33 protein-coding genes, 1 tRNA gene, 1 rRNA gene and 1 pseudogene are annotated in these 45,425 nt (G+C 71.7%); 11 read left to right on the plus strand and 25 right to left on the minus strand.

Features of this window, described 5'->3' with window-relative positions; translation table 11 throughout:
• Positions 1-422: 422 nt before the first annotated feature.
• The 3 genes from dapF to miaA form a co-directional block, all read right to left on the minus strand.
• Positions 423-1,316 (minus strand): diaminopimelate epimerase, encoded by an 894-nt coding sequence (dapF, locus tag DEP02_RS08430; protein ID WP_112466726.1) that lies wholly within the window; start codon positions 1,314-1,316, stop codon positions 423-425.
• Between the two features lie 71 nt (positions 1,317-1,387).
• Positions 1,388-1,885 carry a hypothetical protein gene (locus DEP02_RS08435; protein ID WP_112466727.1) on the minus strand — a complete coding sequence of 166 codons (498 nt, stop codon included), beginning with the start codon at positions 1,883-1,885 and terminating at the stop codon, positions 1,388-1,390.
• A gap of 108 nt (positions 1,886-1,993) precedes the next feature.
• Positions 1,994-2,932 (minus strand): tRNA (adenosine(37)-N6)-dimethylallyltransferase MiaA, encoded by a 939-nt coding sequence (miaA, locus tag DEP02_RS08440; RefSeq protein WP_112466728.1) that lies wholly within the window; start codon positions 2,930-2,932, stop codon positions 1,994-1,996.
• A gap of 182 nt (positions 2,933-3,114) precedes the next feature.
• On the opposite strand from miaA, the gene DEP02_RS08445 reads away from it, so the two are divergent.
• Complete coding sequence (locus DEP02_RS08445) at positions 3,115-3,423, plus strand: antitoxin (RefSeq protein ID WP_112466729.1); 309 nt, start codon at positions 3,115-3,117, stop codon at positions 3,421-3,423.
• A 33-nt stretch (positions 3,424-3,456) separates the two neighbouring features.
• On the opposite strand, the gene DEP02_RS08450 is transcribed toward DEP02_RS08445, so the two are convergent.
• Both DEP02_RS08450 and miaB read right to left on the minus strand, forming a co-directional pair.
• A complete protein-coding gene (locus DEP02_RS08450; protein WP_112466730.1) occupies positions 3,457-4,170 on the minus strand; it encodes a class III extradiol dioxygenase subunit B-like domain-containing protein in 714 nt (237 codons plus the stop codon).
• 322 nt (positions 4,171-4,492) lie between these two features.
• On the minus strand, positions 4,493-6,022 hold the full coding sequence (gene miaB / locus DEP02_RS08455; protein WP_112466731.1) for a tRNA (N6-isopentenyl adenosine(37)-C2)-methylthiotransferase MiaB: 1,530 nt from the start codon (positions 6,020-6,022) through the stop codon (positions 4,493-4,495).
• Between the two features lie 323 nt (positions 6,023-6,345).
• Between miaB and DEP02_RS08460 the strand changes: the two genes are divergently transcribed.
• Complete coding sequence (locus DEP02_RS08460; RefSeq protein WP_112466732.1) at positions 6,346-7,344, plus strand: TAXI family TRAP transporter solute-binding subunit; 999 nt, start codon at positions 6,346-6,348, stop codon at positions 7,342-7,344.
• Between the two features lie 4 nt (positions 7,345-7,348).
• Here DEP02_RS08460 and DEP02_RS08465 read toward each other — a convergent pair whose 3' ends face one another.
• A complete protein-coding gene (locus tag DEP02_RS08465) occupies positions 7,349-8,758 on the minus strand; it encodes a sensor histidine kinase (protein WP_112466733.1) in 1,410 nt (469 codons plus the stop codon).
• Between the two features lie 9 nt (positions 8,759-8,767).
• Positions 8,768-9,454 (minus strand): response regulator transcription factor, encoded by a 687-nt coding sequence (locus DEP02_RS08470; protein ID WP_112466734.1) that lies wholly within the window; start codon positions 9,452-9,454, stop codon positions 8,768-8,770.
• Positions 9,455-9,744: 290 nt separating this feature from the next.
• Here DEP02_RS08470 and DEP02_RS08475 point away from each other — a divergent pair, with 290 nt between their 5' ends.
• The 6 genes and pseudogenes from DEP02_RS08475 to DEP02_RS34460 form a co-directional block, all read left to right on the plus strand.
• Positions 9,745-10,521, plus strand: a complete 777-nt coding sequence (locus DEP02_RS08475; RefSeq protein WP_112466735.1) for an amino acid ABC transporter ATP-binding protein — start codon at positions 9,745-9,747, stop codon at positions 10,519-10,521.
• Between the two features lie 101 nt (positions 10,522-10,622).
• The gene (locus DEP02_RS08480; RefSeq protein WP_112466736.1) at positions 10,623-11,459 is read left to right on the plus strand and encodes a glutamate ABC transporter substrate-binding protein; all 837 of its coding nucleotides are present in this window, start codon (positions 10,623-10,625) and stop codon (positions 11,457-11,459) included.
• Positions 11,460-11,535: 76 nt separating this feature from the next.
• Positions 11,536-12,201, plus strand: a complete 666-nt coding sequence (locus DEP02_RS08485; protein WP_112466737.1) for an amino acid ABC transporter permease — start codon at positions 11,536-11,538, stop codon at positions 12,199-12,201.
• A complete protein-coding gene (locus tag DEP02_RS08490; RefSeq protein WP_112466738.1) occupies positions 12,198-13,103 on the plus strand; it encodes an amino acid ABC transporter permease in 906 nt (301 codons plus the stop codon). Before DEP02_RS08485 ends, DEP02_RS08490 begins: the two co-directional genes overlap by 4 nt.
• A gap of 280 nt (positions 13,104-13,383) precedes the next feature.
• Positions 13,384-14,985, plus strand: a complete 1,602-nt coding sequence (locus DEP02_RS08495) for an FAD-dependent monooxygenase (protein ID WP_112466739.1) — start codon at positions 13,384-13,386, stop codon at positions 14,983-14,985.
• Positions 14,986-14,994: 9 nt separating this feature from the next.
• Positions 14,995-15,108 (plus strand): annotated as a pseudogene (locus DEP02_RS34460) (rhodanese-like domain-containing protein); the annotation flags it as partial.
• A 25-nt stretch (positions 15,109-15,133) separates the two neighbouring features.
• On the opposite strand, the gene recX reads toward DEP02_RS34460, so the two are convergent.
• The 7 genes from recX to DEP02_RS08535 form a co-directional block, all read right to left on the minus strand.
• On the minus strand, positions 15,134-15,949 hold the full coding sequence (gene recX, locus DEP02_RS08505; RefSeq protein WP_112466740.1) for a recombination regulator RecX: 816 nt from the start codon (positions 15,947-15,949) through the stop codon (positions 15,134-15,136).
• Positions 15,950-15,951: 2 nt separating this feature from the next.
• Complete coding sequence (gene recA / locus DEP02_RS08510) at positions 15,952-17,079, minus strand: recombinase RecA (protein ID WP_112466741.1); 1,128 nt, start codon at positions 17,077-17,079, stop codon at positions 15,952-15,954.
• Between the two features lie 224 nt (positions 17,080-17,303).
• A complete protein-coding gene (locus DEP02_RS08515) occupies positions 17,304-18,575 on the minus strand; it encodes an AI-2E family transporter (protein ID WP_112466756.1) in 1,272 nt (423 codons plus the stop codon).
• A gap of 60 nt (positions 18,576-18,635) precedes the next feature.
• Positions 18,636-18,830 (minus strand): DUF3046 domain-containing protein, encoded by a 195-nt coding sequence (locus DEP02_RS08520; protein WP_112466742.1) that lies wholly within the window; start codon positions 18,828-18,830, stop codon positions 18,636-18,638.
• 92 nt (positions 18,831-18,922) lie between these two features.
• Positions 18,923-19,231: an AzlD domain-containing protein gene (locus DEP02_RS08525; RefSeq protein WP_112466743.1), complete on the minus strand. Its 309-nt coding sequence runs from the start codon at positions 19,229-19,231 to the stop codon at positions 18,923-18,925.
• On the minus strand, positions 19,228-19,947 hold the full coding sequence (locus tag DEP02_RS08530) for an AzlC family ABC transporter permease (protein ID WP_232839017.1): 720 nt from the start codon (positions 19,945-19,947) through the stop codon (positions 19,228-19,230). Before DEP02_RS08530 ends, DEP02_RS08525 begins: the two co-directional genes overlap by 4 nt.
• Positions 19,848-20,840, minus strand: a complete 993-nt coding sequence (locus DEP02_RS08535; RefSeq protein ID WP_232839015.1) for an AraC family transcriptional regulator — start codon at positions 20,838-20,840, stop codon at positions 19,848-19,850. Before DEP02_RS08535 ends, DEP02_RS08530 begins: the two co-directional genes overlap by 100 nt.
• Positions 20,841-20,949: 109 nt before the next feature.
• Here DEP02_RS08535 and DEP02_RS08540 point away from each other — a divergent pair, with 109 nt between their 5' ends.
• Together DEP02_RS08540 and DEP02_RS08545 are read left to right on the plus strand one after the other, a co-directional pair.
• A complete protein-coding gene (locus DEP02_RS08540) occupies positions 20,950-25,863 on the plus strand; it encodes an ATP-dependent helicase (RefSeq protein ID WP_112466745.1) in 4,914 nt (1,637 codons plus the stop codon).
• 53 nt (positions 25,864-25,916) lie between these two features.
• Positions 25,917-26,762: an Fpg/Nei family DNA glycosylase gene (locus tag DEP02_RS08545; protein ID WP_112466746.1), complete on the plus strand. Its 846-nt coding sequence runs from the start codon at positions 25,917-25,919 to the stop codon at positions 26,760-26,762.
• 488 nt (positions 26,763-27,250) lie between these two features.
• Here DEP02_RS08545 and DEP02_RS08555 read toward each other — a convergent pair whose 3' ends face one another.
• The 8 genes from DEP02_RS08555 to DEP02_RS08590 all read right to left on the minus strand — a co-directional run bounded on the left by DEP02_RS08555 (position 27,251) and on the right by DEP02_RS08590 (position 41,235).
• On the minus strand, positions 27,251-27,628 hold the full coding sequence (locus DEP02_RS08555; protein WP_018564735.1) for a helix-turn-helix domain-containing protein: 378 nt from the start codon (positions 27,626-27,628) through the stop codon (positions 27,251-27,253).
• 109 nt (positions 27,629-27,737) lie between these two features.
• Positions 27,738-28,283 (minus strand): CinA family protein, encoded by a 546-nt coding sequence (locus DEP02_RS08560; RefSeq protein WP_112466748.1) that lies wholly within the window; start codon positions 28,281-28,283, stop codon positions 27,738-27,740.
• Entirely contained in the window at positions 28,280-29,110 is an 831-nt protein-coding gene (gene pgsA / locus DEP02_RS08565; protein WP_112466749.1) for a CDP-diacylglycerol--glycerol-3-phosphate 3-phosphatidyltransferase, read from the minus strand. The genes DEP02_RS08560 and pgsA overlap by 4 nt, the downstream gene beginning before the upstream one ends.
• Positions 29,107-30,579: a 30S ribosomal protein S12 methylthiotransferase RimO gene (gene rimO / locus DEP02_RS08570; RefSeq protein ID WP_112466750.1), complete on the minus strand. Its 1,473-nt coding sequence runs from the start codon at positions 30,577-30,579 to the stop codon at positions 29,107-29,109. The genes pgsA and rimO overlap by 4 nt, the downstream gene beginning before the upstream one ends.
• A gap of 113 nt (positions 30,580-30,692) precedes the next feature.
• Positions 30,693-31,535 carry a helix-turn-helix domain-containing protein gene (locus tag DEP02_RS08575; protein ID WP_112466751.1) on the minus strand — a complete coding sequence of 281 codons (843 nt, stop codon included), beginning with the start codon at positions 31,533-31,535 and terminating at the stop codon, positions 30,693-30,695.
• 278 nt (positions 31,536-31,813) lie between these two features.
• Positions 31,814-34,558 (minus strand): DNA translocase FtsK, encoded by a 2,745-nt coding sequence (locus DEP02_RS08580; RefSeq protein WP_198668349.1) that lies wholly within the window; start codon positions 34,556-34,558, stop codon positions 31,814-31,816.
• Positions 34,559-34,734: 176 nt separating this feature from the next.
• Positions 34,735-35,415 (minus strand): response regulator, encoded by a 681-nt coding sequence (locus tag DEP02_RS08585; protein ID WP_112466752.1) that lies wholly within the window; start codon positions 35,413-35,415, stop codon positions 34,735-34,737.
• 291 nt (positions 35,416-35,706) lie between these two features.
• Positions 35,707-41,235, minus strand: a complete 5,529-nt coding sequence (locus DEP02_RS08590) for a HAMP domain-containing protein (protein WP_112466753.1) — start codon at positions 41,233-41,235, stop codon at positions 35,707-35,709.
• Between the two features lie 373 nt (positions 41,236-41,608).
• Between DEP02_RS08590 and DEP02_RS08600 the strand changes: the two genes are divergently transcribed.
• The gene (locus DEP02_RS08600; RefSeq protein WP_112466754.1) at positions 41,609-44,362 is read left to right on the plus strand and encodes a SpoIIE family protein phosphatase; all 2,754 of its coding nucleotides are present in this window, start codon (positions 41,609-41,611) and stop codon (positions 44,360-44,362) included.
• Between the two features lie 58 nt (positions 44,363-44,420).
• On the opposite strand, the gene DEP02_RS08605 is transcribed toward DEP02_RS08600, so the two are convergent.
• The 3 genes from DEP02_RS08605 to rrf form a co-directional block, all read right to left on the minus strand.
• Positions 44,421-44,496, minus strand: a tRNA-Thr gene (locus DEP02_RS08605).
• Positions 44,497-44,537: 41 nt separating this feature from the next.
• Positions 44,538-45,218 carry a DegT/DnrJ/EryC1/StrS family aminotransferase gene (locus DEP02_RS08610; RefSeq protein ID WP_198668350.1) on the minus strand — a complete coding sequence of 227 codons (681 nt, stop codon included), beginning with the start codon at positions 45,216-45,218 and terminating at the stop codon, positions 44,538-44,540.
• Between the two features lie 114 nt (positions 45,219-45,332).
• A 5S ribosomal RNA gene (rrf, locus tag DEP02_RS08615) occupies positions 45,333-45,425 on the minus strand; the annotation flags it as partial.

Raw genomic sequence — 45,425 nt, forward strand, 5'->3', positions numbered from 1 at the left:
GGCCGGGCCGAGCAGGGCGGCACGGCCGAGCCGGCGCAGGTCGATCCGCGGGCGGGCCCTGCGGCGGGGCCCTGCGGGAGCCACCGGGCCCGGGGCCGCAGGATTCGTGGCATCCGCACTCATGGGTACCTCCGGCTGCGTGGACCGGCGGACGGGGCGCCCCAGGGCGTACACGGCTCAGGGGATGGCGACGGATCCCCCGTCCGGACCGGTGCTTGATGCTACCGAGCCCGGCAGGTCCGACCGGCCGTCTCTCGATGAGCGTGAAACGGATCACCCATTCGAGCGATGGCCGAAAGGTTTACGGTTGTCGGCCACCTGACAGGCGGTCAGCCGGTGATTCCCCGCCCGCCGGCCTCTCCGGGCGTACGTACGGCCGGAAACGCGGGCCGCCGGAGCCGCGGTACGCGGCCGTCCCGCCGTCAGCCGACGGCGGTTTCCAGCCACTCGCTGTCGATCTCGCCCTCGGCGACGATCACCGCGGGACCGGTCATCTCGATCTCACCGTCCGGCCGTTCGGTGATCACCAGTGTCCCGCCGGGCACGTCCACCGTGTACGTCGCCGGGGTCCCGGTGACCGCGGGATCGGCGCCGTCGCGCCGGGCGGCCGCCACGGCGACGGCACACGCGCCCGTGCCGCACGAGCGGGTCTCGCCGGAGCCGCGCTCGTGCACGCGCATGGCGACGTGGCGGGGGCCGCGGTCGACCACGAACTCGACGTTCACCCCGTCCGGGTAGGCGGAGGCCGGGCTGAAGGACGGCGGGGAGAGCAGGTCGCCGGCGTCGGCGAGGTCGTCGACGAAGGTGACCGCGTGCGGGTTGCCCATGTTCACGTTGCGCGCGGGCCGGCTGTGCCCGCCGACGCTCACCGTGACGTCCCCCTCGGGGAGCCGCGCCCTGCCCATGCCGACGGTGATGTCACCCGCGGCGGAGCCGCTGCCGGACCCGGTCTTGGCGATGTGCACGGTCTTCACGCCCCCGCGCGTGGCGATCGCGAGGTCGCCCTCGGTCGCGTGCCCGGCGTACTGGAGGTAGCGCGCGAAGACCCGCACGCCGTTGCCGCACATCTCCGCGATCGAGCCGTCGCCGTTGCGGTAGTCCATGAACCACTCCGCCTCGGCCGCCATCTCCCGGGCTTCCGGGTGCGCGGCCGACCGCACGACGTGCAGCACGCCGTCCCCGCCGATGCCCGCACGGCGGTCGCACAGGGCGGCGACGGCGGCCGGGGACAGGTCGACGGCGTTCTCCGGGTCCGGGACGATCACGAAGTCGTTCTCCGTGCCGTGACCCTTGAGGAAGGCGATGCGCGTGCTCATGCCTCGATCGTACGGGGTGCCCACGGCAGCCCGGCGATCACGCCCGGCGGCCCGCCGTCCCCGCGGGTGCCTCAGCGGAGCCGGGCGACGCGCCAGACGGCGAGGACGACGACCACGGCGACGAGGAGGGCGTACGCGCCGATCACCCGCCAGTCGAGGCGGCGGCCCGAGTCCCGCGGCGGCAGGCCCGGCCAGGTGTAGCCGACGCGGCGGGCGGCCATCATGCCCCAGCCGGCCGCGCAGGAGCAGATCAGCAGCCCCAGCATGGCGATCACGGCGCCGCTGTCGCCGTCGAAGGCCAGCGGGAAGGCGAACATCAGGGAGCCGACGGCGGCCAGGCCCACGATGGGGGCCAGCTGCCAGATGCGCAGCCGCCGCTGCGGGCGCAGCTCGACCTCCACCTCGGGCCCGGCGAACATCTCCTCGGGCTCCGGCCCGTCCGCGGTCACTCCGCCCTGCGTCTCGTCGGGCCCGTCGGGGCTCAGCGAGCCCTCGTCCGGTTCCGCGCCGCCGTGGTCCACGGTGATGCGGTCCGTGCCTTGTGCGGTGTCACGAGGGCCGGCCTCCATCGCCACGCGCCCTCCCAACTAGGACTCCATTTGGTCGATCGGAGCTTGATGATGGCACGGCGCGGGAGTCCTGGATGACGGCCGGAGCGTCCCGATGCCATGACGTGATCAGGCTGTAACCGGTCGTTCGACCAACGTCAGCGCCAGGTGCGGAAGTTCCCCGAGATCCGCCGCGGCCCCACTCAGCCAGTGCACGCGCGGGTCGCGCCGGAACCAGGAGTCCTGGCGGCGCGCGAAGCGTTTCGTGGCGCGTACGGTCTCCGCGCGCGCCTCTTCCAGCGTGCACTCCCCCGCGAGCGCCGCGAGCACCTGCTGGTAACCGAGCGCACGCGATGCCGTACGCCCCTCGCGCAGGCCCCGCGCCTCCAGCGCGCGCACCTCGTCCACGAGCCCCGCCTCCCACATGCGGTCGACCCGGCGCGCGATGCGCTCGTCGAGCTCGGGGCGGGCCACGTCGACGCCGATCTGGACGGTGTCGTAGACAGCGTCGTGACCGGGGAGGTTGGCTGTGAAGGGCCGGCCGGTGATCTCGATCACCTCCAGGGCCCGGACGATACGGCGACCGTTGCTGGGCAGGATGGCCCGCGCGGCCTCGGGGTCGGCGGCGGCCAGGCGGGCGTGCAGCGCGCCGGAGCCACGCAGCGTGAGTTCGTCCTCCAGCCGGGCCCGCACCTCGGGATCGGTGCCGGGGAACTCCAGGTTGTCCACGGCCCCGCGGACGTACAGGCCGGAGCCGCCGACCAGGATCGGCCAGCGCCCCTCGGCAAGCAGCGCGTCGATCCGCTGCCGGGCGAGCCGCTGGTACTCGGCGACGGAGGCCGTGACCGTCACGTCCCAGATGTCGAGGAGGTGGTGCGGTACGCCACCGCGCTCCTCGGGCGTCAGCTTCGCGGTGCCGATGTCCATCCCTCGGTAGAGCTGCATGGAGTCGGCGTTGACGACCTCGCCGCCGAGGCGCTGGGCCAGGAAGACGCCCAGATCGGACTTTCCGGCCGCGGTGGGACCGACGACGGCGATGACGCGGGGGGTGGGGAGTGCGCTGCTCACCGCAACAGTCTCGCAAACCTCACGGGGGGTCTCGAACGAGTTGCGTGACCGCGCGGGGCGGGGCCGCCGCCCGTTGGTGCCGTTTGGGGCGGTTATGAACGTTTTCGCGCGGCTCCTTCGCGGGTAGAAGGGCGGCGGAGGCTCCGGCCGCCGGGGAGAAGACCGCCAGAGAAGGGTGAACCATGGGTCTGCTGGACAACATGAAGGCTCGAATCGGCCCCGCCAAGGAGAAGGTGTCGCATCTCGCCCAGCGGCACGGGGGCTCGATCGGGCAGGGCCTGGACAAGGCCGCGAAGCTGGTCGACGAGAAGACCAGGGGCAAGTACAGCGACAGGATCCAGGCGGGCACGGGCAAGGCCAAGCATGCCGTGGACCGGCTCGCGCACAAGAGCGGGAGCGGCCCGGAGAGGGGTGCGGCTCCGGAGGCCGGCAGGACGCCGGGCGGCGCGTCCACGCCGGCGCCGCCGGAGGGTCCGCCGCCCGTGTCCTGAGGTCCTGAGGCTCACACCCGCCTCACGCCTGCCTCACGACCAGGCCGCGACCAGGTACCCCACGCCGTACGGCGCGTCGTCGTAGAGCAGTTCACCGGAGAGGCCGGCGCCCTCGGCGGCGCCCGCGAGCACCTGCCAGGGGGCCCGGCCCGACACCTTCAGCTCGTACGCCCGCTCCGTGTCGAGCGCAATGAGAGCCGCCGTGTCCGCCTGCCCCAGCGCATGGGCGACCTCCGCGTCGAAGGGCTCGGCACGTTCGTCGAGATACCCCGGTGCCTTGAGCGACCGGCAGGCGCTGGCGTCGCCCATCACCAGCAGGGCGACCCGGCCGGGCCGCGCGGCGATGTCCCGGCCGGCCGCCGCGCATTGCTCGGACGCCAGCCGCTCCTCCACGCCGACCCCCTCGACCGGGGCGTCGGGCAGGCCGGCCCGCTCCAGCAGCCAGGCGGCCACGGCGAGCGAGGGCGGCAGCTCACTCCCCGACGCGATACCCGTGTCCCGGCCGAGCCGTACGTCCACGTCCACGCCGAAGCCGCGGAACGACCCCCGGGCGCCCTCGGGGTACGGGGTGCACCCGGGCTGTTCGGCGGGTCCGACGACCACGAGCAGATCGGGCCGGGCGGCGGCGAGCACGCCCAGCGCGTCCCTGCTCGCGGCCCGCGCGGCGTCCATCTCGGGTGCGGCGCCCGCGGCGACCTCGGACACGAGGAGCGGCGGGCAGGGGCAGACAGCAGCGGCGACAAGCATGATCGGCAGGGTAACGCCGTACGACGCCCGAACGTCACTCCACCGTCCCACCACGCGCGGCCGGACATATTCCGTCGAGCCACTCACCGTCGCCCGCCGGGGCCGCGCCGCGGCAAGGCGATCGAATCCCCAGCCGCTGCTCGCCGCGACCGGCAGCGCCTCGGCACACCCCCTTCGCCGGCCCGGCCGGCAGGCAGACGGGCCGGCCGGTGAGCGGCCGGCAGGGCCATCCCGGTGCCGACCGGGCAAGCCATCAGGCCGACGGGCCGGCGTGCCGCTCAACGACACCCGCCGCACCGGCCGCCCCGGCCGCCCCGCCGGGTCAGTCGCAGCCGCAGCCGCTGCTCGCCGCGACCGGCAGCGGAGCGGGAGCGCCCACCTTCGGCAGGCCGAGCATGACGCCCGCGGGCTTGGCCGGCTCGGCGGTGTTGCGCTTCTCCCAGGCGTCACCCGCGCGCGTGCGGCGCACGTCGAGCACCGGGCCTTCGGCCAGCAGGTGGTGCGGGGCGGCGTAGGTGACCTCGACCGTGGCCACGTCGCCGGGGCGGACGTCCTGGTCCGGCTTGGCGAAGTGGACCAGGCGGTTGTCGGGGGCGCGGCCGGACAGACGGTGGGTGGCGCCGTCCTTGCGGCCCTCGCCCTCGGCGACCATGAGCTCGAGCGTGCGGCCGAGCTGCTTCTTGTTCTCCTCCCAGGAGATCTCCTCCTGCAGGGCGACCAGCCGCTCGTAGCGCGCCTGGACGACCTCCTTGGGGATCTGGTCGTCCATCTCGGCGGCCGGGGTGCCCGGACGCTTGGAGTACTGGAAGGTGAACGCCTGCGCGAACCGCGCCTCACGCACCACGTGCAGCGTCTGCTCGAAGTCTTCCTCGGTCTCGCCGGGGAAGCCCACGATGATGTCGGTGGTGATCGCCGCGTGCGGGATGGCCGCGCGGACCTTCTCGATGATCCCGAGGTAGCGCTCCTGCCGGTAGGAGCGGCGCATCGCCTTCAGGACCGCGTCGGAGCCGGACTGCAGCGGCATGTGCAGCTGCGGCATGACGTTCGGGGTCTCGGCCATCGCGGCGATCACGTCGTCGGTGAAGTCGCGCGGGTGCGGCGAGGTGAAGCGGACCCGCTCCAGGCCGTCGATGGTCCCGCAGGTCCGCAGCAGCTTGCTGAACGCCTCGCGGTCGCCGATGTCGGAGCCGTAGGCGTTGACGTTCTGCCCGAGCAGCGTGATCTCCGAGACACCCTCGGCGACCAGGGCCTCCACCTCGGCGAGGATGTCACCGGGGCGGCGGTCCTTCTCCTTGCCGCGCAGCGCCGGAACGATGCAGAAGGTGCAGGTGTTGTTGCAGCCGACGGAGATCGAGACCCAGGCCGCGTACGCGCTCTCGCGGCGCGTCGGCAGCGTGGAGGGGAACGCCTCCAGGGACTCGGCGATCTCGACCTGCGCCTCCTGCTGCACACGGGCGCGCTCCAGCAGCACGGGCAGCTTGCCGATGTTGTGCGTGCCGAAGACGACGTCCACCCAGGGCGCCCTCTTCACGATGGTGTCCCGGTCCTTCTGCGCCAGGCAGCCGCCGACCGCGATCTGCATCCCGGGCCGCCCGGCCTTCTTCGGCGCGAGGTGCCCGAGGTTGCCGTAGAGCCGGTTGTCGGCATTCTCCCGGACGGCGCAGGTGTTGAAGACGACGACGTCCGCGTCGCCGTCCGACCCCTCCGGCGCCCGCACGTAGCCCGCCTCCTCCAGCAGCCCGGCCAGCCGCTCGGAGTCGTGAACGTTCATCTGGCACCCGTAGGTGCGGATTTCGTAGCTCTTGGGTCCCTGAACGTCCACTGCGAGGCTCCGGTCGCTGCTGCTGGTCATGCGTCAAGAGTAGGCGGTCGTGGCAGGGCTCCGTGCTGGGCACCTGGGCACCTCGGGAACCGGACAGCGGCAGGCACCCTCGCCCTGCCGTCGGCGCACCGGCCCCGGTCCGGCACGGCTCGCGGACACGGCCGCGATGCCGGCCGCCCACCTGGTGTCCCGGCCGTCCGGCGAGCACTGCCTGGTCGTCGTCGAGGCGGCCGCCCGCCGGTTCGCCCACCGGCTCGCCCCCCGGCTCCGCGCTGTCGTAGAGGTGCGGCGTCCGCAGTGGGCCGGCACCCTCCCCTGGTCAGCATCGTGCTCCGGCTGGCAGGATCGCGCGCATGTCCAAGGTGTTCCCCCGTACCGGCAGCCGCCGCGGCCTGCAGGGCACGGCCGTCGGTGTCGTCGTTCTCGGGCTGCTGCTGTGGTGGCTGCTGCCGCTGGGCGACACTCCGCCGAGAGGGACGATCACCTTCAGCACCGGAACCCTGCGCGGGGTCTACCAGGAGTACGGCGAGCGGCTGCGCACCGCGTTCGCCAAGGACATGCCCGATCTGGAGGTGCGGCTGCTGACCAGCGACGGCTCGCAGGAGAACGTCACGCGCGTGGCGACCGGCCGGGCCGACTTCACCATCGCTGCGGCGGACGCGGTGGAGACGTACGAGCTGAACCACGGTGCGGGCGCCGCGCGGCTGCGCGGTGTGGCCCGCCTCTACGACGACTACGTGCAGCTCGTGGTCCCGGGCGGCTCGCGCATCACCTCCGTGGAGGACCTGCGCGGCAAGCGGGTGGCGATAGGGCCGCCGGAGTCGGGCGTCCGGCTGATCGCCGAGCGGGTGCTCAGGGCGGCCGGGATCGACCCGGAGACCGACATCCGGCCGATGAGCGACGGCATCGACACCGGGCCGGGCCGGCTGCGGCAGGGCGAGCTCGACGCGTTCTTCTGGTCGGGCGGACTGCCGACGGACGGCATCAGGCGGCTGGCCGGGAAGTTCGCGTTCCGGTTCGTGCCGATCGAGGCCGATCTGGTGGCCGAACTGCACGCCGAGGGCGGCGCCACGCGCTACTACCGGGCCACCAACATGCCCGAGTCGGCCTACCCGACGATCCAGCACGGCGACCCCGTGCCCACGATCGCCGTGTCCAACCTGCTGATGACCCGCAAGGACGTCGACCCGAGGCTGACCGAGTGGGTGACCCGCACCGTCATCAAGAGCCGCGACGGCATCGGCGCCCACGTCCACTCGGCCCAGCTGGTCGACCTGCGCACCGCCATCTACACCGACCCGATCGCCCTGCACGAGGGCGCACGCCGCTACTACCGCTCGGTCAAGCCTTAGGGCCTCAAGGCCCGGACCTCGGCACCGACACCGTCACCTTCAGCCCGCGCGGCTCCTCGTCACGGTGGTGGTCGCAGGAGACTGAGCCGCCGCCCGCGGTGAGCAACGCGCGCGTGATGGACAGGCCGAGGCCGGAACCCTTGATGTTCTGGTGACGGCCGCTGCGCCAGAAGCGGTCGCCGACGCGGGCGAGTTCCTCGTCGGTGAGGCCGGGGCCGTGGTCGGCGACCACCACCGTGGAGGTGTCACGGTCGCAGGTGACCCGTACGTCGACGCGCTCGCCCCCGGGCGTGAACTTCACCGCGTTGTCGATCACCGCGTCCAGCGCGGAGGACAGCGCCACCGGGTCGGCCCAGGCCGTGGTGGCAGGGCAGTCGCCGACCAGCCGGACCCCCTTGGCCTCGGCGGCCGGCGCCCAGGCGGCCACCCGCTCGGCGGTCAGCTCGCCGATGTCGATGAGCCGCAGGTCGGGCTCCGCGTGCTCGGCGAGCGCCAGGTCCAGCAGGTCGTCCAGGACGCGCGCCAGGCGCTTGCCCTCGGTCTGGACCGAGGCGATCTCCTCATTGCCCTCGGGCAGCTCCAGGGCGAGCAGCTCGATGCGGAGCAGCAGCGCGGACAGCGGGTTGCGCAGCTGGTGCGAGGCGTCGGCGACGAAGGCGCGCTGCTGCTCCAGCACCTCCTCGACGTTGTCCGCCATCTCGTTGAACGACCGGGCGAGCCGGCGCAGCTCCGGCGGCCCGCCGGCCACCGCCACCCGGGACTTCAGCCGCCCGGTGGCGATGTCGTGGGTGGTGGCGTCGAGGACCCGTACGGGCTTCAGCACCCAGCCGGTCAGCCGCAGGGCCGCGGCGACGGCGACCAGCATCGCGACGCTCTCGCCCGCGCCGATGAGCAGCCAGCGGTGCAGCGTCCGGGACCGCATCTGTCCGGTCGGCGAGTCGGTGACGACGGCCGCGACGACGTCACCGTCCCGGATCACGGGGGAGGCGACGACGAGCCGGTGCCGCTGCCAGGGCCAGACCTGCTCCGGGTCGTGGCTGCGCCGGCTCAGCAGCGCCTCCCCGAAGGCGTCGCGGACCTCGCCCGCCTCGGGCAGGGACCAGTCCGCCGGCGCGTTGGCCATCGGGATGCCGGACCGGTGGAAGACGCCGGCCCGGATGCCGTAGACCTCGTAGTAGCTGGCCAGCTCACGGCTGAGGGTCTCCAGGCGCTCGTCCGGACCCGTCCGGGGGTCACCGCTGGTCCGGTCGGCGACGAACTGGGCCAGGGCGGCGAAGCGTGCCGTGTCGTCGATCCGGTCCACGACCACCTTCTGCTGCTCGGCGCGGGCCACGCTGACGGCGAGCGGGACGCCGAGGGCGAGCAGGACGGCCGCCATCAGGACGATGAGCAGCGGCAGCAGGCGTGTGCGCACCCGTCCCCGCTAGGCGGCCGGGGCGACGAGCCGGTAGCCGACGCCGCGTACGGTCTCGATCAGCGCCGGTCTGCGCAGTTTGGAGCGCAGCGAGGCGACGTGCACCTCCAGGGTGCGACCGGTCCCCTCCCAGTTGGTGCGCCACACCTCACTGATGATCTGTTCGCGGCGGAAGACCACGCCGGGGCGCTGGGCGAGCAGCGCCAGCAGGTCGAACTCCTTGCGGGTCAGCTGGACGACGGTGCCGTCGACGCTGACCTGCCGGGTGGGCAGTTCGATGTGCACGGAGCCGAGCCTCAGCGCGCTCTCGCCGGCGTCGGCCGCGTCCTCGTGGGCGGTGCGGCGGCTGACGGCGTGGATACGGGCGAGCAGCTCGCCGGTGTCGTAGGGCTTCACCACGTAGTCGTCGGCGCCGAGGTTGAGGCCGTGGATGCGGGAGCGGACGTCGGAGCGGGCGGTGACCATGATCACCGGGGTGCTGGTGCGCTTGCGGATCTTGCCGCAGACCTCGAAGCCGTCCTGGTCGGGCAGGCCCAGGTCGAGCAGGACCACGCCGAAGCAGGCGCCCTCGGCGATCAGCGCCTGCAGGGCCTCCTCGCCGCTGCGGGCGTGTGTGACGTCGAAGCCGTGCCGCGCCAGGACCGCGGACAGGGCAGCGGCGACGTGGTTGTCGTCCTCGACGAGGAGCAGTCTCATCCCGGCCCCCTTCAGTTCATGCGCCGTACGGTCGTGGCGGGTACAAAGCACGCACGCGCGTGCACCACGGCAGTCACGCCGATGGACGAGACGGCGTCAAGGGGGTTCCGGTTGCGCACCCTCTGTCGTTACCCACCCGGTATGCACCCGGTATGCACCGGTCGGCCACGCTACGAGACGTACCGGGCCGCTACCGGATCGTGATGCTCAGATCTCGCTCAGATGTGGTGACGTTGGTCTCCTCTGTGGCTACTGTCCCCCCAAACCGAGGAGGACGGAGCCTGAAAGCGATGACCGAAGTATCGATGGCCAAGGAAGACGTGGCCTCGACCGCCGATCTGGTCGTCCTGAAGAGCGTCAACAAGCACTTCGGCGCGTTGCACGTACTCCAGGACATCGACCTGACGATCACCCGTGGCGAGGTTGTCGTGGTCATCGGGCCCTCCGGGTCCGGCAAGTCCACCCTGTGCCGCACCATCAACCGCCTGGAGACCATCGACTCCGGCACGATCAGCATCGACGGAAAGCCGCTGCCCCAGGAGGGCAAGGAGCTGGCCCGGCTGCGCGCCGACGTCGGCATGGTCTTCCAGTCGTTCAACCTCTTCGCGCACAAGACCGTGCTCGAGAACGTGACCCTCGGCCAGGTCAAGGTCCGCCGCGCGGACAAGAAGAAGGCCGAGGAGAGGGCCCGGGAACTGCTCGACCGGGTCGGGGTGGGCGCGCAGGCCGACAAGTACCCCGCGCAGCTCTCCGGCGGCCAGCAGCAGCGCGTGGCCATCGCTCGGGCGCTGGCCATGGACCCGAAGGTCATGCTGTTCGACGAGCCGACCTCCGCGCTCGACCCGGAGATGATCAACGAGGTCCTCGAGGTCATGCAGCAGCTCGCCCGGGACGGCATGACGATGATCGTCGTCACCCACGAGATGGGATTCGCCCGATCGGCTGCGAACCGGGTGGTCTTCATGGCCGACGGCCGGATCGTCGAAGAGGCCGCGCCCGACCAGTTCTTCAGCAATCCGCGCAGCGACCGGGCCAGGGACTTCCTGTCGAAGATCCTGCACCACTGACACGGCGGCCCGCCGGTGACGCCGCATGCCACCGGCCCCACGATCGTGCCGTCGCCGTTCCCGACGGCTCTTCACCTTCTCACCAGCCAAAGGAAGTTCACATGAAGCTCCGCAAGGTCACCGCTGCCTCGGCAGTCGTCCTCGCCCTCGCCCTCTCGGCCACGGCGTGCGGCTCGAACGACAAGAAGGACGAAGGGTCCTCGGGCGGTGGCGGCAAGATCAAGGTCGGCATCAAGTTCGACCAGCCCGGCCTCGGCCAGAAGACCCCGCAGGGCTACACCGGCTTCGACATCGACGTGGCCAAGTACGTCGCCAAGAAGCTCGGCTACGACGAGGGCCAGATCGAGTGGAAGGAGTCCAAGAGCGGCGACCGCGAGACCATGCTGCAGCGCGGTGACGTGGACTTCATCGCCGCCACGTACTCGATCAACCCGGAGCGCGAGAAGAAGGTCGACTTCGCCGGCCCGTACCTGCTGGCCCACCAGGACGTCCTGATCCGCGCCGACGACGACTCGATCAAGTCGCCGGCCGACCTCAACAGCAAGAAGCTGTGCTCGGTGACCGGCTCCACCTCGGCGCAGAACGTCAGGGACAAGCTGGCGCCCAAGGCCGACCTGCAGAACTACCCGACGTACTCGGCCTGTCTGGGCGGTCTGCAGAACAAGCAGATCGACGCGCTGACGACGGACGACTCGATCCTCGCCGGTTACGCCTCCCAGGAGCAGTTCAAGGGCAAGTTCAAGCTGGGCGGCTTCAAGATGACCAACGAGAACTACGGCATCGGCGTCAAGAAGGGCAGCGACCTCAAGGACAAGATCAACAAGGCCCTTGAGGAGATGGTCGCCGACGGTTCGTGGAAGAAGGCCGTGGAGGCCAACTTCGGTCCGGCCAACTACAAGTACGAGCCCGCGCCGAAGATCGGCGACATCAAGAGCTGAGTCAGTGCCCGCCGGGTGCGCCGCCCTGCCTGAGCGGCGCGCCCGGGGTCCACCACACGCGGAAGCGCGGGAGATCGTGTTCGACTTTCTTCAAGGCTATGACCTGCTCGGAGCCTTCTGGGTGACCGTGCAGCTCACCCTGCTCTCGGCCGCCGGCTCCCTGGTCTGGGGCACAGTGCTGGCCGCCATGCGCGTCGGCCCGGTGCCGCTCATGCGCGGCTTCGCCAACGCCTACGTCAACATCGTGCGGAACATCCCGCTGACGGTGGTCATCCTGTTCACCTCGCTGGGCCTGTTTCAGACGCTCAGTATCAACCTCGGTGGGCAGCGGTTCGAGACCATCAACTTCCGGCTCGCCGTCCTCGGTCTGGTCGCCTACACCGCGGCGTTCGTCTGCGAGGCGATCCGCTCCGGCATCAACACGGTGCCGGTGGGCCAGGCTGAGGCGGCCCGCGCCCTCGGGCTGAACTTCACCCAGGCGCTGACCCTGGTGGTGCTGCCGCAGGCGTTCCGCTCGGTCGTCGGCCCGCTCACGAACGTACTGATCGCGCTGACCAAGAACACCACGGTGGCCGCGGCCATCGGTGTGGCCGAGGCCGCTCTGCTGATGAAGGAAATGATCGAGAACGAGGCACAACTCCTGCTGATCTCCGCGATCTTCGCATTCGGCTTCGTGTGTCTGACACTGCCGACCGGCCTGATCCTCGGCTGGGTGGGCAAGAAGGCGGCGGTGAAGCGATGAGCTCCGTGCTGTACGACGCCCAGGGCCCCCGGGCCAAGCGGCGCAACGTCCTCTACACGGTCGTGTTCCTGCTGGCCGTCGTGGCCATCGGGTGGTGGATGTTCCGGACCCTGAGCGACAAGGGGCAGCTGGACTGGGAGAAGTGGAAGCCGTTCTTCTCCGGCTCCGAGGCGTGGACCACGTACATCCTGCCCGGCCTGTGGAACACGCTGATCGCGGCGGTCCTGTCGGTGGTCATCGCACTGCCCCTCGGCGCGGTCTTCGGCATCGCGCGGCTCTCCGACCACGCCTGGATCCGCGTCCCGGCCGGCGTGATCGTGGAGTTCTTCCGCGCCATTCCGGTGCTGATCCTGATGATCTTCGGGGTCGCGTTGTTCTCCCAGTACACCAGCGTCAACTCGGACGACCGCCCGTTGTACGCCGTCGTCACCGGTCTGGTGCTCTACAACGCCTCGGTCCTCGCGGAGATCGTCCGCGCGGGCATCCTCGCCCTGCCCAAGGGGCAGGCGGAGGCCGCGCAGGCGATCGGTCTGCGCAAGACCCAGACCATGACGTCGATCCTGCTGCCGCAGGCGGTCACCGCGATGCTGCCGGCGATCGTCAGCCAGCTGGTGGTGATCGTGAAGGACACCGCGCTCGGTGGCGCGCTCCTCACCTTCCCGGACCTGCTGGCGGCGGTCGGCCCGATGAGTTCGTACTACGGTGCGAACACCATCGCCAGCTTCACGATCGTGGCCCTGATCTTCGTCCTGCTCAACTTCGCCCTCACGAGCTTCGCGAGCTGGCTGGAGCGCAGGCTGCGCCGCAGCAAGCGGAGCACGGGCGCCGTCCTCGCCGCGGAGGACGAGGAGATCAACCCCGCTGCGGTCGGCGGTGGCTTCGGTTCGGGCGCGTCGGCCTGATGACCGGTCAGCCCGCTTGAGACACCCAGGGGGTGCGACGGCGTTCATGCCGCCGCACCCCCTTCGTCATCCGGCGTCCGAAAGCGGCCCGGCGGTCCGCCGCGCTCGCGAGTCGCTTCGCGGCGCACGCCACCGCGCACGGGGGGGGCACCCGCCGTGCGTCCCGCTTGACCGGCCGACGCCCAGTCTGTTGCATACGTTCTGTGATCGTGCACCCTGTTCCGGCTTCCTGTTCACCTGCGACCCTCGGGGCACCTCTGCGGGCAGGAGGCGCCGCGTCGTGGACCCGGTGATCGTTGTCGGGGCGGGGCCCGTCGGGCTCGCGCTCGCCCTGGCGCTGGCGCGGCAGGACGTGCCGGTCGTCGTGCTCGACGAAGGGCCGGGCGGGGACGCCCCGCGTGCCGCGCGCACGGTCGTCCTGCGCGAGGACACCGCCGCGTTCGCGGAGCGCCTGGCCGGGGTGGAGCTCGACGGCGCCGGGCTCCACTGGGCCGGATGGCGGACGATGCGGCGCAAGCAGGCGACGAGTGAGGTCGCCTTCGGCGAGGGCACCCCCGCCCCGCTGCACATCGCCCAGCACGTCCTGACCGGCGCCCTGCGCGCCGCCCTCGCCCGCGAACCGCTGGCCGAGCTCGCCGTGGACAGCCGGCTCGACTCCATGGAGCAGGAGTCCACAGGCGTCACCGCCCGCACCCGCGGCCCCCGGGGCACATGGTGGCGCGGCAGCTACCTCGTCGGTTGCGACGGCCCACGTTCGACCGTGCGCAAGCTCCAGGACATCCGCTTCCCCGGCCGTACGGCCGTCGAGCGGCACGCCGTCGCCGCGGTGCGCACCGCACTGCCCCGGCCCGGTGAAGCGTTCCTCCACCGGCTGCCGCCGTGGCGGACGACCGGCCCCTTCGCCGGGGAGATCGCAGCCCGCCCGCTCCCGGACGGCGTGTGGCGGCTGGACTGGCTGCTGCCGCCCGGCAAGGACCTGGTCACGCCCGAACTGCTGGTCGCCCGCATCCGCGAGACCCTCACCGGCTGGACGGGCGAGCCCTCGCCGTCGTACGAACTCCTGGACACCGGAGTCCACACGGTCCACCACCGGCTGGCCCGCCGCTGGCGTGCCGGGCGGGTCTTCCTCGCCGGGGACGCGGCGCACCTGCTGGGCGCGTTCGGCACCCAGGGGCTGGACGAGGGCCTGCGGGACGCCGACAACCTCGCCTGGAAGCTGGCGTCGGCCTGGCACCACGGCCCGCACGAGGCCCTGCTGGACAGCTACCAGACCGAGCGGCGCGCGATCGTCTCGGCCCGGCTGCGCGCCGCCGACCAGGTGCTGCCGGTGCTGCGCGGGGGCGGCGGACTGCGGTCCTACGTCCCCGGAACGGCGCGCGGCCACGACGCCCTGCTCATGGACGGCCACCTGGGGCTCGGCTCAGTGGGTGCGCCGGGGTCGTACGCCGACTCGCCGCTCGCGCCTCCGCGCCCGGACGCGGAGGTGCCCGTGGACACGCCGGTCGGCGCGCCCGTCGCCGATGTGGTGGTGACCGCGGAGGACGGCTCCTTCGTGCAGCTCAGGGACCGGCTCGGCCGCGGGGCGCTGCTCGTGGTGCTGGTCGCGCCGGGCACGGGGGTGTGGGAGCGCCGGCACTGGATGAGCGCCGGCATCATGCCCCGGCTGGCCGCCGCGGTCAGCGCACTGCCGCACCGCGCCGAGCTGCTGGTCGCCGAGAGCTACCCGGGCGCCGCTCCCCACACCGTGCTCCTGGTACGGCCCGACGGCCACCTGGTCACCGCGCTGAGCGGGGTGCGCCCGGCCGACCTGTACATGGCGGCGGAGGCGACGGTGGGCGGCGCGGGGCGCGCCGGGACGCGGACCGAGGCGGGTGCCCACTGACCGTGGAGCCACGTGTCGAGTCCGGCGGCTGCCTCCCCGCACCGGCCGGGGCCGCACCGGGCGCCCGACCTGGTGGGCGGTTTCCAGGTGTGGCGGGCGGCGGGGCTGCCGGTGGTCTCGTAGGGCAGGCCGCCGTGGCGCGCCTGTCTCAGAACGCCTCGTCCGCGAGGAGGTCCGTGTCCTCGCCCTCCTCCTCCAGTGCCTGCCGGACCACCCGCAGGGCCAGGCCCTCGGAGTAGCCCTTGCGGGCGAGCATCCCGGCGAGGCGGCGCAGCCGTTTGTCGCGGTCGAGGCCACGGGTGGAGCGCAGCCTGCGGGCGACGAGCTCGCGCGCGGTGGCCTCCTCCTGCTCGGCGTCGAGCCGGCCGACCGCCTCGTCGATCAGTGCCGCGTCGACACCCTTGGTCCGCAGCTCCCGGGCGAGCGCACGCCGCGCCAGTCCGCGTCCGTGGTGCCGGGACTCCACCCAGGCGTCCGCGAACGCGCTGTCGTCGATCAGCCCGACCTCCTCGAACCGCGACAGCACCTCCTGCGCCGCGTCGTCCGGGATGTCCCGCTTGCGCAGGGCGTCCGCGAGCTGCTTGCGGGTGCGCGGGGTCCCGGTGAGCAGGCGCAGACAGATCGCGCGCGCCCGCTCCACCGGGTCCCCCGGAGGCTCCCCCTGCCCAGCCCTCGACACGGAGGGGGCGCCCCCGTCCTCGGCGGACGCCTCGCCGGAACCATGCCGACGACGCCCGCGTCCACCGTGCGACCCGCCGTCACGCGAGCCGCCCCGGCGTGCACCACCCACGCGTGAGCCACCCGCGCGGCGCAGGCCACCACCTGCCTCGTCATCCCCGTACGCGTGGTCTTCTGGCACGCCGTCCGGGTCCGCACCGGGCCCGGGGGCGTCCCCGGACCCCCTCCCCCGCGGGGCACCGGAGGCTGCGTACTCGTGGTCGGCCCAGTCGGTTCGTCGTGTCACGGTCAGCTCTTGGCTGCGGCGGCCTTGGTCCTGGTGGTCTTGGCGGCCGTCGTGGCGGGCGCCGTCTTGGCGGCGGCGGCCGTGGCGGGGGTGACCGCGGCGTCCGCGCCCGGCTCGGCGTCCGGCTCCTCGGGCCGCACTCCGACGCCCAGCTTCTCCTTGATCTTCTTCTCGATCTCGTTGGCCAGGTCGGGGTTGTCCTTCAGGAAGTTGCGCGCGTTCTCCTTGCCCTGGCCGAGCTGGTCGCCCTCGTACGTGTACCAGGCGCCGGCCTTGCGGACGAAGCCGTGCTCCACACCCATGTCGATCAGGCCGCCCTCGCGGCTGATGCCCTGGCCGTAGAGGATGTCGAACTCGGCCTGCTTGAAGGGCGGGGCCACCTTGTTCTTGACGACCTTGACACGGGTGCGGTTGCCGACCGCCTCGGTGCCGTCCTTCAGCGTCTCGATGCGGCGGATGTCGATGCGCACGGAGGCGTAGAACTTCAGCGCCCGGCCACCGGTCGTGGTCTCCGGTGAACCGAACATCACGCCGATCTTCTCGCGCAGCTGGTTGATGAAGATCGCCGTGGTCTTCGACTGGTTGAGCGCACTGGTGATCTTGCGGAGGGCCTGGCTCATCAGGCGGGCCTGCAGACCCACGTGGCTGTCGCCCATCTCGCCCTCGATCTCCGCACGCGGGACGAGCGCGGCGACGGAGTCGATGACGATGAGGTCGAGCGCGCCGGAGCGGACCAGCATGTCCACGATCTCCAGTGCCTGCTCGCCGTTGTCCGGCTGGGAGAGGATCAGGTTGTCGATGTCGACGCCGAGCTTCTTGGCGTACTCGGGGTCGAGGGCGTGCTCCGCGTCCACGAAGGCCACCTGGCCGCCGGCCTTCTGCGCATTCGCCACGGCGTGCAGGGTCAGGGTCGTCTTGCCGGAGGACTCCGGTCCGTAGATCTCCACGACACGGCCGCGCGGCAGGCCGCCGACGCCGAGGGCCACGTCCAGCGCGGTCGACCCGGTCGGGATGACCTCGATGGGCTCCTTCGACCGCTCGCCCATGCGCATGACCGCGCCCTTGCCGAATTGTCGTTCAATCTGTGCGAGTGCGGCGTCGAGCGCCTTCTCGCGGTCGGTTCCTGCCATGGGTTCCACCCGGTTTGCTTGAGTCGATCGCTTCACGTCAAAGACGCTAACGCCTGCCACTGACAACACGCCCCGACGCACGTCCGACCTGTGGACAACCAGGGGACGAGCTACCACAAAGCTGGGCGAAACGCCCTTCGCCCAGTCTCGCCGGAACCCCCATGAGAATGGATGTTCGATTTTCATGTCAAGCGCACCGCGCACCACGCTCCGCCGAGTGGCGTCTACTGTCCCGGTCGCTCTCCGACGGGGTCCTCCCCTGCCTCCGCCGCCCGCTGCCGCGCTGCCCACGGCCGTCGTGCGCGCGTGAGCAGACCCTGTACCGGGTCACCCCTGCGGTGGCCGTGGACGCGGGGGTCGTCCGTGACGGCGTACCGCTTCACGTAGGCCCCCAGGAAGGCCTGCAGGGTGGCGACGGCGGGGATGGCGATCAGCGCGCCGACCGCGCCGAGCAGCGCGGTGCCGGCGACGACCGACCCGAAGGCGACCGCGGGATGGATGTCGACGGTCTTCGCGGTCAGCTTGGGCTGCAGCATGTAGTTCTCGAACTGCTGGTAGATCACGACGAAGACCAGCACCCACAGCGCGTACCACGGATCGACCGTGAAGGCGATCAGCATCGGCAGGGCGCCCGCCAGATAGGTGCCGATGGTCGGGATGAACTGCGAGACCAGACCCACCCAGACGCCGAGCACGAGCGCGTACGGCACTTCCAGGGCCTGCAGCAGGACGTAGTGGGCGATCCCCGAGATGAGCGCCATCAGGCCGCGCGAGTACAGGTAGCCGCCGGTCTTGTCGACGGCGATCTCCCACGCGCGCAGTACCTCGGCCTGGCGGGCGGGCGGCAGTACGGAGCAGATGGTGCGGCGCAGCCGCGGCCCGTCGGCGGCGAAGTAGAACGAGAACAGGGTGATCGTCAGCATCTGGAACAGCCCGCCCAGCACCTGGGCGGACACGTCGAGCACGCCCGCGGCGCTGTTCTGCGCGTACCTGCGCAGCCAGTCGGAGTGGAGCAGTTCCTCCTGCACGTCCACCCGTCTGAGCTCGGTGTGGAACGTGGTGTTGACCCAGTTGATGACGGAGTCGAGGTACTCGGGGAAGCCCTCGATCATCTTGATGATCTGCCCGGCGAGCATCGAGCCGAGCAGCGTCACGAAGCCGGCCGTCGCGATCGTCAGGGCGAGGAAGACCAGGAAGGTCGCGAAGCCCCGCCGCATGCCGAGGGCGGCCATGCGGCTCACCGCCGGATCTATGGCCAGGGCCAGGAAGAACGCGATGAGGACGTTGAGCAGCAGGCCGGTCAGCTCGTGGAAGGCCCAGCTGCCGAGCTGGAAGACCGCGACGAGGCCGAGCGCGAGCACCATGGCGCGCGGCAGCCAGCGGGGCATGCGGGCGCTCGGCCCGGCGGCGCCCCGGACCGGAGACCGGGGAGGCGGCGGCGTACCGAACGGGGGTGCGTGCTGAGCCGTCTGCCCGGACTCGTCAGTGGGTGCCACGGTGCAAGTCTCGCCCATGCCGCCGACGGTCCGGTACCGGCACGCGATCCTCGCGACCGGTCAGTGCCTCTCCCGCGGAACGTTCATGACGTGGCAGACCACACGCCACACGTCCTTGGCGTCCCAGCCCGCCGCCAGTGCCTCGTGCACCGTACGCCCGCCGAGCTCCGACATCACGTGGTCGTGCGCGAAGGTGTCGGCGTATCCCGCGCCGAAGTGCTCCGCCATCCGCTCCCAGAAGACCGTCAACCGCATGCCCCCAGTATCCCGCCTCGGGGGCACCCCCGAGGCGGGGCGGCCTGCCGCACCGCAGCGCACGCGCGTGCCGCCTCGTGCGCTGCCCGCCGTCACCCGGTCAGGGCCCGCACCCCGGCCGTCACCACCACGGCCGTTCCGACGACGACCAGGAAGGGCGCCCGCAGCAGCAGCGCCACGGCGGCGGCCGCGAGCCCGGCGGCCCGCGCGTCCACCACGAGCGCGTGCCCGTCGGCGAACGTCTGCTGGGCGGTGAGCGCGGCCAGCAGCGCGACGGGCAGCAGTGCGGCGAGCCGCCTCACCAGCGGTCGTTCCAGGGCACCCGCCGGAACGAGCAGTCCGGCCAGCTTGACGGCGTAGCAGCCGACAGCGGTCACGGCCACCGCGATCCAGATGCTCAACGGTCTCCCTCTCGTACGTCGTCACGGGCGCCGTCCCCGCGGCGGCCCTTCAGGTACAGCACGGCCGGCGCGGCGAGCCCGGCTGCCAGGACCGGCACCCCGGCCGGCAGCACGGGCAGCAGCCCGAGCCCCAGAAGCACCGCCAGAGCGGCCACCGCCCGCTCGGTGGCGGTCTTCAGCATGGGCGCCAGCAGCGCCAGGAACACGGCGGGCCCGGCCGCGTCCAGGCCCCATGCCCTGGTGTCGCCGAGGGCCTCGGCACCCAGCGCGCCGAGCAGCGTGGTGAGGTTCCACAGCGTGTACAGGGTGAGCCCGGTGACGGTGAAGCCGATCCGCGCGGCGCGCCGCGTGGGCTGGGCCAGCGTGACCGCGGTGGTCTCGTCGATGACCCACTGGGCGGCCAGCGGCCGTACCGCGCGCGGGAGGGCCAGCAGCTGCGACAGGCGCAGCCCGTAGAAGGCGTTGCGCACGCCCAGGAAGAAGGCGCCCGCGGCCGCCGTGAACGGGTTGCCTCCGGCCGCCAGCGCCCCCACCAGGGCGAACTGGGAGGCACCGGTGAACACCAGCAGGCTGAGCACACAGGTCTGCAGGACTGTGAGCCCGCTGCCCGCCGAGGTCACCCCGAAGGCGAACCCGGAGAGTCCGACGGCGACCCCGACCCCGAGGGCGTCCCGTACGACGGCGGCGTCGGGCTTTCCTCCGCCGTCGGTGCGTATGTCTGCGAGAGCTGTCTGTTCTGCCACGCGGTCGAGGGTAGGAAAAGCCGTGACCTCGCGTCTTGTACGTTCTTGCGCTCGCGCTGGTAGGCCCCCGGGGGCACGCCCACGATCCGGGAGAAGTGCCGGCTCAGGTGCGACTGGTCGGTGAAGCCCACGGCGGCGGCGGCCTGAGCGGGCGCGGTTCCCGTCTCCAGCAGCCGCCTGGCCCGACGCACCCGGGCGTCGGTCAGCCAGGTGTGCGGAGGCATCCCGTAGACGTCCCGGAAGGCCCGCAGCAACGCGAACGGGCTGCTGCCAAGGTCGGCCGCCAGCCTCTCCAGGCTCGGCGGCTCGGCCATCCGCTCCTCCAGGACGGCACGCGCGCGTGCCGCGGTCCGCGCCCCCGCCGTGCGCACCTCCCGCTGCGGCAGCGCGCCGCCGTTGAGCCGCAGCAGCCGGGTCACGGCGACCCGCAGCAGGGTGTCGGCGGCCAGCGCGTTCCCCTCGTCCGCGGCCCGCAGCACCCGGTGCACCAGCCCGACTGCGTACGGATCGTCGAGCACGGGACTGACGAATCCCGGCGTCCCGCGGATGCCCGTGGTCTCCGCCGCGATCTCGGCGACCAGCTCGGGCGCCGGATACACCGCGCCGTACCGCCAGCCCTCCGGCACCCCCGCCCGCCCGGTGTGCGGCGTGTCGGGGTTGACCAGCGCGAGCGCCCCGGCCCCCGCGTACTGGTCGGACCCGCCGTGGTGGAACACCTCGACGCCCTCGACGATGGCGGCGATCACGAAGTGCTCGTGCGTGTGCCGCACGAACTCCTTGCGGACGTAGCGGGCCCGCAGCAGATCGACACCGGGCAGCTCCTCGTACTGCCAGTGCCGCGCCCGCTCCTCAGCTGTTCCCGCCATGCCCCCGATTCTCCGCCGTCGGTGCGGCGGCCCGAACGCGGGGCCCCCGCGGGGCCGCGGTGTGCCCAGGTCAGAGGGCATTGTCAGTGGCCGGGTGCACGATGGACGCATGGTCGGCGACGCACACCGGGCCCTCGACGGCTTCTCCCCCGCGACCCGCGGCTGGTTCACGGGGGCCTTCTCCGCGCCCACCGCCGCCCAGTCGGGTGCGTGGCGGGCCATCGACGAGGGCTCGGACGTGCTGGTGGTCGCCCCGACCGGTTCCGGCAAGACCCTGGCCGCCTTCCTCTCCGCCCTGGACCAGCTGGCCTCCACCCCGCCGCCGGCCGACCCGAGGAAGCGCTGCCGGGCGCTGTACGTCTCCCCGCTCAAGGCCCTGGCCGTCGATGTGGAGCGCAACCTGCGCAGCCCCCTCACCGGCATCCGCCAGGAATCCGTTCGGCTGGGTCTGCCCGAGCCGGAGGTGAAGGTCGGCATCCGCTCCGGCGACACCCCGGCCGCGGAGCGCCGCGCCCTGTCCACCCGCCCGCCGGACATCCTGATCACCACTCCCGAGTCACTGTTCCTGATGCTGACGTCGGCCACGCGCGATGCGCTGACCGGCGTGGAAACGGTGATCCTGGACGAGGTGCACGCGGTCGCCGGCACCAAGCGCGGCGCGCATCTGGCGCTGTCCCTGGAGCGCCTGGACGAGCTGCTGCCCAGGCCGGCCCGCCGTATCGGGCTGTCCGCGACCGTCCGCCCGGTCGACGAGATCGCCCGCTACCTCTCGCCGCGCCGCAAGGTGGAGATCGTCCAGCCGGAGTCCGCCAAGGAGTTCGACCTGTCGGTGGTCGTCCCGGTCGAGGACCTGGGCGAACTCGGCAGCTCACGGGCCGCCGACGGCAACGACGAGGCGGAGCGGCCGTCGATCTGGCCGCACGTCGAGGAGCGGATCACCGACCTGGTGCAGGCCCACCGCTCGACGATCGTGTTCGCCAACTCCCGCCGGCTCGCCGAGCGCCTGTGCAACCGGCTCAACGAGATCGCCTACGAGCGGGCGACCGGTCAGTCTCCGGACGAGCACCACTCCCCGGCCGAGCTGATGGGCGGCTCGGGCGCCGCGCACGGCGCGCCGCCGGTCATCGCGCGCGCCCACCACGGCTCGGTCTCCAAGGAGCAGCGCGCCCTGGTCGAGGAGGACCTCAAGGCGGGCCGGCTCCCGGCGGTGGTCGCCACCTCCAGCCTGGAGCTGGGCATCGACATGGGCGCCGTGGACCTCGTCGTCCAGGTGGAGTCCCCGCCGTCCGTGGCCTCCGGGTTGCAGCGCGTCGGCCGCGCGGGGCACCAGGTCGGCGCGGTCTCCACCGGTGTGGTCTTCCCCAAGTACCGCGGCGACCTGGTCCAGGCCGCGGTGGTCACCGAGCGGATGCGCTCGGGCGCCATCGAGTCCCTGAGGGTGCCCGCCAACCCGCTGGACGTCCTCGCCCAGCAGCTGGTGGCGATGACCGCGATGGACACCTGGCAGGTCGACGAGCTGCTCGCCCTGGTCCGCCGGGCGGCGCCGTTCGCCTCGCTGCCGGAGTCGGCGTTCACAGCCGTCCTCGACATGCTCGCCGGGCGCTATCCGTCCGACGCGTTCGCGGAGCTGCGCCCGCGCGTGGTGTGGGACCGGGTGGCGGGCACGGTCACCGGCCGCCCCGGCGCGCAGCGCCTCGCCGTGACCTCCGGCGGCACGATCCCCGACCGCGGCCTGTTCGGGGTGTTCCTCGCCGGTTCCGACCCCAAGAAGGGCGGTGGCCGGGTCGGCGAGCTGGACGAGGAGATGGTCTACGAGTCCCGGGTCGGCGACGTCTTCACGCTCGGCACCAGCTCCTGGCGCATCGAGGACATCACGCGTGACCGGGTCCTGGTCTCCCCCGCGCCGGGCGTGCCGGGCCGGCTGCCGTTCTGGAAGGGCGACCAGCTGGGCCGGCCGCTGGAGCTGGGCCGCGCGGTGGGCGCGTTCCTGCGCGAGGTCGGCTCCCTGTCCAGGGAGGACGCCCGGCCCAGGCTCCTGGCGGCCGGCCTCGACGCATGGGCCGCGGACAACGTCCTGTCCTACCTGGACGAGCAGCGCGAGGCCTGCGGCCACGTCCCCGACGACCGGACGATCGTCGTGGAGCGCTTCCGCGACGAACTGGGCGACTGGCGGGTCGTGGTGCACTCCCCCTTCGGCGCCCAGGTGCACGCCCCGTGGGCGCTGGCGCTCGGCGCCCGCCTGTCCGAGCGGTACGGCATGGACGCGCAGGTCATGCATGCCGACGACGGCATCGTGCTGCGCCTGCCCGACGCCGACCTGATGGGCCTGGACCTGCTGGACCAGGAGCCGGTGAAGGGCGGCCTGGAGCACGACGCCGAGCAGGCGCCCGTCGGCGCGGCGGACGTCACCTTCGACAAGGGCGAGGTCGACCGGATCGTCACCGACCAGGTCGGCGGTTCGGCCCTGTTCGCGTCCCGCTTCCGCGAGTGCGCCGCCCGCGCGCTGCTGCTGCCGCGCCGCAATCCGGGCAAGCGCACCCCGCTGTGGCAGCAGCGTCAGCGCGCCGCCCAACTGCTCCAGGTGGCGAGCGAGTTCGGCTCGTTCCCGATCGTCCTGGAGGCCGTGCGCGAATGCCTGCAGGACGTCTTCGACGTCCCGGGCCTGGTCGAGTTGATGGGCGATGTCGAGTCCCGCAGGGTGCGCCTGGTCGAGGTGACCACGCCCGAGCCGTCGCCCTTCGCGCGCTCGCTGCTCTTCGGGTACGTGGCCCAGTTCCTGTACGAGGGGGACTCGCCGCTCGCCGAGCGCCGTGCCGCCGCGCTGTCGCTGGACTCACGGCTGCTGGCCGAGCTGCTGGGCCAGGCGGAGCTGCGCGAACTGCTCGACGCCGAAGTACTGGTGGAGCTGGAGCGGGAGCTGCAGTGGCTGACCGAGGAGCGCCGCGTCAAGGACGTCGAGGGCGTCGCCGACGTCCTGCGGCTGCTCGGTCCGCTCAGCGACGCCGAGTTGGCCGAGCGGGGCGCCGAACCGGGCTGGGCGCGGGAGCTGGCCGGGGCCCGCCGGGTCATCCGGGTCCGGATCGCCGGGGCCGACCACTGGACCGCGATCGAGGACGCCGGCCGGCTGCGCGACGCGCTCGGCACCGCCCTGCCGGTGGGTGTCCCGGAGGCGTTCACCGAGCCGGTGAAGGACCCGCTGGGCGACCTCCTCGCGCGCTACGCCCGCACCCACGGCCCGTTCACTTCCGCGACGGCCGCGGCCCGCTTCGGCCTGGGCGTGGCGGTCACCGAGGGCGCGCTGCACCGGCTCGCGGCGAACGGCCGTGTCGTCCAGGGCGAGTTCCACCCCGCGGGCATCGGGCAGGAGTGGTGCGACGCGGTCGTGCTGCGCCGGCTGCGCCGCCGCTCGCTGGCCGCGCTGCGCCACGAACTGGAGCCGGTGCCGCCGGCCGCGCTGGCCCAGTTCCTGCCCCAGTGGCAGCACATCGGCAAGGGGCACGGACTGCGCGGCATCGACGGACTGGTGCGCGCCGTCGAGCAGTTGCAGGGCGCGTCCGTGCCCGCCTCCGCGCTGGAGAAGCTGGTCCTGCCGTCCCGCGTGGCGGACTACACGCCGTCGATGCTCGACGAACTCACCGCGGCCGGCGAGGTGGTGTGGGCGGGCGCGGGCGCGCTGCCCGGAAAGGACGGCTGGGTCTCCCTGTACCTGGCGGACACGGCCCCGCTGCTCCTGCCGCCACCGCACCCCCTGGAGCCGACCGCCCTGCACCAGTCCGTTCTGGACGCCCTATCGGGAGGCTACGGCCTGTTCTTCCGTCAGATCGCCGACCATGTGCGGGCGACCACCCATCCCGAGGCCACGGATCCCCAACTGGCCGACGCTCTTTGGGACCTGGCCTGGTCCGGGCGGCTCACCAACGACACGCTCGCGCCGATGCGTTCCCTGCTCGGCTCGGGTCGCACCGCCGGTTCCACGGCCCATCGGGCCAAGCGCGCGGTCCCGCGCGGGCGTTACGGCTCCCTGACGGCCGCCGCCCGTCCCGCCTCCCGCAGGGGCCCGCCGACCGTCGCCGGCCGCTGGTCGCTGCTGCCCGTCCGCGACCCCGACCCCACCGTGCGCGCCCACGCGCTGGCCCGTACCCTCCTCGACCGGCACGGCGTGGTCACGCGGGGAGCGGTGTCGGCGGAGGGCGTCGAGGGCGGGTTCTCGGCGGTGTACCGGATCCTGTCCGCCTTCGAGGAGAGCGGCCGGGCCCGACGGGGCTATGTGGTGGAGGGCCTGGGCGCCGCCCAGTTCGCGATGGACGGCGCGGTCGACCGGCTGCGCGCGGTGGCAGGCGCACGCGAGCGGGGCGAGGGCCTGCCCGGCACGGGCTCCCGGGGCGGTGGTCCCGACGGCTTCGGTTCCCCCGACGGCCCCCCGCTTCCCGGTGGCACCGACACCGGGTTTCCCGCCGCCGACCCGGGCGGTGAGTTCGACTGGCTGGACGCCGACCGGCCCGCACCGGGCCAGTACGTCTCGCCCCGGGGCCTCGCCCCACCGGGTCACGGCGGCCCATGGGACGGCGGCGGGCAGAGCCTCCGGTACGGCTCCGGCTTCGGTGGCCGCCGTGACCGTACCGCCTCCACCGGCTCCCGGGCGGTCGTCCTCGCCGCCGCCGACCCCGCGAACGCCTATGGCGCCGCCCTGCCCTGGCCCGAGCCGCCGGCTGGTGCGGGGCACAAGCCGGGCCGCAAGGCCGGGTCCCTGGTGGTGCTCGTGGACGGTGAGCCGGCGCTCTACATGGAGCGCGGCGGCAAGACCCTGCTGGCCTGGCCCGCCGACCCGGACGGCGCGGCAGGCGACGACCCGCGTCTACGGGCGGCCGCCGAGGCACTCGCCGAGGCCGCCCGCGCGGGCTCGCTGGGCACGGTCACCGTGGAACGTGTCAACGGCGCCCCGGCGCTGACCTCTCCCCTGGGCACCCTCCTGGAAGAAGCGGGCTTCATCGCCACCCCGCGCGGCCTGCGCCTGCGCGCATGAGCCGAGCAGGCGTACCCACGCACCCGTCCACCCGCGCGTGTCACCCTTGACCCATGCCCGAAGGCGACACGGTCTGGCGGACCGCGAGGCGGTTGCACGACGCCCTCGCGGGCAGGGTGCTGACCCGCAGCGACTTCCGGGTGCCGAAGTACGCCACGGTCGACCTCACCGGCCGGACCGTCCTGGGCACGGTCTCGCGCGGCAAGCACCTGCTCACCCGCTTCGAGGGCGGTCTGACGCTGCACTCGCACCTGCTGATGGAGGGTGCCTGGAAGGTGTACGGCGCCGGTGAGCGCTGGAAGGGCGGCCCCGCCCACCAGATCCGCGCCGTGCTCGGTACCGCCGACCGCGCGGCCGTCGGCTACCGTCTGCAGGTCCTGGAGCTGCTGCGCACCACCGATGACGAGCGCACCGTCGCGCACCTCGGCCCGGACCTTCTCGGCCCCGACTGGGACCCCGGCCTGGCCCTGGCCAACCTCCTCGCCGACCCGGGCCGCCGGCTGGGCGAGGCCCTGCTCGACCAGCGCAACCTCGCCGGTATCGGCAACATCTACATGTGCGAGCTCTGCTTCCTGCTCGGCGTGACCCCGTGGCTGCCCGTCGGCGCCCTGCCCGCCGACCGGGCCGCGAAGCTGCCCGTCCTGGCCAGGAAGCTACTGGAGGCCAACCGCGACCGCGCGGTCCGCCGGACCACGGGTCTGCATGGCCAGGATCTGTTCGTCTACGGCCGGGCACCGCGCCCCTGCCTGCGCTGCGGCACCTCCGTCCGCGTGGCCGCCCAGGGTGACGGCGCCCGGGAGCGCCCCACGTACTGGTGCCCCACCTGCCAGTCCGGCCCGGCACCGGCGCCGGGCTCCCCACAGAGGTGGCGGGAGCGCCGTGACCGCTCAGTCGATTGACGCCCCGTCAGGTTCTCCGTCCGCGCGGTCCGAGCGGTCCGCGCGGTTCCGAACGGTGGGATGGCGGTGCCGCGTCGTCCAGCGCCTCCCCGGCCGTTCCTTCGGCACGCAGTGCACCGGCAGCACGCTCGGCCCCCACCCCCCGGCCGCGACCGTCCCCTCCAGCACCCCCGCGTCGCCGGACAGTACCAGCCGCAGCACCGCCCACCACCACACCACTCCGAGCCCCACGGCCGCCCCCCAGCGCACTATCGGCCCCGTCATCGCACCCACCACCGCCTCCAGCTCGCCGTCGTATTACCGCCGTATCACCATCCGGGCCTCCACGATCACGGCCCCACCCGGTACCGGCAAACGGAAGGCGGCGAAAGCCGCCGTAAACCCCCGGACAAGGTGAAGGCCCCGGCCGCGCCTCTCCGGGTCCTCCCGGAGAAGCCCCGGCCGGGGCCTCACCACGTATGTGTCAGTTCACGCGCGTGTGCGACAAATCACGCGGCGACCACGTCCACCGCCTCGGCGGCGGGTGCCTTGATGGTCACTCGTTCCGGTGGCACACCGGTCACCGACACGGAACCCAGCATCGGGCGAACCGGCGTGGGGACGGTATCGGTGGCCGCAGCGGACTGGGCCAGCTCGGCGAGGGCGAGCTCGTCGCTCACTTCCCGCATGAGCTCGGACATCCGTACGTCCAACGCGTCGCAAATGGCGGAGAGCAGCTCGGAGGAAGCCTCCTTCTGCCCCCGCTCCACCTCGGATAGATAGCCGAGCGAGACTCGGGCGGACGAGGAGACTTCGCGCAGAGTACGGCCCTGGCGTTGGCGCTGCCGACGCAGCACGTCACCCAGCAGGCGACGGAGCAGAATCATCGGTGGCTCCCTCCTCGGACCGCGTAGCCGCATCCTTTATGCCCCACCGTACCGCCTTGCGCTGCGGCCGTGCGGGGAGCGATGTCGTGTTCACTCAGGGCTGCAAACATCAAAACCCCCCGTTCCGTTCCGTATCCTGTGCCCGCTCATTTCCAGTCTGTTCGCCCGCGATCTGCTCCAAAAGCAGTGCAAGTACGCTCCGTACACTCTCTCTACGAATTTCCGCCCGGTCGCCGTTCAACCGCAGCGCGGTCGTTTTCCCGCCATGGGTGGCGCCGGTTTCCGTCGTGAGGGGCCCGTCCACGGCCACGAAGACCGTTCCGACGGGCTGCCCGTCCTGGGGGTCGGGGCCGGCGACCCCGGTGGTAGCGACGCCCCAGTCGGTCCCCAGGGCCTTCCGCACGCCGGCCGCCATCTGGGCCGCGACCTGCGGATCCACCGCTCCCCGCTCGGCCAGCAGGGTGGCGTCGACACCCAGCAGGTGGTGCTTGAGTTCGGTGGCGTAGGCGGTGACCGCGCCGCGGAACACCTTGGACGCCCCGGGCACCGAGGTGATCTCCGCGGCGACCAGGCCACCGGTCAGCGACTCGGCCACGGCGACCGTCTCGCCCCTCACCGTGAGTAGCCTCACTACCTCGGCGGCCGGTGAACTCACGCTTCCGACACCTCCAACGCCTCGCGGCGCTCGGTGATTCCCCGCCTGCGCAGCACAATGGCCTGTCTCACATAGTCGAGGCCGGTCGCCACGGTCAGCACGACGGCCGCGGCCATCACCCAGAACCGCAGGGTGGCCAGCCAGCCCGTCAGTGCCAGCACATACATCCCGACGGCCACGCCCTGCGTGAGCGTCTTGAGCTTGCCGCCGCGGCTCGCCGGGATGACGCCGTAGCGGATGACCAGGAAGCGCAGCAGCGTGATCCCGAGTTCCCGGCCGAGGATCACTCCGGTCACCCACCAGGGCAGGTCGCCGAGCCCGGAGAGACAGATCAGCGCCGCCCCCATGATCGCCTTGTCGGCGATGGGGTCGGCGATCTTCCCGAAGTCGGTGACGAGGTCGTACCTGCGTGCCAGGTGGCCGTCGAACAGGTCGGTGATCATGGCGATGGCGAAGGCCGCCCAGGCCAGCGACCGCCACGCCGGGTCGTACCCGCCGTCGGCCAGCATCAAGAACACGAAGCCGGGCACCAGGAGCAGTCGGACCATGGTCAGCAGATTGGCGACGTTCCACACGCTGGCCTGGTTGACGGCGGCGGCTGTGATCTTCCCGCCTCGCGGCGACCGGTCACCGCCCTGCCCCGCCGCGGACCGGTCCGCCCCACCGGAACCCACGGAACCGACGGGTCCGGAAGATGCACGGGAAGCACGGGAGGTCAGAGGAGCGTCCGCAGCCCTGTCCACGCCGGTTCGGCGCGAGGCCGCCCCCGCGGCCGCCCCGTGCGCGCCGGAGGAGCCGCCTGCCGCGGATGCCGGGAGTCCGGTCATCTGCCTGCCTCCTCGCTCCACGCGGACGTGTCCGTCAGCGGCTCGGCCACCAGGTCGACACCTTCGGTCCCGACCACCTTCGCCTCGACCATACGGCCGACGCTCAGCCCCTCGCCGCCCGTGAGCAGCACCTGACCGTCCGTCTCCGGCGCCTGGTGCGCCGCCCGGCCGTGGACACCCTCCTCGGCGTCCACGGACTCGACGAGCACCTGCAGGGTCTCGCCGACGCGCTCCTCGGCGCGCTGGGAGACGAGTTCCTCGGCCAGTCGGGAGATGTGTGCCAGGCGTTCGGCGACGACGTCCTCGTCGAGCTTGTTCTCGTACGTCGCCGCCTCCGTGCCCTCCTCGTCGGAGTAGCCGAAGACACCGATGGCGTCCAGCCGCGCGCCGTTCAGGAACCGCTCGAGCTCGGCCAGGTCGGCCTCGGACTCCCCGGGGAAGCCGACGATGAAGTTGGAGCGCATGCCGGCCTGCGGCGCCTTGCCGCGGATGGTGTCCAGCAGCTCCAGGAAGCGGTCCGTGTCGCCGAAGCGGCGCATGGCGCGCAGCACGCCGGGCGCGGAGTGCTGGAAGGACAGGTCGAAGTAGGGGGCGACCTTCGGGGTGGAGGTCAGTACGTCGATGAGTCCGGGGCGCATCTCGGCGGGCTGCAGGTAGCTCACCCGCACCCGCTCGATGCCGTCGACCTCGGCGAGCTCGGGCAGCAGGGACTCCAGCAGGCGGATGTCGCCCAGGTCCTTGCCGTAGGAGGTGTTGTTCTCGGAGACCAGCATGATCTCCTTGACGCCCTGCTCGGCCAGCCAGCGCGTCTCGTTCAGCACGTCGCTGGGGCGGCGGGAGATGAAGGAGCCGCGGAAGGAGGGGATGGCGCAGAAGGAGCAGCGCCGGTCGCAGCCGGAGGCGAGCTTGACCGAGGCGACCGGGGCGCCGTCCAGGCGGCGGCGCAGCGGCGCGCGCGGGCCCGACGCCGGAGCGAGGCCTTCCGGAAGATCGGCGGGGCCGTGCCCCGGAATGACCACCTCCGCGCCGGCGTCCTGCCGTTCGGCCGGGCTGATCGGCAGGAGCTTGCGGCGGTCGCGTGGGGTGTGCGAGGCGTGGATGCCGCCGTTCAGGATGGTCTGCAGGCGGTCGGAGATGTTCGCGTAGTCGTCGAAGCCGAGTACGCCGTCGGCCTCCGGGAGGGCCTCGGCGAGCTCCTTGCCGTACCGCTCGGCCATGCAGCCGACCGCGACCACCGCCTGCGTTCTGCCGTGGTCCTTGAGATCGTTGGCCTCCAGGAGGGCGTCGACGGAGTCCTTCTTGGCGGCCTCCACGAAGCCACAGGTGTTGACCACGGCGACGTCCGCGTCCGCGGCGTCCTCCACGAGCTGCCAGCCGTCCGCCTCCAAACGGCCTGCGAGCTCCTCCGAGTCCACCTCGTTACGGGCGCAGCCAAGAGTGACGAGTGCGACGGTACGGCGTTCAGGCATGCGCTCAAGCCTACTTTGTCTCGGTGACAGCCCATGTCGAAGGGGTTGGCCGATCTTGGCCAACCCCTTGTCCCTGTGCGTCCGTGTGCCTGCTCGGAGCCCTGTTCTGCGTACTATCCGACCTGCGGGTCGCCCTTGGTGTACGTGAGGCGCTCCACGGCGCCCGGCTGGAACTGGTCCTCGATCTTCTTGCCGTTGACGTAGAGCTGGATCGCGCCGGCGTCGCCGAGTATCAGGTTGATCTTGGTGCTGTCCTGGAAGGTCTTGGACTCGCCCTTGTTCAGCAGCCCGTCGAAGAGCATCCGGCCGTTGTGGTCCTTGGCCGAGATCCAGCTGCGCCCGTTGGCGGCGCTGACCTGCACGGTGACCTTGTCCTGCGGCGCGGCCGCGATGGCGCTGTCGGACGGTTCCGGCTTCGGCTCGGCGGGTTTGCTGTTCTTCGGCGCGGGCGAGGCCGTCCTGTCGGCGGTGGGTGTGGGGCCCTCGGCGACCTGCTCCTTGGCGCCGGTCTCGCCGCTGCCGCCCTTGAAGGCCGTGAAACCGACGAAGCCGACCACGACGACGATCGCGGCGACCATCGCCGCGGTCCAGTTGGGCCCGCGCCGCTCCGGGCGGATGCGTTCCGCCTCGAACAGGGGGGCGGCCGGGGTGGGGGCGGGGCGGCCGCCGCTCACGGCCTCGTACTGCGCGAGCAGTGGGGCCGGGTCGAGGTGCACGGCCCTCGCCAGGTTCCGGATGTGCCCGCGGGCGTAGACGTCACCGCCGCAGGGGGCGAAGTCGTCGGCCTCGATGGCGCGCACGATGCCCGTGCGGACCCGGGTGGTGCTGCTGACGTCTTCGACGGTCATTCCGGCGGCGATGCGCGCCTCCTGCAGGGCACGGCCGACGGAGAGGCGGTCTTCCTCGGGTACGTCTTCGAACGGACGCTCGTCTTCAGGGGAGTTGCCGATGGACACGGGGGCGCCTTTCGAGCGTGTAGCCGCCTGTGCTGGAGATTCAGTCTAGGTGGGTGTCAAGGATGGAGCGACCCGGCGGTAGGACTTTGTACGCCGTCGGAATGGCCGGACAGTCCGACGGCGGGGCAGGTGCCGCGCCCAGGGTCGGCCGCGCACCGGTCCTCTCGCTCAACTTGACGTATGTCCAGGGGAAACGGTTGCCCGCCGCTCGCTAACGGGTGGATCACGGTCCAGGCACCCACCCGCAACGAGCACATCCACCGGACGGTCTCTTCCCGCTACCCCTCGGACTCCCCGCGCATCACGGCCAGTACTCCGTCCAGGTCGTCGGGCTTCACCAGGACGTCACGCGCCTTGGACCCCTCGCTGGGGCCGACGATGCCCCGGGACTCCATGAGGTCCATCAGCCGCCCGGCCTTGGCGAAGCCGACGCGCAACTTGCGCTGCAGCATGGAGGTGGAGCCGAACTGCGTGGAGACGACCAGTTCGGCCGCCTGGCACAGCAGGTCGAGGTCGTCGCCGATGTCCTCGTCGATCTCCTTCTTCTGCTTGGTGCCGACGACGACGTCGTCCCGGAAGGCCGGCGCCATCTGGTCCCTGCAGTGCCGGACGACCGCCTGGACCTCCTCCTCGGTCACGAACGCGCCCTGCATACGGGTCGGCTTGCCCGCGCCCATCGGCAGGAACAGCCCATCGCCCTTGCCGATCAGCTTCTCGGCGCCCGGCTGGTCGAGGATGACGCGCGAGTCGGCCAGCGAGGAGGTGGCGAAGGCCAGCCGCGAGGGCACGTTCGCCTTGATCAGACCGGTGACGACGTCGACGGAGGGCCGCTGGGTGGCGAGCACCAGGTGGATGCCGGCCGCGCGCGCGAGCTGGGTGATGCGCACGATCGCGTCCTCGACGTCGCGCGGCGCGACCATCATCAGGTCGGCGAGCTCGTCGACGATCACCAGCAGGTACGGGTACGGCTGCAGTTCCCGCTCGCTGCCCTCCTGCGCCTTCACCTTGCCGCTGCGGACGGCCGCGTTGAAGTCGTCGATGTGCCGGAAGCCGTACGCCGCCAGGTCGTCGTACCTGAGGTCCATCTCGCGCACGACCCACTGCAGCGCCTCGGCGGCCCGCTTGGGGTTGGTGATGATCGGCGTGATCAGGTGCGGGATGCCCTCGTAGGCGGTCAGTTCGACGCGTTTGGGGTCGACGAGGACCATGCGGACGTCCTCCGGGGTCGCCCGCATCATGACCGAAGTGATCAGGCAGTTGATGCAGGACGACTTGCCGGATCCGGTGGCACCGGCGACCAGGATGTGCGGCATCTTCGCGACGTTGGCCATCACGTAGCCGCCCTCGACGTCCTTGCCGAGCGCGACCAGCATCGGGTGGTCGTCCTCGGCCGCCTCCGCCAGGCGCAGCACGTCACCGAGGTTGACCATCTCCCGGTCGGTGTTGGGGATCTCGATGCCGACCGCGGACTTGCCGGGGATGGGGCTGATGATCCGCACGTCCGGGCTGGCCACGGCGTAGGCGATGTTCTTCGTCAGCGCGGTGATGCGCTCGACCTTCACGGCGGGCCCGAGTTCGACCTCGTAGCGCGTGACCGTCGGTCCGCGCGTGAACCCGGTGACGCGGGCGTCGACCTTGAACTCGGTGAAGACGTTGGTGAGCGAGTCGACGATGGCGTCGTTGGCCGCGCTGCGCGCCTTGCCGGGGCCGCCCCGCTCGAGCAGGTCGAGGGAGGGCAGGGAGTAGGTGATGTCACCGGACAGCTGGAGCTGTTCGGCGCGCGGCGGCAGGTCGCGGGTCTGCGGCGGCGGGGTCTTGGTGAGGTCGGGGACCCCGGCCGGCTTCTCCTGCGCGGGGGGCCGGGCGGGGGCGGGCGCGGTCTCCTTGGCCCGCGCGGCCGGTACGGGAGCCGGGGTCGTCGTCTCCGCGCGGTCGGCGACACTGACGCCCTGGGTGAGGTCGGCGACGACCGGCGAGGGCGGCATGCCGTGCAGGACGGCGCCGTCGAGTGCGGCGGCGGCAGCGGCGGCCACGTCCACGGCGTCCATCTGCCGTCCCATGTCCGGCTGCGGCACGGCCGAGCGCCGGGGACGGCCACGGCGCTTGGAGAGGGCCTCCTGCTCGGCGCCGTCGGGGTCGTACTCCTGGGGGGCGCCCCGGCGCTTGCGGGGGCGCGCGGGCAAGGCCTCGCGCCACTGCTCTTCGTAGCGGGCGTCGTCCTCGGTGTACTCGGTGTACTCGGTGTCCTCCGGGTCGGGCAGGACGCCGAGCTTCACTCCGAGCAGCCGCAGCCGCTGCGGGATCGCGTTGACCGGGGTGGCGGTGACGACCAGCAGGCCGAACACGGTGAGCAGCACCAGCAGCGGTACGGCGAGGACCTCACCCATGGCATACGTCAGCGGGGTCGCCGCACCCCAGCCGATGAGCCCGCCGGCGTCCCTTATGGCCTGCATGCCGTCACCGCGGGCGGGCGAACCGCAGGCGATGTGGACCTGTCCGAGCACGCCGATCAGCAGCGCGGACAGGCCGATGACGATACGTCCGTTGGCCTCGGGCTTCTCGGGGTGCCGGATGAGGCGTACGGCGATGGCCGCGAGCAGGATCGGCACGAGCAGGTCCAGGCGGCCGAAGGCCCCGGTCACCAGGATCTCGACGAGACCGCCGACGGGCCCGTGCAGATCGGCCCAGGTACCGGCGGCGACGATCAGGGCGACGGCGAGCAGCAGCAGGGCGACGCCGTCCTTGCGGTGCGCGGGGTCGAGGTTCCTGGCGCCCTGCCCTATCCCGCGGAACACGGCGCCGACGGCGTGCGCGAGCCCGAGCCAGAGGGCGCGCACGATCCGGTACACACCCCCGGTCGGATTGGGCGCGGGTCTGGGCGCGGGCTTTCCCGCCGCGGCCTTCTTGGCAGGCGCCTTCTTGGCGGGGGCCTTCTTCGCAGCGGCCTTCCTCGCCGGAGCCGCCCCGGGAGCGGCCGCCTTCTTCGCGGGCTGCTTCTTGGCTGCGGAGGGACGTGAGGCCATGGGTGCGAGGTTACCGGTGGAGACGACAGCGGACACGTGTGCCCAGGGCTTCACCCGTTCGTGTCGCCCACGGAGAGGCGCCGAACTGACGCGCCCTCAAGGAACCGTATGGCAGTCGTCCTTCGCCGGGTCCGCGCGCTTGGTGCCCGTGCCCAGCCCCGGTTGGCGGTCCCGGCTCACCCCTGGGGGGAAACCGGCGAGGTGCTCCCCGTCCCCGGCTCCAGCGCGTCCAGGGCCCGCCTGAGCCCCGTCAGCTTACGCTCGAGGTGGGCTGCCGTGGCCACCGCCGCCGCGTCCGCGGACTCGTCGTCGAGCTGCTTGGAGAGGGCCTCCGCCTGTTCCTCGACGGCGGCGAGGCGGGCGGAGAGTTCGGCGAGCAGGCCGGCCGGCTCCTTGCCGTCGCCGACTCCGCCTTTGTCGCCGCCCTCCAGTTGGAGCCGCAGCAGGGCCGCCTGCTCCTTCAGCTGACAGTTCTTCATGTACAGGTCCACGAACACCGAGACCTTCGCGCGCAGCACCCACGGGTCGAACGGCTTGGAGATGTAGTCCACCGCGCCGGCCGCATAGCCACGGAAGGTGTGGTGCGGTCCGTGGTTGATCGCGGTGAGGAAGATGATCGGGATGTCCCGGGTCCTCTCCCGCCGCTTGATGTGCGCGGCCGTCTCGAAACCGTCCATGCCCGGCATCTGGACGTCCAGCAGAATGACCGCGAAGTCGTCCGTGAGCAGTGCTTTGAGCGCTTCCTCCCCGGACGATGCCCGCACCAGCGTCTGATCGAGCGCAGAGAGGATGGCCTCCAGCGCCAACAGATTCTCCGGCCGGTCATCGACCAGGAGGATCTTGGCCTTCTGCACCATGGCCCGCCCTCCTCGCCCCGGCGTGGGGCCGCCCCTGTCCGCAGGAATCGGGGAGGCACCGGCGGGCGCCGCCCCGGGGGACGACTCCCTTGCGCCGCCCGTCCTTGTGCCGGTCATCGTAGCCGCACCCCGCCCGTCGCCACACCCTGTCACCGTGATGTCACTGTGCACGTGGCAGAAACGCGGCGGGAGACCAGAAGGTTCCCCGAATCCCGCACTTCTACACGGCTTCGGGCACCCCGAGCCAACAACTCCGCGCGCACCCGGAAGGTTCCCGTCACCGGCCTGCCGTCACTCCCGGCTCATCCACTGTGCCATCACGGTGAGCAGGTGATCGGGGTCGACGGGCTTGGTCACGTAGTCGGAGGCGCCCGACTCGATCGCCTTCTCCCGGTCGCCCTTCATCGCCTTCGCGGTCAGCGCGATGATCGGCAGCCCGGCGAACTGCGGCATCCGCCTGATCGCCGTGGTCGTCGCATAGCCGTCCATCTCGGGCATCATGATGTCCATCAGTACGACCGCCACGTCGTCGTGCTGCTCCAGGACCTCGATGCCCTCGCGGCCGTTCTCGGCGTACAGCACGGACAGCCCGTGCTGCTCCAGCACACTGGTCAGGGCGAACACGTTGCGGATGTCGTCGTCGACGATGAGCACCTTCTCGCCGCCGAACCGGATGCTCCGGCCCCCCTGCTCGACCGTGTCCGCCTCCTCGGCCGGCCCCGCCGCCCACTGCTCCTGCGACGGCTGCCCCGGCCGGCCCTGCTGCACCGGCCGCTGGTCGGCGGGGGGCAGGGCCTTGCGGCGGCGCCGGAAGAGCGCGGCGGGGCCGTTCTGCGTCTCCTGGTACGACTTCACCTCCGCCGGCGTCTCGACCTGGGCGGCCGCCCGCGCGGCGCCCTGTTCGGACGGGTCCGGCTCAGGCGCGGCGACCAGTTCGCCGACGTCCAGGACGGAGCCGAGCTGCTGGTAGCCCTGCGGCGGCAGGTCGCCCGGGTGCAGCGGCAGGTACAGCGTGAACGTCGAACCGCGTCCCGGCTCGCTCTGCGCGTGGATCTCGCCGCCGAGCAGCTGCGCGATCTCCCGCGAGATGGACAGCCCCAGGCCCGTACCGCCGTACTTGCGGCTGGTGGTGCCGTCGGCCTGCTTGAACGCCTCGAAGATCACCCGCATCTTGCTGGCCGCGATGCCGATACCGGTGTCGGTGACGGAGAACGCGATCAGCGCCGCGTCCGGGTCGGTCAGCGAGCCGGACTCCAGCAGCTGCTCCCGGATGGTCTGCGGGACGTCGTCCCGCGCGGGACGGATGACGAGCTCCACCGACCCGGAGTCGGTGAACTTCACCGCGTTGGACAGCAGGTTGCGCAGCACCTGCAGCAGCCGCTGCTCGTCGGTGTGCAGGGTCGCGGGCAGCTCCGGCGACACCCGCACCGACAGGTCCAGGCCCTTCTCCGCGGTCAGCGGGCGGAAGGTGGCCTCGACGTAGTCGATGAGCTGGACGAGCGCGATGCGCGTCGGGGAGACGTCCATCTTGCCCGCCTCGACCTTCGACAGGTCCAGGATGTCGTTGATCAGCTGGAGCAGGTCGGAGCCCGCGCCGTGGATGGTCTCGGCGAACTCCACCTGCTTCGGGGAGAGGTTGCCCTCGGCGTTGTCGGCGAGCAGCTTGGCCAGGATCAGCAGGGAGTTGAGCGGCGTACGCAGCTCGTGCGACATGTTGGCCAGGAACTCACTGCGGTAGCGCATGGAGACGGCGAGCTGCTCGGCGCGCTCCTCCAGGACCTGCCGGGCCTCCTCGATCTCGGAGTTCTTCGCCTCGATGTCGCGGTTCTGCTGGGCCAGCAGCTCGGCCTTCTCCTCCAGTTCGGCGTTGGACGACTGCAGGGCCTTCTGCCGCTGCTCCAACTCCTCCGACCGCAGGCGCAGTTGCTCGGTCAGCTCCTGGGACTGCTTCAGCAGCTGCTCGGTCTTGGTGTTGACGGAGATGGTGTTGACGCTGGTGGCGATCATCTCCGCGATCTGGTTCAGGAAGTCCTTCTGGATGTGCGTGAACGGCGTGAAGGAGGCCAGCTCGATGACGCCGAGCACCGTGTCCTCGAACAGCACCGGCAACACGATCACCTGCGCGGGCGGTGCCTCGCCGAGCCCGGAGGAGATCTTCAGGTAGCCACTGGGCGCGTCCCCCACGAGGATGGTGCGCTTCTCCTGCGCGGCCGTCCCGATCAGCGCCTCACCCGGCCGGAACGACGTCGGCATGGAGCCCATCGAGTAGCCGTAGGAGCCCAGCATCCGCAGCTCGTACGCGTCCTCGTCCTCGTCCTCGCCGCCGAGGTCCGTGCCGTCGACCAGCGGCATCGCGACGAAGAACGCGCCGTGCTGCGCGGAGACCACCGGCGTCAGCTCGCTCATGATCAGCGAGGCCACGTCCTGGAGGTCGCGGCGGCCCTGCATCAGCGCGGAGATCCGGGCCAGGTTGCCCTTGAGCCAGTCCTGCTCCTTGTTGGCGATCGTGGTGTCACGCAGGTTGGCGATCATCTTGTTGACCGTGTCCTGCAGTTCCTGGATCTCGCCGGACGCGTCGACGTCGACCTTCAGGTTCAGGTCGCCGCGGGTCACTGCGGTCGCCACGCGCGCGATGGCGCGCACCTGCCGGGTCAGGTTTCCGGCCATCTCGTTCACGGACTCGGTCAGGTCCCGCCAGGTGCCGTCGACGTCACGCACACGTGCCTGACCGCCGAGCTGGCCCTCGGTGCCCACCTCGCGGGCGACCCGGGTGACCTCCTCGGCGAAGCTCGACAGCTGGTCGACCATCGTGTTGATGGTCGTCTTGAGCTCGAGGATCTCCCCGCGCGCGTCGATGTCGATCTTCTTCGTCAGGTCGCCCTTGGCGATGGCGGTGGTGACCATGGCGATGTTGCGCACCTGACCGGTCAGGTTGGACGCCATCTGGTTCACCGACTCGGTGAGGTCCTTCCAGGTGCCGGCCACGCCCGATACGTGCGCCTGACCGCCGAGGATGCCGTCCGTGCCCACCTCGCGGGCCACCTTGGTGACCTGGTCCGCGAACGAACTCAGCGTCTTCACCATGGTGTTGAAGGTCTCGGCGAGCTGCGCGACCTCACCGCGCGCCTCGATCGTCACCGTCCGCGTCAGGTCGCCGTTGGCGACGGCGGCGGCCACCTGGGAGATGTTCCGCACCTGCACGGTGAGGTTCTTCGCCATCAGGTTGACGTTGTCGCTGAGGTCCTTCCAGATGCCCACGACGCCCGGCACGTGCGCCTGACCGCCGAGGATGCCCTCGGTGCCCACCTCACGGGCCACCCGCGTGACCTGCTCGGCGAAGGCGGAGAGCTGGTCCACCATCGTGTTGACGGTGGTGACGAGCTCGAGGATCTCGCCCTTGGCGTCGACGGTGATCTTCTTGGACAGGTCGCCCTTGGCGACGGCGGTCGTGACCTCGGCGATGTTGCGGACCTGGATGGTCAGGTTGTTCGCCATGAAGTTCACGGACTGCGTGAGGTCCTTCCAGGTGCCGGAGACACCCTGGACCTCGGCCTGACCGCCGAGGATGCCCTCGGTGCCCACCTCACGGGCCACCCGCGTGACCTCCTGGGCGAACGAGGAGAGCTGGTCGACCATCGTGTTCAGGGTGTTCTTCAGCTCCAGGATCTCCCCGCGCGCGTCCACGGTGATCTTCTGCGAGAGGTCACCGCGGGCCACGGCGGTGGCGACCTGGGCGATGTTGCGCACCTGGGCGGTGAGGTTGCCCGCCATGCCGTTCACGGAGTCCGTGAGGTCCCGCCACACACCGGCGACCCCGGGTACCTGCGCCTGGCCGCCCAGGCGGCCCTCGGTGCCCACCTCGCGGGCGACCCTGGTGACCTGGTCGGCGAAGGCGGACAGCTGGTCGACCATCGTGTTGATGGTGTTCTTCAGCTCCAGGATCTCCCCGCGCGCGTCGACGTCGATCTTCTGCGAGAGGTCACCGCGGGCCACCGCCGTCGTCACCTGGGCGATCTGCCGCACCTGGGAGGTGAGGTTGCCGGCCATGAAGTTGACGGAGTCGGTGAGCTCCTTCCACGTACCGGACACGCCCGGCACCACCGCCTGGCCGCCCAGGCGGCCCTCCGTGCCCACGTCCCGGGCCATCCGGGTGACCTGGTCGGCGAAGGCGGACAGCTGGTCCACCATCGTGTTGACGGTGTTCTTCAGCTCCAGCATCTCGCCGGAGACGTCGACGGTGACCTTCTGCGAGAGGTCACCGTTGGCCACGGCCGTCGTCACCTGGGCGATGTTCCTCACCTGTCCGGTGAGGTTGCGGAACGCGGTGTTGACGGAGTCGGTGAGGTCCTTCCACGTCCCCGCAGCGCCCGCCACCTGTGCCTGGCCGCCCAGCTCGCCCTCGACGCCGATCTCCCGCGCCACCCGCGTGACCTCGGCACCGAACGACGACAGCTGGTCCACCATGCCGTTGACGGTGTTCTTCAGCTCCAGCATCTCGCCGGCCACGTCGACGGTGACCTTCTGCGACAGATCACCGTTGGCCACGGCCGTCGTCACGGCGGCGATGTCCCTCACCTGCGTGGTGAGGTTCCGGAACACCGTGTTGACGGAGTCGGTGAGGTCCTTCCAGGTGCCGGCCACGCCCGGCACGTTCGCCTGACCGCCCAGGCGACCCTCCGCGCCGACCTCGTTGGCCACGCGCGTGACCTCGTCCGCGAAGATCCGCAGCGTCTCGGTCATCTGGTTGATCGTCTCGGCGAGCTGCGCGACCTCGCCGCGCGCGGGCACGGTCACCTTCTGCGACAGGTCACCGTTGGCGACGGCGGTGGTGACCTGCGCGATCCCGCGCACCTGGGCCGTCAGATTGCCGGCCATCAGGTTCACCGAGTCGGTGAGTTCCTTCCACGTGCCATCGACCCCGGGCACATGCGCCTGACCGCCGAGGATGCCGTCCGTGCCCACCTCACGGGCGACCCGCGTCACCTCGGAGGAGAAGGCCGAGAGCTGGTCCACCATCGTGTTGACGGTGTTCTTCAGCTCCAGCATCTCGCCGGCGACATGCACGGTGACCTTCCGTGACAGGTCACCCTTGGCCACCGCCGTGGTGACCAGCGCGATGTCCCGCACCTGCGCGGTCAGCCGGGACGCCATCGTGTTGACGGAGTCGGTGAGGTCCTTCCAGGAACCGGACAGACCCCGCACCCGCGCCTGCCCGCCCAGCTTGCCCTCGGTGCCCACCTCGCTGGCCACGCGCGTGACCTCGTCGGTGAACGTCGACAACTGGTCGACCAGGTTGTTGACCGTCCGCCCGACCTTCAGGAACTCGCCACGCAGCGGCTGCCCGGTCCCCTCCGGCACCTGCGTACGCAGCTCCATGCGCGGCGACAGATCGCCCTCGGCGACCGCGGAGAGCACCCGGCCGACCTCGGAGACGGGTCGTACGAGGTCGTCGACGAGCGCGTTGGAGTTGTTGATCGCACTCGCCCAGGAGCCCTCGCAGGCACCCGTCTCCAGCCGCTCGGTGAGTTTCCCCTCGCGCCCCACCATGCGCCGTACGCGCGACAACTCGCCCGTCAGATGCAGATTGCGGTCGGCGACCTCATTGAAGACCGCCGCGATCTCCGACATCACGCCGTCCCCGGACACCGTGAGCCGCTTGCGGAAGTTGCCGTCGCGCATCGACACCAGAGCGGCCAGCAGTCGGTCCAGGGCGGCCGTGTCCACCTCTGTCGTCCCCTTGCGCGTTTTACGCTGGTTCTTCAGGGACTGTCCGCCTTTCGCGCGCGTCTTCGTGCCCCGCGCCGCTGCGTCAGACTCCACTGTGTCCCTCCCGCAGGGGTCGACCGTTGCTGCTGTGCCCCGGTACTGCTGTTCGGCGTACCAGTTACTGCTGCGTATGTCCGCCCGATGTAATCAGGCCACACCGAGGACTGCTGCCCCGGGTGCGGAGAACACACTCAGCCTGCTCCGACGTTCGCCAGAAGACTGCCCAGTGTTTCACCCCTGCCGAACCAGGCCATAACACTTCGGCAGCTTCGCAACCCTCCGCACACCCTCCGGGCGGAATCACAGCCGACCGGCATCCGCATGGACCGCGAAGGTAAGTAACCTTGCATGGGGCTGTCCAGCCACGCCGGTCCGTCCGGCCTGGGCGGTGGCACGGGAACGAGCGGGCATGGAGGGCGGCCGCAACATGACCACCGGAGTGATCCCCGAGGGACAGTCCCCGGAGCCACGGCCGAAGGGCCCGCAACTGCCGGAGCAGCGGCGCGAGCCCGTCGGCCACCTGGGTCTGCACGTCGACAACCGGACGAGGAGTTCTGTGATCACCGCGCGCGCGGCCGCCAGCTTCGAGCCCCAGGGGCGATCGGTCGCGACCGCCCGGTCCTTCGTCCGCGACACCCTCCAGGGCTGGGGTTTCGGCGACATCGTCGACGACGCCGTGGTCCTCACCAGCGAACTGGTCACCAACGCGGTCGTCCACGCCGGCACGGCCGCCGACGTTCTGTGCCTGCGCAGTGACGACGGAGTGCGGATCGAGGTGTCCGACCGCTATCCGGAGCGTGAGATCCCGGTCCAGAGCTCCGCGGTCAACATGGGCAGCCCCGACCGCGAGGGCGGCCGCGGCCTGCAGCTGTGCGCGGCCCTGGCCGGCCACTGGGGCGTGGAGTACACGCCCACGCACAAGAAGGTCTGGTTCCAGCTGGACCTGCCCGAGCGCCCGGTCGGCACCCGCGCCGCCGGCCCCGCCCTGCCCGCCGACCTCCTCCCGCTCGCCGACGGCCGGGTCCGCGTGGCCGTCGTCCAGATCGACCGCGACGGCTCCATCACCGCCTGGAACGAGGACGCCGAGGAACTCTTCGGCTACGCCGCCGAGCAGGTCACCGGCAAGCCGCTCACCGACCTCGCGGCCTGGCCGCACACCCCCGGCACCGGCACGGGCATCGCCGAGGCGCTCCGGCTCTCCCGCTGGGAGGGCAGCTACGGCATCCGCGGCGCCCACGGCCGCGTCATCCCCGTCTACGCCTCCCACCTCCGCGTCCGCGACACGGGCGGCGAGCCCTCCACGGTCTGTCTGCTCGTCCGGAACCACGAACGGGCCGTACTGCAGACGCCGTTGCGCCCGGCGGCGACCACCGATGCGGGCGGCGCCCCCGAGGGCCCGAGCACCGACCCCTTCGAGGTCTTCATCGGCTCCCCCGCCCCCGACGACCTCGACGGCCTGCTGCAGCGCACCGTCGAGCGCGCCCGCGACATGCTCGACGGCGATGCCGCCTTCCTCCTCCTCGCCACCGACGACGAGACGGAGTTGGAGGTCCGCGCCTCCACCGGCCTGCCCTCCGCCCGCCAGCGCTTCGCCCGCGTCCCCGTCGAGGCCGGCCCCGGCCGCTACGGCTCGGCCCGCATGCCGGCCGTCCACGACGACCTCACCGCCGTCCCCGGCGCCGTCCCCCTCCTCAACAGCACCGGCATGCGCTCGGTCGTCACGGTCCCGCTGAAGGTCGAGGGCCGCCTCACCGGCTCCCTCGGCGTCGCCGCGGAGGCACCCGGCAGATACTCCAACGAGGAGGCGCTGCGCCTGCAGTTCGCCGCCGACCGCATCGCCCTGGCCGTCGAGTCGGCCCGCCTGGGCGAGCTGGAACGGCTGCGCCGCGGCTCCCTCAGCTTCCTCGTCGAGGCCTCCGACCTGCTGGCCGGCACCCTGGACCGGGACCAGACCCTCGCCCTGATGGCCCAGATGACGGTCCCCACCCTGGCGACCTGGTGCGCCGTCTACACGATCGCCGACCAGGCCTCCGAGCCCTATCTGTCCTACGTCCTGCACGAGGACGAGGACCTGATCGACGGCATCAAGTCCCTGCTGTCCAAGATCGCTCCGCCGGACCCGGTACCCGCCCCCGGCGCCCGCGTGTGGAACGCGCCCGGCGAGGCCGCCCACCAGGCGGCCCTGCGCACCTCCATGCGCAGCCTCAGCCTGGGCGACTCGCACCACCGGATCGGTACGACCATCGGACCGACGCTGGCCACGGCCTCCGCGGTCGGCGGTGAGACGGTCGTCCTGCCGCTGGTCGCCCGCAACCGCGTCATCGGCATGCTTACCCTCGGCAAGCCCGCCGACGAGCACTTCCGCCAGGAGATCCTGGAACTGGCCGAGGACCTGAGCCGCCGCGCCGCCCTCGCCCTGGACAACGCCCGCCTGTACTCGGAGCGCACGGCCATCAGCCAGTCCCTCCAGCGCAGCCTCCTGCCGCCGGGGCTCCCCGACGTCGAGGGCGTGGAGGTCGAGGTCATCTACCGCGCGGCCGGCGAGGGCAACGAGGTCGGCGGCGACTTCTACGACCTCTTCCCGATCCGGGACGGCGCCTACGGCTTCGCCATCGGCGACGTCTGCGGTACGGGACCGGAGGCAGCCGCGGTGACGGGCCTGGCCCGGCACGCACTCAGGCTGCTGGCCCGCGAGGGCTTCGGCGGCCCCGCGGTGCTGGAGCGCCTGAACTCCGCCATCCTCGACGAGGGCGCCCGCAGCCGCTTCCTCACGCTTCTGTACGGCGAGCTGTGGCCGCAGGAGGACGGCAGCGCCCAGCTGAAGGTCGTCTGTGCCGGCCACCCGCTGCCGCTGCGCCTGCGCCAGGACGGCACGGTCGAGCCGGCCGCCGAGCCCCAGCCCCTCCTCGGCGTCATGGAGGACCTGGAACTGTACGAGCAGACGGTCACGCTGGACCCCGGCGACGTCCTGCTGTGCGTCACGGACGGCGTCACCGAACGCCGCGAGGGCGCGCGCATGCTGGGCGACGACGGTCTCGCCGACGTCCTCACCACCTGCACGGGCCTGACGGCCGGCGCGGTGGCCGCCCGCATCATGCGCGCGGTGGAGCGCTTCGCCTCGGACGCCCCGTCCGACGACATGGCGATTCTCGCCATGCGTGTCCCGGGCCTGCACACATAGGGCGGGCGGGGAAGACATGCGAAAGGCCCTCGCCCGGATGGGGCGAGGGCCTCTTTGCTGGAGCCCCCAAACGGAATCGAACCGTTGACCTTCTCCTTACCATGGAGACGCTCTGCCGACTGAGCTATAGGGGCCAGTCGCCTTTTCGAGGTTTCCCTCGCGGCAACGGAATAGATCATACCCCGAACAGAGCCGTGCTCCCAACCACGATCGGGCCACCCAGCGCATTGCACGCCGAAACGATCCGCTGCATCTCCCGCCGCGTCAACGAGGCGTGCACCGGCAGCGCGAGCGTCTCCTCGGCGGCCCGCTCGGTCTCCGGCAGGGACACGCACCGGCGGAACCCGGGCAGCCGGTGCAGGGGTGTCTTCACGGGCACTCGGCAGTCAACTCCCTTGGCCCGTATGGCTCGTGCGAAGGCGTCCCGGTCCGGCCGGCCGTTCCCGGGGACACGTACCACGTACTGCTGATAGGTGTGCCCGTCGCCCCCGTCCGGCGTCCGCACGCCCCGCAGCTTCGCATCCAGATAGGCGGCATGCTCCCGGCGCTGCGCCATCTCGTCGTACGGCGCCTCCGACTCCCCCTGTTCCAGCACCAGCACCCCGTGCCGCCGGCCGACCTCGTGCAGCCGCTCCATGTCGGCCGACCGGCCGAAGCGGTGTACGACAACAACGGCCGCCGTACGGGGGGTTACGGCGGCCTCGACGGCGAACGGGTCGAGGCAGTACGCCACCGGGTCTATGTCGGCGAACACCGGCAGCGCAGCCACCTGAGTCACGGCCTCGGCGACCTCCGCGTTGCCGAACGCCGGCACGACGACCTCGTCACCGGCTCCGACTCCGGCGGCCCTGAGCAGTGCAGCAATACCCATGAGACGGATGCTGGTTGAACGATGTGAACGTCAAGTGACGGAAAACAAAAAAGGGTTGGACCCAGAACCGAAGTTCTGGGTCCAACCCTCTGAAGATTTGTTCGGCGGTGTCCTACTCTCCCACAGGGTCCCCCCTGCAGTACCATCGGCGCGGTGAGGCTTAGCTTCCGGGTTCGGAATGTGACCGAGCGT

This window comes from Streptomyces triticisoli (assembly GCF_003270085.1).
In the GTDB taxonomy this organism is placed as follows: domain Bacteria; phylum Actinomycetota; class Actinomycetes; order Streptomycetales; family Streptomycetaceae; genus Streptomyces; species Streptomyces triticisoli.

Excerpts from the sequence above, each read along its gene's own strand:
- dapF (WP_112466726.1), bottom strand. The coding sequence starts at position 1,316 with ATGAGCACGCGCATCGCCTTCCTCAAGGGTCACGGCACGGAGAACGAC.
- DEP02_RS08435 (WP_112466727.1), bottom strand. The coding sequence starts at position 1,885 with ATGGAGGCCGGCCCTCGTGACACCGCACAAGGCACGGACCGCATCACC.
- DEP02_RS08445 (WP_112466729.1), top strand. The coding sequence starts at position 3,115 with ATGGGTCTGCTGGACAACATGAAGGCTCGAATCGGCCCCGCCAAGGAG.
- DEP02_RS08450 (WP_112466730.1), bottom strand. The coding sequence starts at position 4,170 with ATGCTTGTCGCCGCTGCTGTCTGCCCCTGCCCGCCGCTCCTCGTGTCC.
- miaB (WP_112466731.1), bottom strand. The coding sequence starts at position 6,022 with ATGACCAGCAGCAGCGACCGGAGCCTCGCAGTGGACGTTCAGGGACCC.
- DEP02_RS08460 (WP_112466732.1), top strand. The coding sequence starts at position 6,346 with ATGTCCAAGGTGTTCCCCCGTACCGGCAGCCGCCGCGGCCTGCAGGGC.
- DEP02_RS08470 (WP_112466734.1), bottom strand. The coding sequence starts at position 9,454 with ATGAGACTGCTCCTCGTCGAGGACGACAACCACGTCGCCGCTGCCCTG.
- DEP02_RS08475 (WP_112466735.1), top strand. The coding sequence starts at position 9,745 with ATGACCGAAGTATCGATGGCCAAGGAAGACGTGGCCTCGACCGCCGAT.
- DEP02_RS08480 (WP_112466736.1), top strand. The coding sequence starts at position 10,623 with ATGAAGCTCCGCAAGGTCACCGCTGCCTCGGCAGTCGTCCTCGCCCTC.
- DEP02_RS08490 (WP_112466738.1), top strand. The coding sequence starts at position 12,198 with ATGAGCTCCGTGCTGTACGACGCCCAGGGCCCCCGGGCCAAGCGGCGC.
- recA (WP_112466741.1), bottom strand. The coding sequence starts at position 17,079 with ATGGCAGGAACCGACCGCGAGAAGGCGCTCGACGCCGCACTCGCACAG.
- DEP02_RS08520 (WP_112466742.1), bottom strand. The coding sequence starts at position 18,830 with ATGCGGTTGACGGTCTTCTGGGAGCGGATGGCGGAGCACTTCGGCGCG.
- DEP02_RS08535 (WP_232839015.1), bottom strand. The coding sequence starts at position 20,840 with ATGGCGGGAACAGCTGAGGAGCGGGCGCGGCACTGGCAGTACGAGGAG.
- DEP02_RS08540 (WP_112466745.1), top strand. The coding sequence starts at position 20,950 with ATGGTCGGCGACGCACACCGGGCCCTCGACGGCTTCTCCCCCGCGACC.
- DEP02_RS08545 (WP_112466746.1), top strand. The coding sequence starts at position 25,917 with ATGCCCGAAGGCGACACGGTCTGGCGGACCGCGAGGCGGTTGCACGAC.
- DEP02_RS08555 (WP_018564735.1), bottom strand. The coding sequence starts at position 27,628 with ATGATTCTGCTCCGTCGCCTGCTGGGTGACGTGCTGCGTCGGCAGCGC.
- pgsA (WP_112466749.1), bottom strand. The coding sequence starts at position 29,110 with ATGACCGGACTCCCGGCATCCGCGGCAGGCGGCTCCTCCGGCGCGCAC.
- rimO (WP_112466750.1), bottom strand. The coding sequence starts at position 30,579 with ATGCCTGAACGCCGTACCGTCGCACTCGTCACTCTTGGCTGCGCCCGT.
- DEP02_RS08580 (WP_198668349.1), bottom strand. The coding sequence starts at position 34,558 with ATGGCCTCACGTCCCTCCGCAGCCAAGAAGCAGCCCGCGAAGAAGGCG.
- DEP02_RS08585 (WP_112466752.1), bottom strand. The coding sequence starts at position 35,415 with ATGGTGCAGAAGGCCAAGATCCTCCTGGTCGATGACCGGCCGGAGAAT.
- DEP02_RS08600 (WP_112466754.1), top strand. The coding sequence starts at position 41,609 with ATGACCACCGGAGTGATCCCCGAGGGACAGTCCCCGGAGCCACGGCCG.